This is a genomic window from Vagococcus salmoninarum (assembly GCF_003987495.1).
GTDB classification, from domain to species: domain Bacteria; phylum Bacillota; class Bacilli; order Lactobacillales; family Vagococcaceae; genus Vagococcus_D; species Vagococcus_D salmoninarum.
The window spans coordinates 55,926-113,596 of the sequence record NZ_NGJU01000010.1; the positions used below are offsets into that span (position 1 = coordinate 55,926).

At 37.7% G+C, this 57,671-nt stretch carries 58 protein-coding genes and 1 riboswitch (2 of these 59 cut by a window edge); of the genes, 48 read left to right on the plus strand and 10 right to left on the minus strand.

Features of this window, described 5'->3' with window-relative positions; all coding sequences use genetic code 11:
- The 3 genes from CBF35_RS07755 to CBF35_RS07765 form a co-directional block, all read left to right on the plus strand.
- Positions 1-21 carry the final stretch of an L-cystine transporter gene (locus CBF35_RS07755; protein ID WP_126779793.1) on the plus strand. Its footprint begins 1,371 nt before the window's first position, so only the last 21 of its 1,392 coding nucleotides appear in the window; its start codon lies beyond the left edge, outside the window; its stop codon occupies positions 19-21.
- Positions 22-202: 181 nt separating this feature from the next.
- Entirely contained in the window at positions 203-1,090 is an 888-nt protein-coding gene (locus tag CBF35_RS07760) for a hypothetical protein (protein WP_126779796.1), read from the plus strand.
- 238 nt (positions 1,091-1,328) lie between these two features.
- Positions 1,329-2,765 carry an NCS2 family permease gene (locus tag CBF35_RS07765; protein ID WP_126779798.1) on the plus strand — a complete coding sequence of 479 codons (1,437 nt, stop codon included), beginning with the start codon at positions 1,329-1,331 and terminating at the stop codon, positions 2,763-2,765.
- 29 nt (positions 2,766-2,794) lie between these two features.
- Here CBF35_RS07765 and CBF35_RS07770 read toward each other — a convergent pair whose 3' ends face one another.
- Positions 2,795-2,998, minus strand: coding sequence for a hypothetical protein (locus CBF35_RS07770; RefSeq protein ID WP_126779800.1), 204 nt, complete (start codon positions 2,996-2,998; stop codon positions 2,795-2,797).
- 183 nt (positions 2,999-3,181) lie between these two features.
- On the opposite strand from CBF35_RS07770, the gene CBF35_RS07775 reads away from it, so the two are divergent.
- The 14 genes from CBF35_RS07775 to CBF35_RS07840 all read left to right on the plus strand — a co-directional run bounded on the left by CBF35_RS07775 (position 3,182) and on the right by CBF35_RS07840 (position 14,076).
- The gene (locus CBF35_RS07775; RefSeq protein WP_126779802.1) at positions 3,182-3,901 is read left to right on the plus strand and encodes an AzlC family ABC transporter permease; all 720 of its coding nucleotides are present in this window, start codon (positions 3,182-3,184) and stop codon (positions 3,899-3,901) included.
- Entirely contained in the window at positions 3,891-4,217 is a 327-nt protein-coding gene (locus tag CBF35_RS07780; RefSeq protein WP_126779804.1) for an AzlD domain-containing protein, read from the plus strand. The genes CBF35_RS07775 and CBF35_RS07780 overlap by 11 nt, the downstream gene beginning before the upstream one ends.
- Positions 4,218-4,268: 51 nt before the next feature.
- Positions 4,269-5,132, plus strand: coding sequence for a CvfB family protein (locus CBF35_RS07785; protein WP_126779806.1), 864 nt, complete (start codon positions 4,269-4,271; stop codon positions 5,130-5,132).
- Positions 5,133-5,255: 123 nt separating this feature from the next.
- Positions 5,256-5,708, plus strand: coding sequence for a hypothetical protein (locus CBF35_RS07790; RefSeq protein ID WP_126779808.1), 453 nt, complete (start codon positions 5,256-5,258; stop codon positions 5,706-5,708).
- A gap of 72 nt (positions 5,709-5,780) precedes the next feature.
- A complete protein-coding gene (locus CBF35_RS07795; protein WP_126779810.1) occupies positions 5,781-6,974 on the plus strand; it encodes an MFS transporter in 1,194 nt (397 codons plus the stop codon).
- 227 nt (positions 6,975-7,201) lie between these two features.
- Complete coding sequence (gene fur / locus CBF35_RS07800; RefSeq protein WP_126779812.1) at positions 7,202-7,654, plus strand: ferric iron uptake transcriptional regulator; 453 nt, start codon at positions 7,202-7,204, stop codon at positions 7,652-7,654.
- Between the two features lie 147 nt (positions 7,655-7,801).
- Positions 7,802-8,476 (plus strand): SatD family protein, encoded by a 675-nt coding sequence (locus CBF35_RS07805; protein ID WP_126779814.1) that lies wholly within the window; start codon positions 7,802-7,804, stop codon positions 8,474-8,476.
- Entirely contained in the window at positions 8,473-9,246 is a 774-nt protein-coding gene (locus CBF35_RS07810) for a DUF3307 domain-containing protein (RefSeq protein ID WP_126779816.1), read from the plus strand. Before CBF35_RS07805 ends, CBF35_RS07810 begins: the two co-directional genes overlap by 4 nt.
- Before the next feature lie 38 nt (positions 9,247-9,284).
- A complete protein-coding gene (gene xerD / locus CBF35_RS07815) occupies positions 9,285-10,175 on the plus strand; it encodes a site-specific tyrosine recombinase XerD (protein WP_126779818.1) in 891 nt (296 codons plus the stop codon).
- 118 nt (positions 10,176-10,293) lie between these two features.
- Positions 10,294-11,058, plus strand: coding sequence for a segregation/condensation protein A (locus CBF35_RS07820; RefSeq protein ID WP_126779820.1), 765 nt, complete (start codon positions 10,294-10,296; stop codon positions 11,056-11,058).
- 8 nt (positions 11,059-11,066) lie between these two features.
- A complete protein-coding gene (scpB, locus tag CBF35_RS07825) occupies positions 11,067-11,690 on the plus strand; it encodes an SMC-Scp complex subunit ScpB (RefSeq protein WP_126779822.1) in 624 nt (207 codons plus the stop codon).
- Entirely contained in the window at positions 11,690-12,406 is a 717-nt protein-coding gene (locus tag CBF35_RS07830; protein WP_126779824.1) for a pseudouridine synthase, read from the plus strand. The genes scpB and CBF35_RS07830 overlap by 1 nt, the downstream gene beginning before the upstream one ends.
- A 24-nt stretch (positions 12,407-12,430) precedes the next feature.
- The gene (locus CBF35_RS07835; RefSeq protein ID WP_126779827.1) at positions 12,431-13,150 is read left to right on the plus strand and encodes a response regulator transcription factor; all 720 of its coding nucleotides are present in this window, start codon (positions 12,431-12,433) and stop codon (positions 13,148-13,150) included.
- Between the two features lie 65 nt (positions 13,151-13,215).
- Positions 13,216-13,346: riboswitch (FMN riboswitch) on the plus strand.
- Positions 13,347-13,479: 133 nt separating this feature from the next.
- A complete protein-coding gene (locus CBF35_RS07840) occupies positions 13,480-14,076 on the plus strand; it encodes an ECF transporter S component (RefSeq protein WP_126779829.1) in 597 nt (198 codons plus the stop codon).
- A 69-nt stretch (positions 14,077-14,145) separates the two neighbouring features.
- Here CBF35_RS07840 and CBF35_RS07845 read toward each other — a convergent pair whose 3' ends face one another.
- Positions 14,146-14,355 (minus strand): ferredoxin, encoded by a 210-nt coding sequence (locus CBF35_RS07845; RefSeq protein ID WP_126779831.1) that lies wholly within the window; start codon positions 14,353-14,355, stop codon positions 14,146-14,148.
- Between the two features lie 29 nt (positions 14,356-14,384).
- Between CBF35_RS07845 and CBF35_RS07850 the strand changes: the two genes are divergently transcribed.
- The 7 genes from CBF35_RS07850 (at position 14,385) to CBF35_RS07880 (ending at position 21,647) form a co-directional block, all read left to right on the plus strand.
- The gene (locus tag CBF35_RS07850; protein ID WP_126779833.1) at positions 14,385-15,440 is read left to right on the plus strand and encodes a YpbB family protein; all 1,056 of its coding nucleotides are present in this window, start codon (positions 14,385-14,387) and stop codon (positions 15,438-15,440) included.
- Complete coding sequence (locus tag CBF35_RS07855) at positions 15,441-16,868, plus strand: RecQ family ATP-dependent DNA helicase (RefSeq protein ID WP_126779835.1); 1,428 nt, start codon at positions 15,441-15,443, stop codon at positions 16,866-16,868.
- Positions 16,869-16,967: 99 nt separating this feature from the next.
- On the plus strand, positions 16,968-17,555 hold the full coding sequence (locus CBF35_RS07860) for an SAG1386/EF1546 family surface-associated protein (protein WP_170174745.1): 588 nt from the start codon (positions 16,968-16,970) through the stop codon (positions 17,553-17,555).
- A 71-nt stretch (positions 17,556-17,626) separates the two neighbouring features.
- Positions 17,627-18,304 carry a (d)CMP kinase gene (cmk, locus tag CBF35_RS07865; protein ID WP_126779839.1) on the plus strand — a complete coding sequence of 226 codons (678 nt, stop codon included), beginning with the start codon at positions 17,627-17,629 and terminating at the stop codon, positions 18,302-18,304.
- A gap of 90 nt (positions 18,305-18,394) precedes the next feature.
- Complete coding sequence (rpsA, locus tag CBF35_RS07870; RefSeq protein ID WP_126779841.1) at positions 18,395-19,612, plus strand: 30S ribosomal protein S1; 1,218 nt, start codon at positions 18,395-18,397, stop codon at positions 19,610-19,612.
- Between the two features lie 203 nt (positions 19,613-19,815).
- Positions 19,816-21,126, plus strand: a complete 1,311-nt coding sequence (der, locus tag CBF35_RS07875) for a ribosome biogenesis GTPase Der (protein WP_126779843.1) — start codon at positions 19,816-19,818, stop codon at positions 21,124-21,126.
- Positions 21,127-21,371: 245 nt separating this feature from the next.
- The gene (locus tag CBF35_RS07880; protein WP_126779845.1) at positions 21,372-21,647 is read left to right on the plus strand and encodes an HU family DNA-binding protein; all 276 of its coding nucleotides are present in this window, start codon (positions 21,372-21,374) and stop codon (positions 21,645-21,647) included.
- A 43-nt stretch (positions 21,648-21,690) separates the two neighbouring features.
- Here CBF35_RS07880 and CBF35_RS07885 read toward each other — a convergent pair whose 3' ends face one another.
- Entirely contained in the window at positions 21,691-22,011 is a 321-nt protein-coding gene (locus CBF35_RS07885) for a putative quinol monooxygenase (RefSeq protein ID WP_126779847.1), read from the minus strand.
- Between the two features lie 203 nt (positions 22,012-22,214).
- Here CBF35_RS07885 and CBF35_RS07890 point away from each other — a divergent pair, with 203 nt between their 5' ends.
- The 11 genes from CBF35_RS07890 to CBF35_RS07940 all read left to right on the plus strand — a co-directional run bounded on the left by CBF35_RS07890 (position 22,215) and on the right by CBF35_RS07940 (position 33,121).
- A complete protein-coding gene (locus CBF35_RS07890; RefSeq protein WP_457414024.1) occupies positions 22,215-23,492 on the plus strand; it encodes a tetratricopeptide repeat protein in 1,278 nt (425 codons plus the stop codon).
- A gap of 14 nt (positions 23,493-23,506) precedes the next feature.
- Positions 23,507-24,046, plus strand: a complete 540-nt coding sequence (locus tag CBF35_RS07895) for a YpiB family protein (protein WP_126779851.1) — start codon at positions 23,507-23,509, stop codon at positions 24,044-24,046.
- 140 nt (positions 24,047-24,186) lie between these two features.
- Complete coding sequence (gene dapB / locus CBF35_RS07900) at positions 24,187-24,978, plus strand: 4-hydroxy-tetrahydrodipicolinate reductase (protein WP_126779853.1); 792 nt, start codon at positions 24,187-24,189, stop codon at positions 24,976-24,978.
- Positions 24,975-26,192 (plus strand): CCA tRNA nucleotidyltransferase, encoded by a 1,218-nt coding sequence (locus CBF35_RS07905; protein ID WP_126779855.1) that lies wholly within the window; start codon positions 24,975-24,977, stop codon positions 26,190-26,192. The genes dapB and CBF35_RS07905 overlap by 4 nt, the downstream gene beginning before the upstream one ends.
- 41 nt (positions 26,193-26,233) lie before the next feature.
- Positions 26,234-26,575, plus strand: coding sequence for a thioesterase family protein (locus CBF35_RS07910; protein WP_425330184.1), 342 nt, complete (start codon positions 26,234-26,236; stop codon positions 26,573-26,575).
- A 96-nt stretch (positions 26,576-26,671) separates the two neighbouring features.
- Positions 26,672-27,133, plus strand: coding sequence for a hypothetical protein (locus tag CBF35_RS07915; protein ID WP_126779859.1), 462 nt, complete (start codon positions 26,672-26,674; stop codon positions 27,131-27,133).
- 150 nt (positions 27,134-27,283) lie between these two features.
- The gene (locus tag CBF35_RS07920) at positions 27,284-29,167 is read left to right on the plus strand and encodes an ABC-F family ATP-binding cassette domain-containing protein (RefSeq protein WP_126779861.1); all 1,884 of its coding nucleotides are present in this window, start codon (positions 27,284-27,286) and stop codon (positions 29,165-29,167) included.
- A gap of 36 nt (positions 29,168-29,203) precedes the next feature.
- Positions 29,204-30,151: a thymidylate synthase gene (locus CBF35_RS07925; RefSeq protein WP_126779864.1), complete on the plus strand. Its 948-nt coding sequence runs from the start codon at positions 29,204-29,206 to the stop codon at positions 30,149-30,151.
- 27 nt (positions 30,152-30,178) lie between these two features.
- Entirely contained in the window at positions 30,179-30,673 is a 495-nt protein-coding gene (locus CBF35_RS07930; RefSeq protein ID WP_126779866.1) for a dihydrofolate reductase, read from the plus strand.
- A gap of 186 nt (positions 30,674-30,859) precedes the next feature.
- Positions 30,860-32,377: a UDP-N-acetylmuramoyl-L-alanyl-D-glutamate--L-lysine ligase gene (locus CBF35_RS07935; RefSeq protein WP_126779868.1), complete on the plus strand. Its 1,518-nt coding sequence runs from the start codon at positions 30,860-30,862 to the stop codon at positions 32,375-32,377.
- A gap of 33 nt (positions 32,378-32,410) precedes the next feature.
- Positions 32,411-33,121, plus strand: a complete 711-nt coding sequence (locus tag CBF35_RS07940) for an amino acid racemase (protein WP_126779870.1) — start codon at positions 32,411-32,413, stop codon at positions 33,119-33,121.
- A 54-nt stretch (positions 33,122-33,175) separates the two neighbouring features.
- Here the strand turns inward: CBF35_RS07940 and trhA are convergent, their stop codons facing one another.
- Positions 33,176-33,820: a PAQR family membrane homeostasis protein TrhA gene (gene trhA / locus CBF35_RS07945; protein WP_126779872.1), complete on the minus strand. Its 645-nt coding sequence runs from the start codon at positions 33,818-33,820 to the stop codon at positions 33,176-33,178.
- Positions 33,821-33,951: 131 nt separating this feature from the next.
- On the opposite strand from trhA, the gene CBF35_RS07950 reads away from it, so the two are divergent.
- From CBF35_RS07950 to CBF35_RS07970, 5 genes are all read left to right on the plus strand, one after another.
- Positions 33,952-34,791, plus strand: a complete 840-nt coding sequence (locus CBF35_RS07950) for a DegV family protein (RefSeq protein ID WP_126779874.1) — start codon at positions 33,952-33,954, stop codon at positions 34,789-34,791.
- Positions 34,792-34,860: 69 nt separating this feature from the next.
- Positions 34,861-35,742: an SGNH/GDSL hydrolase family protein gene (locus CBF35_RS07955; RefSeq protein ID WP_126779876.1), complete on the plus strand. Its 882-nt coding sequence runs from the start codon at positions 34,861-34,863 to the stop codon at positions 35,740-35,742.
- A gap of 12 nt (positions 35,743-35,754) precedes the next feature.
- On the plus strand, positions 35,755-36,372 hold the full coding sequence (locus tag CBF35_RS07960) for a YpmS family protein (protein ID WP_126779878.1): 618 nt from the start codon (positions 35,755-35,757) through the stop codon (positions 36,370-36,372).
- A 21-nt stretch (positions 36,373-36,393) separates the two neighbouring features.
- Entirely contained in the window at positions 36,394-36,915 is a 522-nt protein-coding gene (gene msrA, locus CBF35_RS07965) for a peptide-methionine (S)-S-oxide reductase MsrA (RefSeq protein ID WP_126779880.1), read from the plus strand.
- Entirely contained in the window at positions 36,916-37,140 is a 225-nt protein-coding gene (locus tag CBF35_RS07970; RefSeq protein WP_126779882.1) for a YozE family protein, read from the plus strand.
- A gap of 59 nt (positions 37,141-37,199) precedes the next feature.
- On the opposite strand, the gene CBF35_RS07975 is transcribed toward CBF35_RS07970, so the two are convergent.
- From CBF35_RS07975 to CBF35_RS08000, 6 genes are read right to left on the minus strand one after another with little or no spacing between them, the layout of a single operon-like run.
- Complete coding sequence (locus CBF35_RS07975; RefSeq protein ID WP_126779884.1) at positions 37,200-38,579, minus strand: glycoside hydrolase family 1 protein; 1,380 nt, start codon at positions 38,577-38,579, stop codon at positions 37,200-37,202.
- Positions 38,580-38,619: 40 nt separating this feature from the next.
- A complete protein-coding gene (locus CBF35_RS07980) occupies positions 38,620-40,887 on the minus strand; it encodes an AraC family transcriptional regulator (protein ID WP_170174746.1) in 2,268 nt (755 codons plus the stop codon).
- Between the two features lie 20 nt (positions 40,888-40,907).
- Complete coding sequence (locus CBF35_RS07985; RefSeq protein ID WP_170174747.1) at positions 40,908-41,528, minus strand: YesL family protein; 621 nt, start codon at positions 41,526-41,528, stop codon at positions 40,908-40,910.
- A 23-nt stretch (positions 41,529-41,551) separates the two neighbouring features.
- The gene (locus CBF35_RS07990) at positions 41,552-42,040 is read right to left on the minus strand and encodes a hypothetical protein (protein WP_126779890.1); all 489 of its coding nucleotides are present in this window, start codon (positions 42,038-42,040) and stop codon (positions 41,552-41,554) included.
- A 21-nt stretch (positions 42,041-42,061) separates the two neighbouring features.
- A complete protein-coding gene (locus CBF35_RS07995) occupies positions 42,062-43,204 on the minus strand; it encodes a hypothetical protein (RefSeq protein WP_126779892.1) in 1,143 nt (380 codons plus the stop codon).
- Positions 43,205-43,208: 4 nt separating this feature from the next.
- A complete protein-coding gene (locus CBF35_RS08000) occupies positions 43,209-43,946 on the minus strand; it encodes a family 20 glycosylhydrolase (RefSeq protein ID WP_126779894.1) in 738 nt (245 codons plus the stop codon).
- A gap of 202 nt (positions 43,947-44,148) precedes the next feature.
- Here CBF35_RS08000 and CBF35_RS08005 point away from each other — a divergent pair, with 202 nt between their 5' ends.
- The 8 genes from CBF35_RS08005 to CBF35_RS08040 all read left to right on the plus strand — a co-directional run.
- On the plus strand, positions 44,149-45,516 hold the full coding sequence (locus tag CBF35_RS08005; protein ID WP_126779911.1) for an alpha-L-fucosidase: 1,368 nt from the start codon (positions 44,149-44,151) through the stop codon (positions 45,514-45,516).
- A gap of 62 nt (positions 45,517-45,578) precedes the next feature.
- Entirely contained in the window at positions 45,579-46,526 is a 948-nt protein-coding gene (locus CBF35_RS08010) for an ABC transporter permease (protein WP_126779913.1), read from the plus strand.
- The gene (locus tag CBF35_RS08015; RefSeq protein WP_170174748.1) at positions 46,520-47,452 is read left to right on the plus strand and encodes a carbohydrate ABC transporter permease; all 933 of its coding nucleotides are present in this window, start codon (positions 46,520-46,522) and stop codon (positions 47,450-47,452) included. Before CBF35_RS08010 ends, CBF35_RS08015 begins: the two co-directional genes overlap by 7 nt.
- Positions 47,453-47,502: 50 nt before the next feature.
- Positions 47,503-49,131, plus strand: coding sequence for an extracellular solute-binding protein (locus CBF35_RS08020; RefSeq protein ID WP_126779896.1), 1,629 nt, complete (start codon positions 47,503-47,505; stop codon positions 49,129-49,131).
- 128 nt (positions 49,132-49,259) lie between these two features.
- Positions 49,260-50,909 (plus strand): protein O-GlcNAcase, encoded by a 1,650-nt coding sequence (locus tag CBF35_RS08025; protein ID WP_170174749.1) that lies wholly within the window; start codon positions 49,260-49,262, stop codon positions 50,907-50,909.
- A gap of 254 nt (positions 50,910-51,163) precedes the next feature.
- Positions 51,164-52,927: an acyltransferase family protein gene (locus tag CBF35_RS08030; protein ID WP_170174750.1), complete on the plus strand. Its 1,764-nt coding sequence runs from the start codon at positions 51,164-51,166 to the stop codon at positions 52,925-52,927.
- A 144-nt stretch (positions 52,928-53,071) separates the two neighbouring features.
- Positions 53,072-54,106 carry an AI-2E family transporter gene (locus CBF35_RS08035; protein WP_126779903.1) on the plus strand — a complete coding sequence of 345 codons (1,035 nt, stop codon included), beginning with the start codon at positions 53,072-53,074 and terminating at the stop codon, positions 54,104-54,106.
- A gap of 310 nt (positions 54,107-54,416) precedes the next feature.
- Positions 54,417-57,671, plus strand: the 5' portion of a protein-coding gene (locus CBF35_RS08040; RefSeq protein WP_170174751.1) for a 5'-nucleotidase C-terminal domain-containing protein. It continues 1,488 nt past the right edge of the window; the window shows 3,255 of its 4,743 coding nt (coding positions 1-3,255); its start codon is at positions 54,417-54,419; its stop codon lies off the right edge, out of view.

The following is a 57,671-nucleotide window of genomic DNA, read 5'->3' on the forward strand; positions in this document are numbered from 1 at the left end:
GTTGTTAGTTCTGCGATTTAAACTTATGAATGAAGAGTAAAAAGCTACTTTCCCAAAGGAAAGTAGTTTTTTTGATTTTTGGTTCACTTATAGAGAGTTAAATAAGCTAAATGCTAAGACTTATAGAATTTAAATAACGTCAGTGATATAATTAAAGCTTTGGTAAAACGTTATTTAATTGGAGGAGAAAATGGTGGAGAAGATGAAGAAGTACGTTTTAAAAGGGAAAGGTTTTTTTAGAACAGATCGAGGGATGTTATTGTCATTGGTTTTTTTATACCCTTTAGGTTTGTATTTAGTTTTTAAAAAAAGTAAGTGGTCAAAAACGAATAAAATTATCAGCTCAGTCGTCGCGGGACTAATTCTAGTTGTTTTTATGTATAATAATCATTTAGTCGGAGTTGAAGCTCGTTTATTTAACAAATTGATGACAGTTGAAGAAAAATTACTCTTTGAAGAAGAGCAGGTCAGTCGTTTAGAACAAGTGATTGCAGGGAAAGAGACTGACTTAACGACGTTAGTGTCTGAAACGGATGCTTATAAAGCTAAAATGCAACCCTATGAAAAATTGTCTGAAGAAGACGCAAAGAAGAAATTAGCAGATTTAAAAAAAGCTGAAGAACAACGGTTAGCTGATGAAGCGGCTAAGAAAAAAGCCGTAGAAAAAGAGAAACGGGACAAAGAAGCGCAGAAAAAAGCAGCAGCTGACAAAAAAGCGAAGGAACAACAAGCAGCCGAAGCAGAGAAGAAAAGACTTGCTGAGGAAGAAGAAGCTCGGGGCTATGAGACGGGGATTACTTATAACGAATTAGCACGAACGCCAGATGATTTCTTATTTAGCAAAGTTAAATTTGCAGGGAAAGTCGTCCAAGTAATGGAAGGCGCCGATTCCATTCAAATTCGTTTAGCTGTTGATGGCAACTACGATACTATTCTGTATGGCGAATATGAAAATACCATTGTTTCTAGTAGGGTGCTAGAAGACGATTACATCACTATTTCAGGCTTGTCATCAGGTTTAACAACTTATAAATCAACAATGGGTGGAAGTATTACGATTCCCTCAGTCCTGATTAAAGTCATTGAGTAAATACGAACTACTTTCTTAACTGAAAGTAGTTTTTTTAGTTATAATTATCAAAAAAACGCTAAAACACGAACGATAAACAAAGAAACAAAGATAATATACATAAAAAGCTTGTGTTTTCTATTAAGCATGATTATAATATGGTTATGTTGTTGGAAAGCGAAGTATTTATAGGGTGTTAAAGTTTATTGTTCGTGTTTACAACATCAAAAACATCATAAAGGGAGACTTAATTAGTCAAATGGAAAAGTATTTTAAATTAAAAGAGAACAAGACAACAGTCGGTACGGAAGTAATGGCTGGTTTTACAACATTCTTTGCGATGAGTTACATTTTATTCGTTAACCCAGCTATTCTTTCTCAATCGGGCATGCCATTTCAAGCAGTCTTTTTAGCAACTATTATCTCAGCTGCTATTGGTACTTTAATTATGGGATTATTTGCTAACGTTCCTTACGCTCAAGCACCGGGGATGGGCTTAAATGCATTCTTTACTTTTACCGTTGTTTTTGGTTTAGGTTATACTTGGCAACAAGCGTTAGGAATGGTTTTCCTTTGTGGAATTATCAATATTATTATTACTGTTACTAAAATTAGAAAATTAATTATCCGAGCGATTCCTGAAAGTATGCAACATGCCATTGGTGGCGGAATTGGTATTTTCGTTGCTTATGTCGGTATAAAAAATGCGAATTTACTTGGCTTTACAGCTGATTCTGGTGCAATTACTAGTTCAATCGTTGATGGCGATGTTGCCACAAACGTTAATATGAATGGTGGCATCGTGCCTGCCTTAGCCAACTTTAACAATCCAGGGGTTATTTTAGCTTTAATTGGGATTGTTTTAATGATCGTCTTAGTTGTTTTAAATGTTAAAGGTGCGATGATTATCGGTATCGTTGGGACCACAGTTATTGGAATTTTAATGGGAGTGGTTGATCTTAGTACGATTGACTTCAAAGCGAATTCTTTAAGTAGCTCAATCAGTGAGCTAGGCGTGACGTTTGGTGCTGCTTTTAGTCCAGAAGGTCTGCCTTCACTATTTAGTGATAAAGCGAAAATACCGCAAGTGTTAATGACAATTTTAGCCTTTAGTTTATCAGATACCTTTGATACGATTGGTACATTTATCGGAACTGGTCGTCGCACAGGGATCTTCAGTAAAGAAGATGAAATTGCCTTAGAAGACAGTAAAGGCTTTAAATCAAAAATGGACAAAGCGTTATTTTCCGATGCAATTGCCACATCAATCGGCGCAATCTTCGGGACATCAAATACAACGACTTTCGTTGAAAGTGCTGCAGGGATTGGCGCTGGCGGACGAACTGGTTTAACTTCAGTTGTCGTTGCAGGTCTTTTCTTATTAAGTAGCTTCTTCTCACCACTCATTAGTGTGGTGCCAGCTCAAGCAACAGCACCAGCCTTGATTTTAGTTGGGGTGATGATGATGGCTTCCTTTAAAGATATTGACTGGACGAACTTAGAAGACGCCATTCCGGCCTTCTTCGCTTCAATCTTCATGGGCTTATCTTATAGTATTTCAAACGGGATTGCTGCTGGGTTTATCTTCTATGTGATTGTTAAAGTTGCAAAAGGTAAAGTCAAAGAAATCTCACCTATCTTATGGGTAGTGACTGGCTTGTTCGTTCTCAACTTCGTGATTTTAGCGATTCTTTAAAATAAAAGTAAAAGAAAAGACCAGACAAGTTATTTTGTCTGATCTTTTTTTGTGTCTTCAGTTGATTGTTTAAAACTTTGTAATAAAAAGACGAAAATCCCGAAGAAAACAGATTCTAACAAGACTTCTAATAAACTGGAGTGTTTTGCCACACCGGTTATTAGATTGCCGCCGTAAGCAACAATAGTATACATGATCATTCCAATTAAGGAATTGGATAAACGTTTGAGCATAAAAATTCCTCCAGACATCTTTCGTTTATCTCAGTTTACCATGAAAGAAAAAACGAAGATAGAAATAAGAGTGTGATTCATGCTTTACAAAAGCTTTCAGAAAGGCTAAGATAGATTTTAATATTAAAAAAAGGTAAGTTAACGGTGAGAGAACCTTAACTTTAAGCTGGAAGTAGGGGTTAAATGCAGGGAGAAACGTATTCAAAAGGCTTCGCTAGTTTTCAAGCAGGAGTTAGAGCCTGTGTGCCAACGATTTTAGGCTATGTTGGGATTGGGATTGCAGCTGGAGTTGTCGGTAAAGGAGCAGGGTTATCGTTGTTAGAAATCGCCTTACTGTCAATTGTCGTCTATGCCGGCAGTGCCCAATTTATTATTAGTGGCATGATATTACTTGGCAGCCCTTTAAGTGCTATTGTTTTGACAACTTTTTTAGTCAATTTAAGGCATTTTTTAATGAGTTTATCCGTAGCTAGTTTTTTTAGAAAAGAATCACTACTGGCGACAATCGGTGTAGGTACGTTGTTAACTGACGAGTCTTATGGGGTGTTAATGACAGCTATTCAAAATGGCAAAAAAGTTTCTGTCCCTTGGACTAATGGTTTAAATGTGACTGCCTATTTAACTTGGATTATTTCAACTATCATCGGTGGGTTACTCGGTAGTTGGATTCCTAATCCTGAAATTTTTGGCCTTGATTTTGCTTTAACAGCCATGTTTATTGGTTTAATTGTCTTACAAACTGAATTACCTTTAAAACAGAAGGGGAAACAAACAGTGATCACCTTATTAAGTGTCGGTTTTAGTTTATATTGGTTGATGGCGATCTTTTCTGCGGAAATGAGTGTTTTAATTGCAACGTTAATTGGTTGTACAGTGGGGATGGTGTCAGCTAATGAGGATTGATAGCCAGATTTTAGTTATTATTATGCTTTGCGGCTTAGTCACTTGGTTGCCGCGAATTTTACCTTTTATCTTATCAAAAAAAATCGAATTCCCTAAAAAAGTCAATCAGTTTTTAGCCTACTTACCGATGTGTATTTTAACAGCCTTATTTCTTCAAGGGTTGTTTATTCCCAGGGGGAACAGTCTGCCGTCTATCAATTGGGAGACCTTATTTGCTAGTGTTCCGACTTTATTAATTGGTGTTTTGACTAAGAATTTAATGTGGACCGTGATTGTTGGAATTATTTCCATGGCAGCCCTCCGTTTTTTTATGTAGTTTTAGAGGGATTGTGCTATAATGAATTATCGTTTTACAAAGGAGACTGACATGCAAAATTTATTAGGAAATGTTTTCACTGGTTTAATTACAGATGAAAATGACATCGCGTATTTCGTTCAAAAGGACGGCGTAACATTCAAGCTTGCTAAAAGTGAAGGGGAACACGAACTTGGGGCTGCAGTTGAAGGTTATGGCTACGTTGATCAAAAACAAGATAATCGCTTTACAACGGTTATTCCAGCTATCTCACAAGGTCATTATGGTTTTGGGGAAGTCGTTGCGACACGGAAAGATTTAGGAGCTTTTGTCGATATTGGTTTACCAGATAAAGAGATTGTTTTATCATTAGATGAGTTACCAACGATGCGGGAATTATGGCCGAAAAAAGGCGACCGGATTATGGTAGCTGTTAAAATCGATGAAAAAGATCGCATGTGGGCAACCTTAGCTGACGATACGATTTTTAAAGCGATTAGTCGCCAAGCGAAAGATGAAGCTGAATTCCAAAACAAAGATATTACCGTCACTGCTTACCGCTTAAAAGTTATCGGTACATATGTGATTACTGAAGATTTCTATTTAGGATTCTTGCACCCTTCTGAACGTTACATTGAGCCTCGTGTGGGTGAAGTTCTGAAAGCTCGTGTGATCGGAATTGGACCAAACGGCGTCTTGAACATTTCAGTTAAGCCTCGTGCCCATGAAGTAATCTCGGATGATGCTAAAATGATTTTGATGTTTTTAGAAAAATCGGCTGAAGGTAAAATTCCTTTTACTGATAAATCAACACCAGAAGAAATTCAAGCAACCTTTGCGATTTCTAAAGGTCAATTCAAACGTGCCATTGGCTCATTACTAAAAGCCCGAAAAATTAAACAAGAAGATGGCTACACGGTTTTATTAAATAAGTAATGGAAAGAACTTCTGAGGAAGTTCTTTTTTATTTGACAAAATCCAGACCTGTGCAATAATAAAGGTATGTAAAATGAATGTTACGGAAGTGCTTTTCCTTGTAACAGTGAAAGAGGTGATTAGATGATTTTTACGAAAAGACCAACAACCGCTAATGATTATTATGAGTTTAGTTTAGTTCCTTTAGTTGATCCAGTCACGATGAATGTCAGTCAACCTAAGCATGTCACTGTTTCTGAAGATGGAAGTGTCAAGTTAGTTTCTTTATCTAATCAAGTAATCTCATTTATTTATGAAATGCCCCGCTATTTTTCTTTGATGGTTAATGGTCGCTTTGTCTTTTTTTACGTGATTAACTACACCCAAGGTAGGGAAGACAGTTCTAAAACAATCTTTGTCAAAGGGATTAAAATCTCAAAGAAGCTCCAGAGTGAGACGTCATTAATTAGTAGTTACATTGAAGAAAGTCTCCTAACTTATTATGAAGACTATGTCATTGATGGGATTATGTTAGACGCCATTGATAAAATTACCTATTTTACCCGGATGAATGAAGGTAAATTATATTATGATTAAAAAAGAAGTAGACTGATTTTTTAGTCTCTTTTTTTGGTATGATAGAGAAGAGTCAGGGAAAGTAGGTTAATTATGCTAAGTAAAGATAAAAACGCATTAAAAGGTCAAGTTTATTTACTACAAATTTTTTATTGGATGTCTTTCTGCGCAATTTCTGGTTTTGCAACGGTCTTTTTATTATCAAAGAATGTCGCTAACAGCCAAATTGGTATTATCATTGCCACCGGAAGCTTGTTGTCAGTTTTTGCTCAGTTTATCACTGGTATTTTGATTGATAAATACCCAAGGTTTACGTTAAAAAAAACCATGATGTTATTTTTTGGTTTAGGAACGATTATCGCTATCGGGGTCTTGCTTTTAGCCAATTCAGCTTTTTGGATGGCCTTGCTATATTGTTTACTAATCGTCTTGTTGTTTAACGTTCAACCCTTAGTCACAGCTATTATTTATGATTATGCGAATCAAGGGGCCAATGTTTCTTTTTCTTTTTCCCGTGGCTTAGGGTCGATGATGTATGCGACTTTTTCTTTCTTTATGGGGATGTGGCTTGAGAAACATTCCACTATTTGGATTCCGATTTTATCCGCACTGTTAATGGCCATTTTGTTTTTAATTATGTTAACATTGCCAGAAATTCAAGAGGGGACAGATTCGGCAGCTATTTTAGATGAACCAGCTAGTCTAAAGACGTTACACCATAAGTACCCCTCATTTCTTTATTTCTTTATCGGTATCACTTTAATCTTTTCCTTTCATACAATTATAAATGTTTATTTACCTCAAATAGTTACTCATGTAGGTGGGGGGAATAAAGAAATCGGTTTTGCCATTGCCTTAGCGGCGTTTTGTGAAATACCAACAATGTTTGGCTTTAAAAAATTAGAAAGCAAGTTCAATGTTCTTGTTTTACTAAGAATTTCAGCCATCTTTTTCTTTGTTAAAGCTTTAATTTACTTAGTAGCACCAAGTTTCATCGTGATTCAAGGCGGACAGCTCTTACAAGCTGTTTCATTCGCTTTAATCACCCCAGCCTATGCTCATTACATAAATGAGTGGATGGCCCCTCAAGACCGGGTAAAAGGCCAAACTTTCATGATGGCGGGTATCACTTTAGGCAATGTTATTGGTAGTTTAGCTGGTGGTTGGTTCCTCGATCACGGCGGAGTTTCGCCTTTGTTGATTTTCGGCACAGGTTTAACTTTAATTGGCATGTTCATTCTATTAGGAAGTTTGAAAAATCAAGAAGAGGTTCTTTATCCGAGTTAGTATTTTTTATCAAAAGAGACATAAAAAATGATTTAAGACTGTTGACGAAATGTCCCAGTCTTTTTTTGTGAATGGTTGTACAGGAGATAAAAAAGGTTTAAAAAAAGAAAAGTGAGCTTCTAATTGAGAATCATTGCAAAAAAACTGAAGTTAATTTATAATTAGTTTAAACTGGCTAAGTATTTTACTGAGCTTAATGATAATGATTGTAAATGAGGGGTTATGTTATGAATACAGGTGCCATGTTAGGGAAAATTAGAAAACAGCTACATGAAGGTGGATTCAAACTGACACCGCAGCGTGAAGCGACTGTTTTAGTACTACTTGAGAATGATAAAGATCATTTATCAGCAGAAGAAATTTATATGTTAGTCAAGCAGAAAAGCCCTGAAATTGGATTGGCAACTGTTTATCGGACACTAGAGATGTTAACTGAATTAAAAATCATTGATAAAATTAGTTTTAATGATGGGGTCTCTCGTTACGACATGCGTAAAGAAGGCGCCAAACATTTTCATCATCATTTATTATGTTTGGAATGTGGTGGCATTGAAGAAGTTGAAGAAGATTTGCTTTTAGATGTTGAGAAAATCGTTGAGAATCGCTATCGCTTCTTAGTTAAAGATCACCGCTTAACGTTTCATGGTGTTTGTCATACATGTCAACTAACTAAAAAATAGTAAGATAACTAGGTTATACCCTTGATTAGAAAGAAATCAAGGGTATAACCGGTTTTTTATTATCAAGGTTTAAAAGGTGAAATGACTTAAATCGCAGTTATATCCTTGATTCTATTCTTAGCTATGCTATTATAAGAGTGAAGGAAGGTGAGTAATGTGTATATTGCTTTGATTGGAGATATCATCAAGTCGAAAAACTTAGAAAATAGAACAGACATTCAAAAACGATTAACTAAAACCTTAAAAGAGTTGAATGAAGAATATGCTGACGTATTCGCTTCGAATTTAACGGTTACCTTAGGAGACGAATTTCAAGGGGTATTTAAAAATGGCAAAGCGGTTTTAGAAATTGTCGATAAAATAAAATTCCTGATGAGTCCAGTGGAATTTCGTTTTGGCATTGGCATCGGCGAAATTATCACAGAAATGAAAAAGGAAATAAGTATCGGTGCAGATGGGCCCGCTTATTGGAATGCTCGCCAAGCAATTAAAGACATCCATTCAACAAATGATTATGAATTATCGAGAATATTAGTTAGTAATGGTTTGGAAGGTCAACCTTTAAAGATGATTAATGATAGTTTAGCCTTATGTGACTTTATTGAAAGTCGCTGGCGGGAAACCCAAAGAGATTTATTAACAAAAAGTATCGAAAATTATGGCCATAGTCAAAAAGTGCCACAAATTGAATTAGCCAAGTTACTAGGACTTTCCAGTCAAGCGACGAATCAGCGCATTCAAAGTTCGGGATATTACCAATATTTACGAATGAAAACGACCATTGCTCAGGAATTGGAAGTTTTAAGGGAGGGAATTAAATGACCTCTTTATCGTTAGTCTCTTTTTTTTGCGCCCATGTCTTAGGAGATTTTTATTTTCAAAGTGAAAAACTGGCGCAAAAAAAAGCGCAAAGTTTTAATTATACGATGTTACATATTGCCATTTATAGTGCAGTGATGATCGTTGTGGGCGTGGCTTTAATGATTTTAGGCTACCACTTGTCATGGCTTGTTTGGGTCTTGATTTTAGTCAGTCATGGTCTTATTGACAGTTTGAAATGGTTCCTGACTAATCGCCCTTACGTGAAACCTAAGTTTGATAAGTGGCTATATCTTGGGGATCAATTATTGCACCTCTTGTTGATTAGTATCGGTAATGCTTACGTCACCGGCAGCTTATCCTTAGACAAGGAGTTAGCTGTTGATGTTTTATTTTTAAGTAAGTGTTTACTATTAAGTCTCGTTATTTTTAAACCAGCCAATCTAACGTTTAAACTCGTTTTTGAAAAATACCAGTACGAAGTTAAAGAGCGCTCCTTAGAGACACAACCAGAAATTAAATTAGCCACGACAGTTGCCGGAGCCGGGGCAGCAATCGGCAATTTAGAGCGACTGATTATGGCGATATTCTTACTATTAAATCAATATGGCGCGATTGGCTTAATCTTAACGGCTAAATCAATTACCCGTTATAATAAAATCGCCACCAGTCCGGCTTTCTCCGAATATTATTTAATTGGAACACTTTATAGTTTGTTAGCAACGTTACTGCCTTATTTAGTCATTTTTCAACCAATTGTCACCAATGGTTAGAGGATTAAGTAAGGTTTGGATTTTTAGGAAGGAACATCATGAAAAATAATTTAAATGATTACATTCACTATTTACAAGTGGAACGGGGACTTTCTGATAATACAATTGTCAGTTACCGTCGGGATTTAGAGCAGTATTTAGATTTTCTGACTGAGAACCAAATAACGACTTGGGAAACGGTTGACCGTTTTTTTATCATGTCATTCTTAAAAAAATTAACAGTTGAGAAGAAATCATCAGCAACTATTACGAGAATGGTTTCAAGCTTACGGAAGTTTCATCAGTTTTTACGTCAAGAACGTTATACTGACAATGACCCTATGCAACATATTGAAACCCCTAAAAAAGCGCAAAAACTACCGAAGACTTTGTCAATTCCCGAAATTGAACGTTTAATCGAAGCCCCAAATACGTCAAATAAATATGGGATTCGCGATCGGGCCATTTTAGAAGTGATGTATGCGACTGGTTTACGGGTAACAGAACTCATTTCCTTAAAATTAGATGATCTTCATCTTTCTTTAGGTTTGATTCAAACCATTGGTAAAGGGGATAAGGAGCGGATTATTCCCCTTGGTGATTTAGCGATTAAGTGGATTCAAATTTACTTAGATGACAGTCGCCCAAAATTGGCACGGAAAGGCCAAGATGTAACAGCCTTATTTCTGAATCATCACGGTCGTGGCTTTAGCCGTCAAGGAATCTGGAAAAATTTAAAAGCTTACGTAGTAGATGCGAAAATTGAAAAAGAAGTCACTCCTCATACTTTACGCCACAGTTTCGCCACGCATTTGCTAGAAAATGGGGCAGATTTACGGATTGTCCAAGAACTCTTAGGCCATGCGGATATTTCAACAACCCAAATCTACACCCATATTACGAAACAACGGATGGCAGATGTCTATAAAGATTATTTCCCACGAGCCTAATAGTTGGCTTCAACAGATATAAAAGTCCTTAACTATCAGCAGAAATATGTGTTATAATATGCTTTCGAATAAATGCAATTAGCTTGACCGGAGTTAATGGAAATGAGGGGAAAGGTTCATGGATAATTTAAGTGTCAAATTAGATGTATTTGAAGGCCCCTTAGATTTGTTATTACATTTAATTAAAACGTTGGAAATCGACATTTACGATATTCCGATTGCTGATGTGACTTATCAATATATGAACTACATCAAAACAATGCAAACCTTACAGCTTGATGTGGCTGGTGACTACATCGTCATGGCTGCGACCTTAATGTCAATTAAAAGTAAATTACTATTACCGAAAGAAGAGTTAACTTTAGAAGACGAGGAAGGCGAAGGGGAAGGTGCCGATCCTCGGGCGGCTTTAGTTGCCCAATTATTGGAGTACCGGAAATTTAAGTATGCTGCTACCGTCTTAAAAGAAAAAGAAGAAGACCGCGGCAATTACTTTACGAAAGAACCATCTAACTTAGATGAGTTTAAAGAAGACATTCCTTTATTAGAGCCAAATGAAGTTAATACGTTCGATCTGTTTTTAGCGTTTCATGACATTTTAGAACGACGTAAAAAATCCGGACCGAAAGAAACAACGATACGGACCGATCACAATTCTGTTGAAGATAAAATTGCCTTTATCGGCAGTTTAATGAAAAACTTACCTTTAACTCAAGGCGTTCCTTTCGCTTCTTTATTTGTGACTTTTTCCCGGAGTGAGATTGTGACGACTTTTATGGCATTATTAGAACTAATTAAATCACGAAAAATCATCGCGATTCAAGAAGAAAATTACCAACCGATTTTTTTGTATAATCAAATTCTTGAAGCAGAGCTAGAGTAGGAGTTATTATGGAAATTACAGGACAAATTGAAGCGTTACTCTTTGTCGCAGGAGATGAAGGCATCTCTTTAGACGAGTTAGCGTATATCGTTGAAGAACCGACGGCGGATATTTTTGAAGGCATTGAAAAACTAAAAGGTCGTTACATCGACGACAAGTCATCAGCGATTCATATTTTAGAAGTTGGCAATCATTTTATTTTAACGACGAAAAAAGAGTACGCCAGCTTAGTTAAAAATTACGCTCAATCCCCTTTGTCGAATACGTTGTCTCAAGCGGCCTTAGAGACATTGTCGATTATCGCTTATAAACAACCGATTACCCGCATGGAAGTTGATGAGATTCGCGGTGTCCAATCAGCCGGTTCTGTCCAAAAATTAGCAGCTCGGCAGTTGATTGCCGAAAAATCCCGAGTAGATGGCCCAGGACGGGCGATTTTATATGGCACAACGGATTATTTTATGAACTATTTCGGCTTAGAAACCCTTCATGATCTGCCTTCAATCGAAGAGATGGAAGCAGAAATTGATCAAGAGATTCCTAGCGATTTATTTTTCGCTAACTTTAAAGAAGATTTAGACGGTTTAGAAAAGAAGCAAATAAGCAGTGAACCAACAGAGGAGAATGTATAATGGAAAGACTACAAAAAGTCTTAGCACAAAGTGGCGTGGCATCAAGAAGAAAATCAGAAGAATTGATTCGTGATGGTCATGTGAAAGTGAATGGTAAAAAAGTAACAGAAATGGGTATTAAAGTAGATTCAACTGATAAAATTGAAGTTCAAGGTGTACCAATTACTCAAGAAGATTATGTTTATTACCTTTTTTACAAACCACGGGGAGTCATCTCAGCCGTTGCTGACGATAAAGGCCGTCAAGTGGTGACTGATTTCTTAGTAAGTGTTAGAGAACGGATTTACCCAGTTGGTCGTTTAGATTATGATACGTCTGGTTTATTATTACTAACTAATAATGGTGACTTTGCTAATAAGTTAACTCACCCTCGTCATGAAGTTGACAAAACTTATGTAGCTAAAGTCATGGGCGTGCCATTTCCGAAAGATTTACAACCTTTAGCTAAAGGGATTAAAATTGACGGTCGCACTACGGCACCGGCTAAATTCAAAATTTTGTCGACAGACAATATTAAACAAACTGCCATCGTGGAATTAACGATTCACGAAGGTCGTAACCACCAAGTTAAGAAAATGCTTGAAGCTGTGGGTTACCCAGTCACAAAACTAAAACGTGAACTGTATGGTAATTTAACTTTGGCTGGTTTAAAACCAGGTCAATACCGTTCTTTAAGTAAACGTGAAGTTAATGCCTTATTAGAATTAGCTAAATAAAAATAAGCGAAGGGCGGGGCTGAAATGGAGCTAACACTAAGTATTTTAGTCGTTGATCGTGATCAGCGAACCCGAACTTTATTAAAAGAAACCCTAGAAGCACACCAATTAACCGTCTTCGAAGCAAGTAGCTTCGAGGAGGGTTTATTACTCTTTAAAAAAGAACCTCTCGAGCTAGTCGTGACAGAAGCTGTCATCAATCAAGAAGCCCCATTGGCATTTTTAAGGGAGTTACGTTCTATAAGTAATTTGCCAGTAGTGATTGTAGCTGAAGATCAAGGGGAATCCCAAAGGTTGAAAAGTTTTGAGTTAGGGGCAGATGATTTTGTTCAAAAGCCTTTTAGTCCAGAAGAAGTCTATCTGCGAATTAAACGCTTGTTAAGGTATTACTACCAAGGGTCGCCATTTATGGTCAGTGGTCAGCATTACGTCTTTCCAGATATGACAATTGATTTAGGGCGAAAAAAGGTAACGGTGGCTGGCAAACATGCTAACTTAACAGCCATCGAATTTAACTTACTTAGCTATTTTGTTAACCATTCTGACCAAGTCTTGAGCCGCCGGCAACTATTAGAGGATGTTTGGGGGTATCAGATCCTAGGAGAAGAGCGGACTGTTGATGTTCATATTCGCCGTTTACGGCAAAAGCTAGGGGCTTATTCAGAAGCTACAGCTAGTCGAATTGTCACTGTCTATCAACGAGGCTACCGCTTTCAAAGCAATCTGGCTAAAGTCATTAAGTAAGCTTAAAGAGTTGCTATATTCCGGAAGTTTGCTATAATAATAATGTATTAAAAAATTAAATTAAGGTTCGTCTTCAGGGCAGGGTGTGATTCCCGACCGGTGGTTATAGTCCACGACCTGTTTCTTAGTAATAAGGAATGGCTGAATTGGTGAAAATCCAATACCGACAGTATAGTCTGGATAAGAGAAGATAGAGCTTATTTGACTCAACTTCAAATAAGACTATTTGCTATTTTCTGCCCTTATGTAGAAAATAGTTTTTTTGTTAGTTGAAATTGATGGTTAAGTCGTGAGCTTGCCTGAGATGGGTCCTTTTAGGAGGATTTCTGATGAGAAGAAGTAAGACACAAAAAATGGTGGGAATTGCCATGTTGGCAGCCATTGGGTATATTTTAATGTACCTTGCATTCCCAGTTATACCTGGTTTTCAATTTATGAAAGTCGATTTAAGTGAGATTCCAATTTTGATCGCAACGTATTTATTTGGACCAGTTGCCGGAATTACCACAGCTTTCATTCGGTCCCTATTGTATTTTTTAACTAGAGGCGGCGGCTTAGAGTCCTTAATTGGTAATCTAAGTAGTTTTGTTGCGGCAATTACCTTTGTCTTACCGGCCTATTTCTTAACGAAAAGCCATCGTTCAAAACATAGTTTGTATTTTGGCTTAGGGGTCGGAACGCTAGTAATGACAATCGGGATGTCTTTAATGAACTATTATTTCGCCTTACCTTTGTATTTTAAAGTCCTTAACTTTGATGTGGGCTTGCCATTTATACAATACGTCTTAGTGGCAGTCATTCCTTTTAACTTAATTAAAGGGGTTATCGTCAGTGGTGTTTTTGTCTTAGTTCACGGCAAATTGTTGCCTTGGTTAATTAAAAAACAAGGACTTCCTCAAACAAATCAATTAAAATCAACTAAATAAAAATAAAACTTCTTATCATAAGGGATAAGAAGTTTTTTTGTGGAATAGGTGTTAAACTAGTCCTAAGAGTTATTTAACAATTTCAATTGCCCGAGTCGGACATTGTTTATAAGCAGCCATTCCTTCGGCAGCTAAATCATCAGTCAAAAACTGCTCTCGTAACGTTGGTGCATCTTTAAAAATCACAAGGCCGTCATCAGTGTAATCAAAAACTTGCGGGGCAAGCACTTGACAAAGACCGCAGGCAATGCATTTTTCAGGTACAATTTTATAAAGCATTCAATCACTCCTAAAAGAGGTATTATATTATGGAAAAACAAGACATCTTTATTCTATCCCTATTTCAACATGGAAACAAGGTTCGAGGGACAACTTTAAGTCATTTGTTACGTGGTAAGCGGACAACTTCGATTTTAATTTACGGGTACTTTAATCAATTGCTCCCTTATTTTGGGTTATTTCCCCAGCTTGTTGAGTCAGAAGTCCAAAAAACAATTAATAAATTAAGACAGCAAGGTTTTTTAAATCAAAACCCTAGTGGTGACTTACTGTGGTTATCAGAAAAAGGCCAGAGTCAATTAACAGTATCGCCTGCCTTAAAATTGCCAGACTTACAAGGCGTTACTTATTCTAACACGGATGATGAGTACGTTGAAGGCTTATTGTTTGCTAGCCAAATCATTTCTGAGTATGTCCATGGAAATAACAAGTACGTGCCAATCGAATCCAATCCGGCTAAGCAACTAATTCTCAAGCGGTGGTTTCAAACTTTAGCAAAAGAGCCAGCTTTGTTAGGTCAGCAAATCTATCATGAATGGCATAGGTTGATTCTAGCATTTCCAGAAAGGCTCCAAAGTAGCTTAGTAAACTTATTATCCGGTCACACTCAAATTGGACAAACGGCTAGTCAATTAATTGATGACTATCACTTATCAGCCTTTGAAGGTTATTTATTAAGGAAAAACTACAGTCATCGTTTAATAAGGCTGATTAGTGAACAACCAACAGACTATCCTTTGTTAAGTAGTGTTTATCCCTTTTATTCTCGGAGTTTTATTAATGACAGTGCCGCTAAGAGTTATCAATTACTGAAAGCTGGTCGTTCACTTCAAGAAATTTGTCGCCTAAGAAAATTAAAAGAAAGTACTGTTGTGGATCATTTAATCGAAGCTGCGATTCTCAATGAAGACTTCGACTTTACCTTAGTGCTAGATGAAGCCACTTGCAGTGCTTTAAAAAGTTATGAAAAAATCGTTAATGACCTACGTCAGTGGCACTACCGAGAAGTGTTAGCTGATCAGCCAACAGTTGATTTCTTAAAGCTACGCTGTTATCAAATTATGCGCATCAGGGAGGGAAGCTAAGTGAACTTAAAAGCGAGTTTAAAAGAAATCTTTAATTACGACGACTTTCGGGAAGGCCAAGCCGAAACGATTGAAAGTATTTTGACTAACAAGGAAACGTTATCGATCTTGCCCACAGGGACTGGGAAGAGCTTATGTTATCAATTACCAAGCTATTTACTCCCGGGAACAACGGTGATTGTGTCACCTTTGATTTCCTTAATGGATGATCAAGTCCAACAGCTAAAGCTACTAGGCGAAAAAAAAGCAATTGCTATTAATAGTCAACTTGATTTCGTAACTAAAAAAACTGTTTTAGCGCAACTAGCCCAGTACAAGTTTGTCTTCGTTAGTCCTGAAACGTTAATGCAACCAGCTGTTCAGCAAGCCTTACAAAGCGTTAATTTAAACTTGTTTGTTGTCGATGAGGCCCACTGTATTTCTCAATGGGGAATTGATTTTCGCCCGGAATACGAACAACTTGGGAGAATTATTGAACTATTAAAAGTACCGAAAGTTGTCGCCTTAACAGCCACGGCCACAGATAAGGTGATCAAAGACATTAAAAATCAATTGTTTACTCGTTCACCTAAGATTGTTCGCCATTCTGTGAACCGTCCAAATATCGCATATGAAGTAGTTGAAACCCTTGATAAAACAGCTTTTTTATTAGAATTTTTAAATGAACAAAAAGGCCCTGGTATTATTTACTTTTCAAGTAAACGTCAAGCTGAAGAGACTAGTCGTTTATTAAATCAAGCTGCTGTCGGCAAATCAGCTTTTTATCACGGAGATTTAACGAATCAAGAACGAACAATCATTCAGCAACAATTTTTAAGTGATCAGCTAACGATTTTATGTGCAACTAGCGCCTTTGGCATGGGGATTAACAAAGGCAATATTCGCTTTATTATTCATTACCATTTGCCGAATAGCATCGAAAGTTTTTTACAAGAGAGTGGCCGCAGTGGCCGTGATGGTCAGCAGTCCTTATCAGTCGTGCTGTATACCCCAGGGGATGAAAATCTCCATTACTTTTTGCAAGGCGAGCTAGCCGCTGAAATTCAACAGTTCGCTACTTTGAAAGATCAGACTTTCTCAGAGTTAAAGGCTGTTCAAGAACAACTAAGTGAGTTACAACAAAAGTGGTTGTGGGAAATTACTAGTGAACAGAGGAGTTTTGCTAACTTGTTAGAGCTGTTAGAAGAGCGAAGTCAAGAAAAGCAACGACAATTGTCAGCTGTTCGTGACTATTTGAAGGTGGACACTTGCCGCCGGAATTTTTTACTTGCTTATTTTAAAGAACCAACCGCTTCAGCAGAGCCGCCTTGTTGTGATAACTGTGGTAATTATGGTAAACTACTCTTAAATTATGAAAAAATACTTTCAGATAAATTAAGATTCTCTAAAAATTGGCAAGAACAACTTGAAAAAATGTTCGTAAAATGAGATTCTACAAGCATTATTACTTAAAAAGAGCGATAATGTCACAACTTTTACTGATATATGGTAAAATGAAATGAAGAAGAACTAATAGGAGGATTTTCTGTGAGCAAAGATAACGAACGTAAAGAACCCTGGGAACAACCCATCTATGATACTGAATATGAAAGTGCCTCTTCTAGAAGCCAAAGTCGGACAAAAAAGAAAGGTAACTCAGCCTTTATTACAATCTTAGTGATTTTACTACTGTTGATTACGTTAATTTTAGTGTATTTATTCAGTTTGTCATCTAAAAAGTCATTACAACCTAAAGAAGATGCCATTGAGATTCAAAAAGATTCTTCTGGTGCTAAACAGCCAGCTAGTTCAGCCGAAGCGTCAACTGAACCAAGTCGTACGGTAGCAAGCTCTAAGGAAGAAGAACCAGAACCGACAAAACAACCTGAAGCACCAACTCAACCGACAACTGAGCCAACTCAAGCGCCAGTTGAACAGGTGGAGCCGACCCAACCAACTCAAGAACCCCAACAGCCTCAACAACCCGTTGGTGGATCTAGTCATGTTGTTCAAGCAGGGGATACTGTTTATAATTTAAGTAATAGATACGGTATTAGTCAAGAACAGCTTAGGGAATGGAATGGACTAAGTGGCGACGATATTGGCTTAGGTCAAACTTTAATAGTAGGTCAATAAAGCTGTCTAACAGACAGCTTTTTATTATGAAATAATAACTAAAAATGGATAGTGACTAAAAGGAGTACGAGATGAATAAAGAAATAAGTATTGCAATTGACGGCCCAGCTTCAGCTGGTAAAAGCACAGTAGCTAAAATTTTGGCTAGTGAATTAAACTATATTTATGTTGACACTGGTGCGATGTATCGGTGTTTAACTTTAGCAGTTATCAAGGAGCAAGCCGATCCTGCTAAGGAAGAAGAATTAGTTGCTTTGTTAGAGACAACGAGAATTAGTTTTGAACAAAGGAGTGCTGGCCAGTTAGTCTTTTTAAATGATCTTGATGTGACTGAAACCATTCGTCAACCAGATGTCACAAACTTAGTGTCACAAGTGTCTGCCCATAAAGAAGTTCGTGCCGAGTTAGTTCGTCGCCAACAAGCTTTAGGTCACCAAGGTGGTGTTGTGATGGACGGACGAGACATTGGTACAGCTGTTTTACCAGATGCCGAAGTGAAAGTCTTTTTAATCGCTAGTGTTGAGGAACGGGCAGAGCGACGTTATAAAGAAAACGTAAGTAAAGGCATCGAAACGGATTTCGAAACTTTGAAAAAAGAAATCGAAGAACGTGATTACAAAGATTCTACTCGCAAAAATTCCCCGCTAGTTCAAGCAGATGATGCAGTAAAACTAGATACAACTGGTTTAAATATCGAAGCAGTTGTTACAGAGATCAAGAAAATTATTCAAAATAAAACGACCAAATAAAAAAAAACTTAATTACCCTAGAAATCCCACCTTATATAAGATACAATAGGGTTATGATAACTTTTTTTGTTGGTGAGGAGGCCATTAGTCATGACAGATATGGAAAAAAATCAAATGGAAAATGACACTGCAACAATGATGGATGCTTTAGATAGCGTTCAAGAGGTCAAAGTCGGCGATATCGTTCAAGGTGAAGTCTTAGTTTTAGAGGCAACACAAGCAATGGTAAGTATTCTTGGTACAGGAGTTGAAGGCGTTGTTCCCCTTAAGGAATTATCAACTTTCCCAGTAGAAGATATTTCAGAAGTAGTAACGGTTGGGGAAGTCCTTGACTTAGTTGTGATTACTTCAATTGGTAAAGACAAAGAAAACGGCAGTTACTTATTATCAAAACGACGTTTAGATGCGAAAAAAGTTTGGCAAGAAATTGAAGCTGACTTTGAAGCTGGCAATATTATCGAAGCTTTAATTACAGATGTAGTTAAAGGTGGTTTAGTAGCGGACGTAGGTGTTAGAGGCTTTGTCCCTGCTTCAATGGTTGAAGATCATTTTGTTTCAGATTTTGCTAGTTATAAAGGGGAAACAATGACCTTTAAAATTATTGAAATTGAGCCATCAGAAAATCGTTTAATTCTATCTCATAAAGCTGTTGTTGAAGCTGAAAAAGCAAAAGTCAAAGATCAAGTCTTAGCTAACTTAGGCGAAGGCGCTGAAGTGACTGGTAAAATTGCTCGTTTAACTGATTTTGGAGCCTTTGTTGATTTAGGTGGCGTTGACGGTTTAGTTCACGTTTCAGAAATCTCTCATAGCCATGTCGCTAAACCTTCTGATGTTTTAGAAGTTGGCCAAGAAGTAACAGTTAAAATTCTGTCAATTAATGCTGAAAAAGAACGTGTCTCACTATCTATTAAAGACACATTGCCTGGACCGTGGTCAGACATCGAAGAAAAAGCCCAAGTTGGGACAGTTTTAACTGGTGCAGTTAAACGTCTAACAAGTTTTGGTGCTTTTGTGGAAGTTTTCCCAGGGGTCGAAGGTCTTGTCCATATTTCGCAAATTTCACATAAACACATTGCCACACCTCACGAAGTTTTAGAGGAAGGCCAAGAAGTTCAAGTGAAAGTATTAGAAGTTCTACCGATTGACCACCGCATCGCTTTAAGTATCAAAGCGCTAGAAGAAAAAGCTGAAGAAGAGGTTGAGCCAGCTGAAGATACTTATGAAATGCCGGAAGAAAGTACAGGCTTCACTTTAGGTGATATTCTAGGTGAAAGTTTGAATGCTTCGGAAGTTTCTGAAGAAGAATAATAAAGATTAATTAACAACTAGAAAACATTTTTCTGTTTTCTAGTTGTTTTTATGTGGAATAATACTTGTGTCAGGGCTTTTGATAGGTTAAACTACTAAAGAGCTTAGGAATTAAGAAAGTGATTCTTGTTTCTGTGATAGTATCTTGTTACTTAGAGGACAAGTTAATCGGACTTAAATATTTGAAGGAGGGATTATGTCACATGGCAAATCCAACAATAGCGATTGTCGGCCGCCCGAACGTCGGGAAGTCAACAATCTTTAATAGAATCGCTGGGGAACGTATTTCGATTGTCGAAGATACCCCAGGAGTTACAAGAGACCGAATTTACGCAACTGGCGAATGGTTAGGTCGCGAATTTAGTATTATTGATACTGGTGGGATTGATTTAGGGGAAGAACCTTTTATGGATCAGATTAAGTATCAAGCTGAAATCGCCATCGCTGAAGCTGATGTTATTATTTTATTAGGAAGTGGCCGCGAAGGCGTCACTGATGCTGATGAATTAGTTGCTAGAATGCTTTACGCTTCAGGTAAACCAGTTATTTTAGCCGTTAATAAAATTGATAACCCAGAAATGCGTGCCGATATCTTTGAGTTTTACTCATTAGGTTTAGGCGATCCATACCCGGTTTCAGGTAGTCACGGTATTGGTTTAGGAGATGTTTTAGACGAATGTGTTAAACATTTCTCAACGGAACTTGAAGAAGAAGAAGAAGGCATCATTAAATTTAGTTTAATTGGCCGACCAAACGTTGGTAAATCTTCAATTATTAATGCCATGCTTGGTGAAAACCGTGTCATCGTTTCTGACATTGCCGGCACAACTCGTGACGCCATTGATACTGAGTTTATTTCTGAAAGTGGTCAACCATTCGTAATGATTGATACTGCGGGAATGCGTAAACGTGGGAAAGTTTATGAAACGACGGAGAAATACAGTGTGATGCGGGCAATGCGTGCCATTGATCGTTCAGACGTTGTCTTAATGGTCATCAATGCCGAAGAAGGTATTCGTGAATACGATAAACGAATTGCTGGTTTTGCTCATGAAGCAGGTCGTGGAATCGTCATCGTTGTCAATAAATGGGATACTATTGAAAAAGAAACAAACACGATGAAAGAATTTGAAGATGAGATTCGCAAAGAGTTTAAATACTTAGACTACGCCCCAATCATTTTTGTTTCAGCTGAAACGAAGCAACGTTTAAACAAGTTGCCAGATATGATTGAAATGGTTAGTATGAATCAAAACTTACGAATTCCATCATCATTATTAAATGATGTCATTATGGATGCCGTTGCAATTAACCCAACACCAACAGATAAAGGGCGTCGTTTGAAGATTTTCTATGCGACCCAAGTTGCGGTTAAACCACCAACTTTTGTCGTTTTTGTCAATGAAGAAGAGCTAATGCATTTCTCTTATGCGCGCTTTATTGAAAATCAAATTCGCAAAGCATTTACTTTCGAAGGAACCCCAATTCATATTATTGCACGTCGCCGTAAATAGTCTGAAAAAAGGCATTTTAACACACTTGACTTTTTTCTGCAATTTTTATTGTGTTTTAAATCTTTTTTACTAAAAATGATTAAAAATATCGCAAATCCCTTGATATATCGGCGTTCCTATGATATCTTTGATAATGAAATGTTGAGTAAGTCAATCTTTCAAACTGTCATTTTTGGACCACTCAAGAATGATTAATAAGATGTCCAATATAACATCTAATCTCTTATCAGGAGGTGAAAAACAACATGGCAAACAAAGCAGAATTAATCGAAAAAGTTGCAGAAAAAACAGGCTTGACTAAAAAAGACGCAACTGCATCAGTAGACGCAGTTTTCTCTACAATTCAAGACTTCCTTTCAGAAGGTGAAAAAGTTCAATTAATCGGTTTTGGTAACTTCGAAGTTCGCGATCGCGCAGCTCGTAAAGGACGTAACCCACAAACTGGTAAAGAAATTGATATCCCTGCAAGCAAAGTACCTGCATTCAAACCAGGTAAAGCACTTAAAGACGCTGTTAAGTAATTAGCAGACCTTTTAAAACCCGTATCTCTTGTTAATTCAAGGGTTACGGGTTTTTTGTGTAATAAAGGTCTTGACACTCTTGAAAAGGGCTCATTCTTAAAAAAGTCCCTGGTTTAGTTGCGTAAGCGTCGATTTGTGGTACTAGCCGTTGAAAATGCTCAGAGTTCACATGTTGGTCTAAAGCAGCTTCATCAGGCCATTCTTCAATAAAAATAAAATGACCAGGAACTTTTTGGTCAACAAACAAGTCACAGGCTAGACAGAGGGGTTCTCCTTTAGTTTTTGCGACTAGTTCTTGATAAAGGGGCATTACAGTAGGGACTTTATCAGGGTGAATAAAATCTTCAGCAATTAATTTTAACATTCAAGCTCACATCCTTTTAAAAATAGCTTACCATACTTAGCTAGTCTGCTAGAGGAAAAGGCTTCAAAGTCGGGGAAGTCAGAAAAATCGTCAAGCCTAGTCCTTTTTAATGCTAAAAGCTGGTAAATACGTTATAATCAAGTGATAGTACGAGTTAAAAGATGATTAGTTCCTAATGTTCACAAGCTAGTTTTGTGACAATCATGGCAATTAACTTAGAGGAGAATAAAACAATGAATTCATATAGTCAAAAAATGTTAGATGCAATTAAAGAAAATGATTTAGTCGAGGCTCAATTAGCCTTTGAAAATGCCTTACGCGAAGATCAGCCAGAGTTTTTAGTGGAACTAGGGGAACAGCTTTTTGCCCTTGGTTTCTTAGAAGAAGCCCAAGAAGTCTTTGAGCAACTGGTGACACTCTTTCCAGAGGAAGCAAGCTTGTTGATTACTTTAGCGGAAATCGCGATTGAAAATGACGAATTAGAGACAGCCTTTAATTACTTAGAAAAAATCGCGAAAGATGACCCAAGTTATGTGGAAAGTCTATTAGTCACCGCTGACATTTATCAAATCATGGGTGTTCCTGAAGTCAGTGAAAAGAAAATTAAAGAAGCTCAAAAGTTGATGCCTGGTGAACCAGTCTTAGACTTAGCCTTAGCGGAGCTGTTATTTGTCAATGACAAGTTCCTAGAAGCGATTCGCCTTTACGAGCAGTTACTTAACCAAGACTTAGAACAAATGGCTCATATCGACTTATATGACCGTTTAGGAACCTCTTTAAGTATGATTGGCGAATTTGAAGAAGCGATTCCTTATTTAGAGAAATCCCTAGAAGAAGAACAAACCGATCATGTGCTCTTTCGTTTAGGGGTGACTTACATTCAATTAGGTGAGCGGGAAAAGGCGATTACTTACTTAGAGCAATTACGTCTCTTAAACCCCACATATGAAACACTATACTTACCGCTAGCTAGTGCCTTATTAGACGAAAATCAACATCTTGAAGCTGAAAAAGTCATGGCAGAAGGGTTAGCCCAAAATCCTTACTCAGTTGACTTGTATCACTTAGCGTCGGATAATGCTTTCCGTTTAGGCAAACAAGCCGATGCTGAAGAATACATGCGAAAAGCGATTAGTTTAGAAGAAGATAAAGAATTTTCAATGATTAAATTAGCTAATTTGTTATTAGTCGAAGAACGTTTTGAAGAAGTCGTTGACACTTTATCAGAGTTCGCTAGTCAAGACCAACCCCAAGCTCACTGGAGTTTAGCTAAAGCCTATAATGGCTTAGAAGACTTTAAGCAAGCTGGTTTGCATTATGAAAAAGCTTTTGAAGGCTTAAAAGAAGAACCTGAATTCTTAAAAGACTACGGCATCTACTTACGTGAAGAAGGTCAAAATGACCAAGCCCAATTAGTTTTAGAAGCTTACTTATTACATGTCCCAGGCGACACAGAAGTCTATGACTTACTAGAAAGATAAAAGGAGGTCATTGGATGTTAGTTAATGTTGAAAAGAAAAAAGCCTTTGTTGAATGGTTAAACGAAAATGTTACTTATAACCGTCGGGAAGTTTACTGGATTTTAAATTATTTAATGACTCATCCGGCGATTTTGAATAAAGTTGTTTTTGTTGAACACGCTCCAAAAACTCCCCGAGGACTAAGAATTTCCCAAGGGACAAACAAACAAGAACCTTTAGAATTGTTTATCGAGCAACGCCGTTTTACTGATCCAGAGCAAGTCTTTCATGAATTGCGGATGAATTGGAAAAAAGAGCTTTACGTTGAAATTGTCTTAGGGGAAACTTGGGATAATGAGTTTTACTTAGCAGTTCTCGAAGATAATCCTTACTACTCTTGGAATGAAAAGTTGGACAAGGAGTTAATTCGTCAGCTAGATGTGGCTTTAGCAGCGGAAGAGTTAAGTTACAAACAAACAGCGTTAAACCAGTTGATTGATGAAGCCATTGAAAATGGCGATAAAGAGCAATTCCAGCAATTAACGAATCAATTAAACTTAATGACAAACACTTGAGTCTGACTCAAGTGTTTTTTGTTAGCTATAATAAGCTAACCTTTATCTATCTGTGATTTTTTGGTAAGATAGATAAGAAAGTCAGTCGAAAATTAGTCTAGGCTTTAAGATCAAGGATGTCTAGAAAGAGGGAGTTATTGATGATTAAAATAGTTGTTGCAGGTTTTAAAGGCAAGATGGGCGCAACTGCCACGAAAATGGTTTTGAACCAGCCTAAGATGACCTTAGTCGGGGTTTTAGACCCTCACGCTCAAGAAAAAAATATCAACGAATTAGCTGAATATAGTCAAAATAGTGTACCGGTTTTTAATACTAAAGAAGGCTTAGTCAAAGAAGTCCAACCAGATGTCTGGATTGATTTCACAATCCCAGCAGTGGCCTTTGAAAATACGCATTTTGCCTTAAGCCAAGGAATTTCCCCAGTGGTGGGAACAACGGGTTTCAGTGATGAAGAATTAGTAACGTTACAAACTTTAGCGAAAGCTCAACAAACAGGGGGCTTAATTGCTCCTAACTTTGCTGTTGGCGCTGTCTTAATGATGGAATTTGCCCAAAAAGCGGCGAAGTACTTTCCCGATGCTGAAATTATCGAATTACACCATGACAATAAGTTAGACGCTCCTAGTGGCACAGCCTTAAAAACGGCTGAGATGATGAGCCTTAACCGTCAAAAAAAAGTTCAAGGCCATCCTGAAGAAAAAGAATTGCTAAAAGGGGCTAGAGGAGCAGACTACGAAGGCATGAAAATTCATAGTGTCCGTTTACCAGGCTTAATTGCCCATCAAGAAGTTTTATTCGGCAATGTTGGCGAAGGTTTAACGATTCGTCACGACTCTTATGACCGGGAGTCCTTTATGACTGGGGTCAAATTAAGTTGTGAAGCAGTGGTTCATAGCCAAGAATTAATTTATGGATTGGAAAATATTTTATGATAAAAAAAGACTTACCATTGGAATTTATGAAAGCTCAACCAGTCATTGATGCCCTAGAACAAGGAGGTTTTGAAGCTTACTTTGTCGGTGGCAGTGTTCGGGACATCTTATTAAACCAAGTCATTCATGACGTGGACATCGCAACAAGTGCCTATCCTGAAGAAGTTAAAGGGCTTTTTCAGCGGACGATTGATGTCGGCATTGATCACGGCACAGTCTTAGTTTTGTATGAAGAGGATCAGTACGAAATCACTACCTTCCGAACAGAATCGACCTATCAAGATTACCGTCGTCCAGACAGTGTGACCTTTGTTCGCAGTTTAGCCGAAGATTTAAAACGCCGGGACTTTACGATTAACGCTTTAGCGATGAATCAACAAGGGGAAGTTATTGATTTGTTTGACGGGATGACAGACTTGGCTAACCGTTTGATTCGGGCCGTGGGCTTAGCTGACGAACGCTTTAACGAAGATGCCTTACGAATGATGCGAGGCTTACGCTTTGCTAGTCAGTTAGATTTCGAGATTGAAAAAAGTACCTTAGCTGCGATTACTAAACATCATGCCTTACTAGGGAAAATTTCCGTTGAGCGGATCCAAGTGGAATTTGTAAAAATGATGTTAGGCAAAAAACGTAACCGGGGCTTACAAGCCTTTATCGACACTCAGTGTTTCCGTTACTGTCCAGAGTTACAAGATAAACAAGAAGGTCTGGCAAAATTAGTCGCTTTACCAGCAGAACAACTAAGTGAAGAAGTCTTAGTTTGGCTATTAACCGTTCATTGTTTAGAGCTACAACAGCAGGAGATTAAACCCTTTTTAACTAGTTGGAAAAACTCCAATCACATGATCAAACAAGTCAGCTTACTCCACAGCGGATTAGCTTTTCGTTTAACCCAAGATTGGTCGAATCAGTGGCTTTATGATTTAGGGGCAGAAAATATTCAGTTACTTGAAACAGCTTTGCCGTATTTCAATAAAAAATCCAAGCTGGCTGAGGCTTTAAATCGTTACGAAAAGTTACCGATTCATAAAATTCAAGACATCCAACTGACAGGGAAAGATTTACTGGCCTTAATCGGTCAACGACCAGGACCTTGGGTTGGTCAAGTCTTAGCAGTCATTCAACAACAACTATTAGCTGGGGAAGTCAGTAACCAACCAGAAGAATTAAGTCAATTAGCCTTAAAAGTTTATCAGAAATTAAAGGCTTAAGAAGGGAGTCGTTAACAATCGAAACAAGTCGGGAATTTATCATCGAAGCTGAGCATACGGCTCAAGCAATTGGTTCAGGTGATTTAGCTGTTTTAGGAACTCCAGCCTTACTAGGCTTTGTTGAAACAACGTGTAACGAAATGACAAGACCTTTCATCGCAGCAGGGGAAACCACTGTTGGCATTAGTGTCCAGCTTGATCATCAACAAGCCTCAAAAGTTGGTGGCAACGTAGTCGTTCATGTTAGTTTACTAGAAAGAGTCAAACAAATAGTGACTTACGACTTTACAGTGTGCCAAGGCGAGAAGCAAATCGCCCGAGGTAGCCATCAGCGAGCAGTCGTTGACACTGGGCGCTTTTTAAGTAAATTAGAGGATAAGTGAAAATTTGTGAAATAGTTTCAAAAAAAGATGCACATTTCTAAAGTTTGTGATATAATGAACTTACGAACAAATAACAAACCAAAAGGAGAATGTATGATGACTAAACAAATGACAGGTTTTAGATTTTATTTTAGAAACAATGAAACATGGACAATCCAACGGGAAAATATTGGCGATCTTTGGATCAAACAAATCACAACAAGCTTTGGTAGAATCCACGGTGGCGATTTCCAAAAAATTAATCCATGTGAAGGCTTTAAAATTGAAATCTTTGAAGAAGCTGACCATGTTAAGACAGATGACATTAACCTTGGTGGTTTAGAACTAGGCATGTTTGAAAGAGCCTTAAAATATCAAGACATTGAAAAAATGGTAATTATTTTCGACGATGGTAAAGAAGATTTAATCTACTTCCCTTACGAAGATAAAGGAACACCAGGTCAAGAAGGTCTTGACAATAAATTCCAAACAACGAAAGTTTCAGCAGCTAAAAAATTATATATTGTCATTGACCCAGTCAATACAGTGGATGATATTTATGCTGAACAACTAGTTTAATCTAATAATTATTCAAAGTAAGAGACGAGTTTGTCTCTTACTTTTTTTGTTTTTCAAAAAAATGGCAAAAGTGAACTTAAATGATTTCTTGTAAGGCAAATTGTTATCTGTTAAAATAGACAAGATAATGAAAAGGATAGGTGCTGGAAAATGAAAGAATTACGTGTCGATCACATAAAGAAAACTTATGGTGACAAAACACTGTTTGATGACATCTCTTTTTTAATTCATACAAAAGACAAGGTCGGTTTAATCGGTGTCAATGGAACTGGTAAAACAAGCCTCCTAAATATACTAGCCGGGAAAGACAACGGCGATAGCGGAGAAATGAAAACACCGCAAGACTATCACATTAGCTATTTATCCCAAGATAGCACGTTACCGGAAGAACTCACTGTGGCAGAAGCGGTTTTCCAAGGGGACTCACCAATTTTACAAGCTGTTCGTGAGTACGAAGAAGCCTTAGTTAATTTAGCCAGTGATGGTAGCAATCAGCAGTATCAACATGCTTATACTAAAGCAGAAGAGAAGATGAATAAAGAAGACGCTTGGTTAGCAGATACGAATGCTAAAACAGTCTTACATCAACTAGGAATCAGTGATATTAGTCGTCAGATTAAAGAATTATCTGGTGGGCAAAAGAAACGGGTTGGCTTAGCCCAAGTCTTAATTCAAGAACCGGATTTACTATTGCTAGACGAGCCAACTAACCACCTTGATTATCAAGCCATCGAGTGGCTTGAATCATATTTATCACAATACACTGGGGCTTTAGTAATGGTCACCCATGACCGTTACTTCTTAGACAAAGTCACCAATCGTATTTTTGAATTAGCTTTTGGCAAGCTCCACGAGTATAAAGGCAATTATCAAACATATTTATTAGCCAAAGCCGAACGGGAAGAGACTGAGAAAGCCCAAGAACATAAGCGTAAGCAATTATACAAACAAGAACTAGCTTGGATGCGAGCGGGGGTTAAAGCCCGGGGCACGAAGCAACAAGCCCGTATCAATCGCTTTAATGACTTACAAGGGGATTTAAACCAAATTGGTGAAAACGACGACATCGATATTACGATTGGCAGTCAACGTCTAGGGAAAAAAGTCATGACTGTTGAACATGGCAACTTTGAAATTGAAAGTAAGACAATTTTAAAAGATTTTAATTTATTAGTCCAAGGTCGGGATCGGATTGGCATTACTGGTGAAAATGGTGCTGGTAAATCAACCTTATTAAACATCTTAGCAGGTCGCTTACAATTAGCCTCAGGTCTTTATGAGATTGGCGAAACAGTCAAATTAGCTTATTATACGCAAGAAAACGAAGACATGGACCCAAACATGCGGATGATTCAATACTTACAAGAAGCGGCAGAGTTAGTCAAGCAAGCCGACGGTTCGACAATCAGCATTGCTGAGATGTTAGAACGCTTCTTATTTCCACGATCCAGCCACGGAACGATCATCGGTAAGTTATCTGGTGGCGAGAAACGCCGATTGTTCTTATTGAAATTATTAATTGCTCAACCTAATGTCTTATTACTAGATGAACCAACGAATGATTTAGACATCGACACATTAACTGTCCTTGAAGATTACTTAGAACATTTTAACGGTGCCGTTATTTCTGTCAGTCATGACCGTTATTTCTTAGATAAAACAGTTGAAAAGTTGTTTGTTTTCCAAGGGAATGGTAAAATCATTGAGTATTTTGGAACGATGTCAGACTATTTAGCTGACAGTAAAGCAGAAGAGAAAAAGCAAATCACGGCGACTAAAAGTGCCGTTAAAAAGTCAGAACCTAAAATTGAAAAAGCTAAGCAAAAATTGACCTATGCGGAAAAGCAAGAATGGGATAAAATTGAAAGCGAGATTGAAGGGTTAGAAACTAAAATAACAACCTTGACAGAAGAAATGAATCATCAAGGAAGTGATTTCACAAAGTTGCAAGATTTACAAAAAGCCATTAGTGAAAGTGAAGCCCAGTTAGAATATAAGATGGAACGTTGGGAGTATTTAAGCGAATTTATCTAATCAGAATAGAATGAAAGTATTTGGAGGGAGATTACGATGGAGCAAGCGTATTTAGATCTTGGTCAAAAGATTCTCAATGAGGGAAATGAAAAATCAGATCGGACAGGCACAGGCACTAAAAGTCTTTTTGGTCACCAAATGCGTTTTGATTTGAGTCAAGGCTTTCCGTTATTAACTACGAAAAGAGTCCCTTTTGGTTTAATCAAAAGTGAATTGTTGTGGTTTTTAAAAGGAGATACGAATATTCGTTACTTATTACAGCACAACAATCATATTTGGGACGAATGGGCCTTTGAGCGTTACATTAAAAGCGCTGATTATCACGGACCTGACATGACCGACTTTGGTCGCCGTTCAGTAGTAGATGAAGACTTTAATCAGCTCTATCAAGTGGAATTAACGACGTTTTGTCAACGGATTTTAGAAGATGAAGAGTTTGCTGCTACATATGGCGAGTTAGGCAATATTTATGGGTCTCAGTGGCGTCATTGGCAAACGAAATCAGGAGAAACGATTGACCAAATGAAAGATGTCATCGAAATGATCAAAACCACTCCTGATTCCAGACGCTTAATTGTTTCAGCTTGGAATCCAGAAGACGTGCCAGGGATGGCTTTGCCCCCTTGTCACACGATGTTCCAGTTTTACGTGTCAGATGGTAAGTTAAGTTGTCAATTGTACCAACGAAGCGCAGATGTCTTTTTAGGAGTACCCTTTAATATTGCTAGTTATGCGTTATTGACTCACTTAATCGCCCATGAAACTGGGCTAAAAGTCGGGGAGTTTGTCCATACATTAGGGGATGCCCACTTGTATAGTAACCATTATGAGCAAATGAAAACACAACTTAGTCGGGAAATTGGGGAATTTCCGACCTTAGTTCTAAATCAAGAAATTAAGTCAGTTTTTGAATTTGAAGTCGACGATATTAAGGTGGAAGGTTACCAACCTCAGCCATCAATAAAAGCACCAATTGCCGTATAGTTGGGGATACTTTAGGAGGATTTAATTATGTTAGCTGCAATATGGGCGCAAGATGAAAATGGGTTAATTGGAAAAGAGAGTAAATTGCCTTGGCATTTACCAAACGATTTAGCCTTTTTCAAAAGCACAACAGAAAATAATACGATTGTTATGGGGCGGACGACGTTTGAAGGGATGAATAAACGGCCGTTGCCAAATCGTCACACGATTGTCTTAACTTCTGATAAAAACTATCAAGCTGAAGGCGTGACGGTGTTACATTCAATTGCTGAAGTACGAGCTTATGATGAAGATTTTGAAGGGATTACTTTCGTAACAGGTGGAGCGAAAGTCTATGAACAGTTTTTACCTTATTGTTCTGTTTTATACCGGACAGTCATTCATGAAAGTTTTACTGGCGATACTTGGTTTCCAGAAGTTGATTGGGAAGAATGGACGATGATTAATATTAGTGAAGGCTTAGTTGATGAGGCTAACCCTCATAAACATTCGTTTGAAACATACCAAAGAAAAGCCAACTAGCAAAAGTAACTCAACTAGAAGCTGTTTTAATACAAGGATTTAGGAATAAACCCGAACAATCGCTTCGTTGATTGGACGGGTTTATTAAAATTACTAATCGTTAACATGAAGTGAGTAATGATAGTTTCAATACTTAAAAAGACTATGCTATAATCAATAATAACGAGAAAGGGTAGTGATTATCTAATGATTTCTTTAACTAAATTAACAGAACTTTTAATAGAGCATCATTTATTGAAAGAAGTTATTGTTGATAATGTTTGGCACTATCAATTGCCAGAACAATTAGCAAATCGCACAATTAACCATATTACTTATGATTCTCGCCAAATTAAGGCAGATTCATTATTTTTTTGTAAAGGTTTAGCATTTAAACAAAGTTACTTAGAACAAGGGATTCAAGCTGGGGCAGCTTATTACGTTTCAGAAGTTAATTATGAACTAGCTGAGACGGTAGCTCTAGGTATTATTGTGACAGATGTCAAAAAAGCCATGGCCTTAATTAGTATGGCCTTTTATGATTACCCTCAAAATGACCTTAAATTAATTGCTTATACCGGTACTAAGGGCAAAACAACAGCAGCTTATTTTTGTAAGTATATTTTAGATGAAGCTACTAATTACAAAACGGCTTTACTTTCAACGATGGAGACGGTTCTTGATGGGGTGACACCTGTGAAGTCTTTATTAACTACACCAGAATCGGTTGATCTTTATCGGATGATGCGGGAAGCGGTGACTAACGGTATGAGCCACTTAGTCATGGAAGTCTCTTCTCAAGCCTATAAAACGGAACGAGTCTATAACTTAACTTTTGATGTGGGGGTCTTTTTAAATATATCCCCAGACCATATTGGAGCAATTGAGCACCCTGATTTCGACGATTATTTTTATTGTAAACGACAGTTACTTAAAAGTTCCCGTCAAATGATCATTAATCAAAATTCTGATCATGTTGAAATTATTCAAGAAGTGGCTGCTAGTCATGCTGACAAAGTCATTACTTATGGCGATGAGACTGTCCAAGCAGACTACCGCTTTATTTCAAAAGCCAATAATCAGTTTGACGTTCTCAGCACAGAAGATCCCTTAGGGGTGGCTGGTTCTTACCAAATTAATTTACCTGGTGATTTTAACCAAGGAAATGCGTTAAGTAGTGTGATTGCAACAGCTTTAGTTGGAGCGAAACAAGAGGATATTCGGGAAGGTTTAGCTAAAGCTAAAGTCGCTGGTCGGATGGAAAAACTAACCTCTGCTAAAGGGGTTCATGTCTATATCGACTATGCGCATAATTTTTTAAGCTTACAAACCTTATTAAGCTTTGTCAAAAATCATCATGCTGAAAGTAAAATGATCGTTGTCATTGGGAGTACTGGGGGCAAAGGGGTTTCCCGTCGAAAAGATTTCGGGAAAGTCTTGTCTGAATTAGCTGATGTGGCGATTTTAACAACAGACGATCCGGGAAATGAAGATCCGGAAAAAATCATTTCTGAAATTAGTCAAAGTATTACTGACAATGTGAGACAAGAAATTATTTTAGACCGACAACTAGCGATTACTGCCGCTTTGAAAACGGCAAAACCAGGTGACGTGGTTGTCTTAGCTGGTAAAGGGCCAGATTTGTATCAATTGATTGAAGATGTTCGCCAGCCTTATCTTGGTGATGTGGCAGTGACGGAAGAGCTCATTAAAGCTGGTTTTTAATTAACAAATAACTTAGAGAATTTAGGGATATGAATGAAAAACTTTTTTACTATTTTAGGTGGCATGGGAACCCTGGCTACTGAGAGTTTTGTCCGAGTCTTAAATCAGCGGACACCGGCTCAAGTCGATCAAGATTATTTAGATTACTTATTAGTTAATCACGCGACAGTCCCAGATCGAACAGCTTATATTTTAGACAAGAGCTTAGCTAGTCCAGTTACCGCGATTTTAGAAGATATTCAACAGCAGGAACTATTGCAGCCGAACTTTTTAGTCTTAACTTGTAATACTGCCCACACTTTTTTTGAAGAGTTACAAGCAGCTACGACGATTAAGATCTTACATATGCCTCGCTTAGCTGCTAAAAAAGCATTGACAACTAAGCCCCGTGGGGAACAGTTGAAAGTGGCCATATTAGCGACTTCAGGCACTGTTAACTCAGGAGTTTATGGCCAAGAGTTTAATGATAGTGACTGCCAAGTCGTTTATCCTGAAGCAACTGTCCAAGAAAAAGTCATGAATTTAATTTACCGGGACGTCAAAGAAAGTCAGTATTTAAATCAGGAGCTTTTTCAAGAAATCTTAACTGATATGTTAGTGACAGCTAATTGTGATGTGGCGGTTTTAGGTTGTACGGAACTTTCTTTAATGAATGAAGTCACGGATCATAACTTTACAGTCGTAGACGCTCAATCAGAATTAGTTGACGAAACGATTCGTTTAGCTTTAGCCGCTAGAAAATAAGGATGCTAAAAACAGCTTAGGCAGATTCATAAGGAATCTGCCTAAGCTGTTTTTTTATGTATAAAGTAAGATTGAGAAAAACATGAAACCAGCACCTAACATAACGAATAAGTGCCAAACAACATGCATGTATTTAATGTGTTTCATTGAGTAGAAAATCGCTCCAATAGTGTAAGATAGACCACCTAAGACTAATAAAGTAATGCCAGTTGTTCCTAAACCAAGATAAAGTGGTTTGACTGCTAATAAACACAACCAGCCCATGATGATGTAGATGATCACGGCGGAATTGCCTTTTTTAGCTAACCAGATTGATTTATAGATAACTCCTAATAAAGCCATTAACCAAATGACTACGAAAAGGGTCCAGCCTAACCAGCCTTTAATTGTTAACAAACATAAGGGTGTGTAGCTCCCAGCAATCAACAAGTAAATGGAACTATGATCAAAGACTTGGAAGACTTTTTTAGCTTTAGTGAAAATTAAGCTGTGGAAGAGGGTTGAGGCTAGAAACAGTAAAATTAAAGTTGCCCCATAGATCGCGTATGAAACGATATGGGTCGGCGAATGAAGACGAGCCCCTTTGACTAATAAGATTACTAGGCCGGCAATGCTTAAACCGGCACCAATGCCATGAGTAATTGCATTGAGAACTTCGTTAACGATTAAATATTTTCGCGAAAAAACCATATTCTCCATATATTCCCACCTTTTTTATGAACGTTTTGAGTGAAAAACCTTAATGTATCTGTTATACTTAACGAATAAGGTATCTCACTGATACCTATTTTACACGAATAATTTCTTTTTTCAAAGGATGGAGTTTAATTATGTCAAAAGTAAAAATTGTAACGGATTCATCTTGTAATTTAGAACCAGGTTTAGCTGAAAAACTAAACATTGAATTAGTGTCTTTGGCAGTAATGATAGATGGGGTAATTTATAAAGACTCTGAACTTTCTGGCAGTCAATTTATGACGATGATGTATGATGCCGCAGCCCTACCTAAAACAAGTCAACCGCCAATTGGTGAATTTGTTGAGCTGTATGATCAGTTAGGAGCAGATGGTAGTCAAATTATCTCTATTCACATGAATGAAATTTTAAGTGGGACAGTCCACGCCGCCCATCAAGCAGCCCAAATTAGTAAAAGTGATGTCACAGTAATTGACAGTAAATTTACTGACCAAGGCTTAGGTTTTCAAGTTCTAGCCGCAGCGGAACTAGCCCAAGCAGGGGGCACAAAAGAAGAAGTCATCGCTAAAGTAAATCAAGTTAAAGACAATAGTTTATTGTACATCGGTGTGGCTTCCTTAGACAACTTAGTTAAAGGTGGTCGTATCAGTCGGGCCACAGGGGTTTTATCAAACATTTTTAACATTCGTGTTGTGATGCAACTGTTAGATGGTGAGTTAGTGACTTTGACTAAAGGTCGGGGCATGAAAGCTTTTACTAAATGGTTTGAAGAAACTAAAAATGAAATTGCTAAAATGGGTAATGTCAAAAAAATCGCAATAACCCATGCAGATGGGATTGAAACGGCAATAAAATTCAAAGAAGGCTTACAAGAATTATTTCCAACGATGCACATTCCAATTTTAGATGCATCGTCAACCATAGCAACACATACCGGCAAAGGGGCCTTTGCAGTCATGTTGTATACAGAGTAAGCTAGTTTTTGACAGATCATTTAAGTGGTCTGTTTTTTTTCAACTAGAATAGTATATAAGGAGCACGTTATGAAACAATTACGAAAAATATGGCCAAGTGTCATCATCTGGGTAATACCAGTTTTGTTAGTTTATGTTGTGTTACAGTTAGCGATTCCGAAAGCGCCACCGATTTTCGGTGAACAAGGTCAGAATCAGACCCATCAAGAAAAAGAGTTACTAAATTTTGTCGCTTTAGGTGATTCATTAACTGAAGGTGTTGGGGATACGACAGCTAGCGGTGGGTATGTTCCTTTACTGAAACAAGGTATTAGTGAAGACACAAGTGTTGACGTCATTCACAGTGATAATTACGGTAAAGCCGGTGATCGTAGCGATCAAATTTTGAAACGGCTTAAAAAGTCGAAAGAACTTCAGAAAGCGCTAAAAAAAGCTGACTTTATTACTTTAACAGTTGGTGGAAATGACTTGATGAAAGTCATAAAAAGTGAATTCATGAACGATATCTCTTACGAAACCTTTGATAAGCCACGGGATAAATTCCAAGCTAATTTAAAAGAGTTGCTTCTGGAGATTCGAAAATACAATAAAACCGCACCGATTTACCAAATGGGGATTTACAATCCCTTTTATTTAAACTTTCAAGAAATGACAGAAATGCAAGACATTGTTGATTTTTGGAATCAAGGGGCAAAAGAAATCACTAGTGAAGTTAAAAAAGTTTACTTTATCCCTATAAATGATTTATTATATAAAGGATTAGATGGTCAAATCGGGATTGGTTCCGATACAAATGAAACAACAGGCTCCTCAAACATGGCAACTGGTCCAATTAATAACTTAATTTCTGAGGTGGATAATTTTCACCCGAATAATTTAGGCTATCAAATTATGGCTAAGGCTTTTAAAGAGCAAATGTTGGCGACTAAAGCCGCTTGGCTAGAAAAATAAGAGGGGATTGTCATGAAAGATAAATTACAAAAAATCCGTAAAGAAGTACAGAAAAATCCTTGGAAACCAGCTTTTCTACTCTTAGCAAGTCTCTTGCTTGGTTGTTTCCTCTTCGTTTTTACACGAATGGCAACTAACCGGGAACCTGATTATCAACCGAAAGAGGAAGTTGTCGCTCAAGAAGAAACACCGACATTACAAGTTCAAATGAAAAAGCAACAAATTAATCATGTTATCAGTTACTACTTAAATGATTATCTAAAAGAGTCTGGAGTTAAGTATGACTTTTACTTAGAAGACCACGCCTTACTAAATGGGACGTTTAAAGTTCTCGGTTACGATATGCAGTTTTACTTATATTTTGACCCTTACGTTATGGAAAATGGGAACGTTCAGTTAAAAGCAACGAGTATTTCAATTGGCAGTCTGCCATTACCGATTACAGAAATTATGAAGTATGTGGCGAAAGACTATCAACTACCTAAGTGGGTGGAAGTCATTCCGAAAGAACAAACCATCATTCTCCACTTAGATGAATTTGAGTTGCAAAATGGCATGTTTATCCGCGCGGAGAAAATCAACTTAATCGATGATGATATCCGGATGAATGTTTATTTACCTTTAAAATAAGGGAAGGAAAGGTGGACAATAATGGCACAAGAAACAAGTATATTTGCAGGAGGTTGTTTTTGGTGCATGGTAGCCCCTTTTGACACACAACCAGGAATCATTTCTGTGACTTCAGGCTACACTGGTGGTCAGACTGTTAATCCGACTTATGAGGAAGTTTGTAGCAATCAGACTGGCCATACGGAAGCAGTTGAAATTGTTTTCGATCCAGAAATAATTTCATATGAAAAATTATTAGATATTTATTGGGTCCAAACTGATCCTACAGATGCTTTTGGCCAATTCCAAGATCGTGGTGACAGTTACCGACCAGTTATTTTTTACACGACAGAAGCCCAAAAACTAGCGGCTGAATTAAGTCGTGATAATTTAGCGAAAAGTGGTCGCTTTAATGAGCCGATTGTCACTAAAATCCAAGGGGCGACACCTTTTTATCCAGCGGAAACGTACCATCAAGATTTTTATAAAACTAATCCAAGCCGTTACGGGATGCAACATCGCTCCCGTCAACAGTTTATTGATTCCAATTGGGAGGACAAGTAAGTGAAGCGCAGTTTTTACCATTACATGTTAACTTTACGCGGCTCTAAAATCCATCAAGCCGAAAGTCAGCTGGCCTATGAAATGGCGCAAGACATTCAGTTTCCGAAACAAGCCGACACTTACCATGAAGTCAGTAATTACTTAGAGTTAAGTACCGATTATTTGGAAAATATGACCCTTTTTGACCACTGCTGGGACATGTACTTAGAGCATAATCAATTATAAACAAACAAAAACAATGAGCAAAATCAGCTCATTGTTTTTTTGTCGTTTTATTTCGAGTTTTAGTCTAAAGCATTCCTTTGAATGACTTTAGCAAACCACTCAGCACTTTTTTTAGGTGTTCGCTTAAAATTATTCGTTAAGTCAACCCGGTATAAGCCGTAGCGGTTTTTATAAGCATTTAACCAAGACCAGCAATCAACAAAGGTCCATAAATGGTAACCAAAACAGTTACTACCAGCAGCAATCCCTCGCTGAAGTTGAACTAAATGTTCATGAATAAAGTCAATCCGGTAGTCATCAAGGACAACTCCTGAGTCATCTTGAAACTGTTCTTCATTAGCCACACCCATGCCATTTTCAGATGCAAACCAAGGAAGATTACCGTAGTCCTCTTTAATCTTCATCGCAATATCAAACAAGCCTTCAGGGTAAATCTCCCAGCCTCTATGAGGGTTAATGCGTTTTTCTGGCCAATGATAACCTTTAGCTAGATCGCCTGGCGATTCAATTGGAAAGCGAGGTGACCTTTGAGCTTGAACTCTTAAAGGTTGGTAGTAGTTTACTCCTAGGAAATCAAGACTGTTGGCCTTAATTAACGCTAAATCACCCGGAAGTGTCGCTGGTAAAAGGTGACTTTCTTTAAAAATCGCAACTAATTCAGTAGGAAACTCCCCTAAAATTAAAGGATCAAGAAGGCTCCGAATGTAAATCAGCTCGGCCTTATTTTTAGCCTCTAAATCAGCTGGGGCAGCGCTTTTAGCGTAGACGGGTGAAAGATTTAAAATACAGCCAATTTGACCATCAGGAATAGCCAGGGCTTTAAAAGCGGCTACCGCTTTAGTATGAGCCATAATTGTGTGATAGCCGACTTGAATTGCTTTTTTAAAGTCAAAGATCCCAGGATAGTGGGCCTCACCAAGATAGCCACATTCAATATGAACCATGGGCTCGTTGAAAGTAGTCCAATGAGTGACTAAGTCGCCGAAAGCTAAAAAGGCACTCTTAGCGTAGTGTTCAAAGGCCGTGACGGATTCTCGGATTTCCCAACCACCTAATTCCATTAACCACCAAGGCATATCAAAGTGGAACAAGTTGACAATCGGTTGTACCCCGTTTTGCCGTAGGGTAGCGAAATACTCTCGGTAAAAATCTACAGCAATAGGATTAATCGTTTTGCCATCAGGTAACAGGCGGGCCCAAGAGATTGATGTGCGGTAGGAGTTAAAACCCATTTCTTTCATTAACTGGGCATCTTGGCGGTACTGGAAGTAAACATTTGAAGTTTCTTGGGGACCAACGTGGTTATAAAACCGTGAGGGGTCTGTTTGATACCAATAGTCCCAAGTAGTCGCACTTTTGCCACCTTGATTAGCTGCTCCTTCGGTTTGTGGGGCAGAAGCGGCTGCTCCCCATAAAAAATCTTTTGGAAATGTTGTCATAATCTTTTCTCCATTCTGAATGTCGGTCTTAGTTTTTGTCTTATGAGGCAGTGTTTTTACGATAATGGACACGGTATTGTCCTGGTGTTAATCCGACAATTGCTTTGAATTTTCGGGTGAAGTTAGAGACATCGTAATAACCCACTTCTAAAATAATTGCTTTAATTGGTAAATCCGTTTCAATAAGTCGCATTTTAACAAAGTTAAAGCGTAAATCTTGAATGTATTTTGAAAATGTCTGGCCAGTTAGCTCTTTAACTAGCCGACTTAAGTAAGAAATCGAGAACTTAAAATCTAAAGCCATCTTTTCAAGAGAGAGGTTATGAGACTTGTAATGGCGATTTAAATAGTCAATGATCTCAGTATCTAGCAACTGGCTTTTAACTTGTTGCTGTTGCGTAACTAGTAGACAAGCGTCACTTACTAAGTCTTGTAACTCTTGCTGCAACGTTGGCAAGGAATGGTAATTGACCGTACTTTTAAAACGAGCTAATAACTCTTGAAAATCTAGTTGGTGAATAGTCGCTAGTAAGCTATTTAAAATATCAAAATAAAAACAGCTTGCTTCAAAGTGGCTTAGAGTAATCAAAGTTGGTTGATTAAATAATGACGTTAAGATTTCGGCAGCTAATAATCGATCCCCGTGTTGGACACTCGTATTAAGTTTCAACAAGTCATTAGTAGGTGGTCTTAAAAAGAGCTGATTCGGCAGCTGTTCCGTATTAAAATAAAAAGTCTTGGCAGTGAGATCAAATTGACGCTGGTCCATAGCTGAAAGAGCTTCAATATAAGAATGGTTAAGTTGTCTGAAATCTTGATACGTTCCACCACAACTTAGATATAAATCATCTTCTAGCAACTTATCTAAATAAGCTTTAATTTTTATGACTAAATCAGTTTCTAGTAAGTTGTCAGTTTTCGGCTGATCAAATTGTTGCAAGATAATCGCAAAAAGCTCTTTTGAAGGGAATTCCACAGCGTAAAGTTTAGACTGAAAGAAGGTTAACGGGAAATGACTAGTCAGGATGGTTTTTTTCATCATTCGTTGACTTTTTTCACCAGAGAAGTTTGTATCGATTAAGAGGACGGAAAATCGTCCACTGGCTAAATCAACTTTCAAAGTAGCTAATTCTTGCGCCATTAGTTGTTCATCTTGAGAGTTGCCTTCCAGTAGTTTCGAAAAGCAGTGGGTAATTAATGACCCTTGGTGGCTTCGGAGTTTCCGGTTAAGCCGTTGCTGTTCAGTAATAAAATTAGTGACGCGATTATGAATCAAGACCCATTCATGTTCTTCTTCTTTTTCAAGTTGAGAACTAATCGCTCTAAAGGATTCCGTTAATTTTTTGACCGGTCGATAATGTTTCAAACTCAGCCAAAAACTTAAGGCTAAACCAACTAGTAAGGTGACTAAAGTTAAAATAAAAATCAAGTTACGAACATTATTAATCGGTGCAAAAAAGTGATTCGCGTCAATAAGGGTAATCAAATTTAACTTTGATAAAACTGACTCTTTTTTCGAAATTACGTACTTTAACGGGCCAATTTGAAAGTTATCACTTCCTTGAAAGATCGATAGTGATAAATCTTCTGAAGTAATCAAATTAGTTTCATCGGTACTTGCACTGGCAATAATATTTCCTTGAAGGTCGGTTAAAAAAGCCGATCCATTATAATTAGCCAAGACACTTTCAGTGTACTTTTGTAAGTCGCTAGTTCTCAGAAAATAAATAACTGTTGCGTAAGGAGTAACGCCGTCATTTTTTAACGGGACGTAATATGCCATTGATCCACCAAGGCTTTTCTCAGTTTGTGATTTGGGTGTCATCCCAATCTTAGTAGTCATTGTATGAATGTTTTCTAGAAAAGTATCTTGCTTAAATTTTTCGGAAAAATCTTCCCTTTTCACTAAGGCTGGTAGAGTATAAGAGCCTTGGGCAGAATAAAAATAGTCATCTTGATGAAAATAAATATAAGTTTCCTTGATGAGGGAACTATTTAGTTGAATCTTTTTGATTTCCGATTGACCTTCAATACTATAGTAAGGGTGATTCAACATAAAACGGGTTAAACGTGGATTGACTTGGATGTGTTTAGCTAAGTTTTCTAGTTCTAAAAACCGTTCATCTAAAAGACTTTGAACTTGTTCTAAATTGATTTGATTCGTTGTTTCTAATTGGCGGCGAAGACTCGAAATAGAGGTGTAATAAAGAATCGTTGTCAATAAAATAAAGGGAACTAAAAAAATTAATAAGTAAGAAAAAAAATAATGGTAAATCAACTTTTTGTTTAATTTTCGAAAAAGATTCATAAGACTCTCCTCTGGCATAGTTAAGACTCTTTAGCTGATTCAGTTTTTTTAATCGCCACTAGTGCGAACCAAGAAATCGGTAAAATTATTAAAGGCACGCCAGCAAAGACTAGTAAAATGGGGATGAACGTCATCACGCCAATGACTAGAAAAAAACCAATCAACATCGCAAGAGTTGGGAGTAGATTCAGCAGCAAAAGCAAAATTGCTTGGCGAACGTAGTAAAAGCAGGGCAGTTCGTAGCGAACATAAACTGGAAAGAGATAAAGCAAGGTGCCTAAAGTTAAAAGTAACAAAAGGACTAAGAGATAGTGTAATAAAGGGCTTTGAATAAAGTGCTTAGATATTTGGAGATTAGACCATAAGACAATCAAAGCAAAAGTCATGAGATAGCCTAAGACATTACTGCCTTTAAACGTTCTTTTAAATTGCTCTTGGAAAACATCAGAAATTCTAAAATCACGTCCTTGAGTATTTTCGAACCACAAATGAAAAAGATAAAAAACTGTGGCTGTCGCAGGGAAAAGCCCCCCAATAATCAGTCCTTTTAACGTGTAGCCTAGCCAATAATACTGAATTTGCACTAATTTTAAGAGCCATTGGCCGAAACGATAATTGATTTCCATTAAGTCATTTTTCATCATAAACATCCTTTAATTAGTTTTTAGTTAAAAAAATAAGTAGCTGACATGATTGTTTCAGCAATTTTCCATTGGCCATCTTCTATAATTAGTGTATGATTTGCCTCTGTTTGATGATCTGGATAATTTTTTTCACTATTAGACTTTTCAAGGTTGAGGGTTTCTTGTTGGGCGGTAATAGTGACTTTCGTTTGAGAAATACTTTTAACTTGGACTGAGATTAAACGATGTTCTAAAGTTTGCTCAGAGAAAAATGCCTGTATTTCAGGTTCAGTTTCTTGGCGGGCGGAAGTGACCAGTGTTACTAAATAGTTTGGTAGGTCTTTTTCGCTAGCGGCTTTTAAATTTTTTTGAAGTAAGTCAACAGCCGCGTAAACAGTCTTTTTATCTTGGATTTTACCTGAGATAATGACGTCTTGGTAAGTCATAGTCGGTTGCAAGACTTTCTTTAAGCCAAAAGCTAGGAAAACTACCGGCAGCAAGAGTAAGCAAAGCCAAGAGGATTTTTTCATGAATCAAGCCTCCTTCTAAAATTAAACACCGGATAATTTACTAGGACTGACGATTTGCTGGTAAAGATTTCGTCCTAAATGCCCAGACTGACCAGAACCAAAGCCGTCATGTTCCAGTTTAATTTCTTCTAACTCTGAAATAATCCGGTCACCAGCTAACCAATTTTCCAGTTTAAAACGAGTCGTATCTAAACGGGTCAGAAGACCGCCGTAGCGAATATCTAAAACTTCCCAGCCAAAAGCTTTATAATCACTAAACCACAGTTGTCGATGTCTAAGGCGTAGTTCAGCGACAGTCCTTTGTAGACTCTTTACAGTTTCAAGTTGAGTCGCCATTAAAGCTTGGTCATTGTTAGTGTAAGCGTTCATGATATTCAAGCCAAGTTCAGCTTTTTGACTAAGAACAAGAGCCAGTTGGTAATAAAATTCAAATAAACTTTTTTCAGATTGGGGCAGAGCCTCACTGACTTTAGCTAATTTATTTGTTAGTTGCTGATAATGTTGATTTAAAGCTAAACCGGCAATCGTCTGATCGTAAAGGCCTAATAAGGGATCTTGCCATAATAAAAATTTACTAGGGGCAGAGGCATGGGGGTTGTTTAATGCGACCCCAGGCGTTTCGTCAAACTGATTTAAGAGTAAAAAATCAGCCAAAGCTGTCCTAGTATGACTAGCGAAATGGTGACTAACGGTCTCTAAACTAGGGTGTTGCTGATAACTTTCTTCAGCTACTAATTGCATACCTGGTAAGGCCGTTAAGAGTGGCGTTTCAGCACCATCATCAAGCCAGATAGTAGTAAAGACTTCTTGAACTCCGGCTTTTTTACAAGCTTGGAAGGCGGCTTTAGTTGTAGTCAGGGTTTTTCCGTAGTTGGGAGCAATGCCATTAAACGTCCAAATCCCCCCAGCGAATAAAAAGTTTTGTTTTAATTGTTGATGACGTTCAATGAGTAAGCGATAATCAGCTTCGCCTTGATGGTAGTAGTCCCAATAAACTAAATCGATTTTGGGAATTTCCGCTACAAACTCTGGGGTAATCGCCTCTGTAATTTCATAATAATCCCCCTTTTGTGAAAGTGTACGGAAAAACATATCACTCCAAATCATTGGTTGTAAATCTAAAGACTTAGTTATTTTTAATACATTATTTAAGTGACTAGTCATAATTTTAAAGGGCTCTTGATAACCTTGGGGTTTTTAAAAATTGACCAAGACCTAACTGATGGGCTTCGTCCATACCAATGTGGATGCGACGACTTCGAAAAGTTTGACTGACTTGAGTTAAAATATTTTTTAGAAATTCATAAGTCTCAGGACTATTAACGAGTAAAAGGTCATCAGTGTCTTTAAACTTTCGGGCGTAATTCCATTGCAAGGCATTAGTTAAATGTCCGAGAGTTTGAATACAAGGAACCACTTCAATCCCGAAACTTGCGGCGTAATTATCAATAAAACTTAATTCCTGTTGGGAGTATCGGCCTCTGAGGTAGCCAAAATAAGGATATTCGGGGACTTCATAAGTATCTTCAGTGTAGAGCATCAATAAATTCAAGCCCATACTAGCCATTTTATTAATAATTGTAGTTAATGTCTTTACTTTTGGCACGGCATTGCGGGAGGCATCAATCATGACGCCATTGGTTTTAAACTGGGGCACTTCAACTTCGTTAAAAGTCTCATTTTTTGGAGCCAAAGCTAGCCAAAGACTTAATCCACGAAAAAAGTGAATTTTCTCTTTGTAATGAATGGTACCAAAGCTCTTAGTTTTGCTGTAGCGTAAGTCATGATCTGTTCTTTTCAAGTGAATCGGAAAGCCTTCTGAACTCAAAGATAACTGACCGGCTTTAATTAAATGGGTTAAACCAGCTTGTAGCTGTCGGGTGTCGCCAATTAAACATACTTCCATCTAGCAAAAATCCTTTCTGAAATAAACCGTTTTCTTTTTGAGTATACAAGATTGAGAAGTTGAGTACAACAATAAATTTACAGAGAAAGAATTACATAGTCTGCAAAAATTACACATTGTTCAAAAGAGGGTTTCTAGTTATAGTGTGGGAGTAACAGTGAGTTTACCAAGAGTTATTTTTTATGGAAGAGGTGAGTATGTGATAAAAAAAGTGACTCGTGGCGATATCGAGGAAAGGAAAGAAGTCTTTCAATCCACGGAAATTAAAGCGTATCCAGAAACAGCGATGTTAGCAGAAAGACTAGAGTGGTTTCAAGATTTAAAGTTAGGAATTATTGTCCATTGGGGACTTTACGCTGAAGCTGGGATTGTCGAATCGTGGCAATTATCAGAAGCAGATACTTGGGCCCGAGAACCAATTTCTTGGCGTGAGGATGTTCGAGAGTTGCAACGAGATTATTGGCAATTGAATCGAGTCTTTAACCCGACAGCTTTTAACCCCCAACAATGGGCTAAAACTTTTCAGAAAGCTGGGGTAAAATATTTAATCTTTACTACTAAGCATCACGATGGCTTTAATCTCTATGATACACAAGTAACAGATTATAAAATTGGCGGTAGGGAAAGTCCTTATCAAGGCGATCTCTTTGGGGAAATGATGGAAGCTGCTAAAGCAGAAGGCTTAGCTACTGGGGCATATTATTCGAAAGCTGACTGGCATTCTGAAGATTATTGGCTACCAGATGAGACAGTCAAAGGTCGTCGAGCCAGTTATTCCACTCAAGAACAGCCAGAAATTTGGGAGCGCTACGTGACATTTGTTCATCAACAAATTCGCGAGCTTACTCATAATTATGGTCCATTAGATTTATTGTGGTTAGATGCTGGTTGGTGTGGCAAAGGAGCAGAAGACCTAGAAATGGATCGACTCGTGGACATTGCTCGGGAAGAACAAGAAAAACTGATTGTTGTCGATCGAATGATGGGGGGGCGCCATGAAAATTATGTCACACCAGAACGATCCATCCCGACAGTCAGTGACATCCCAAACCAAGTCTGGGAAAGTAATATTCCCCTAGGCAATGATTGGGGCTACGTTCCAACGGATACTTTTAAATCAAGTCAAGAAGTCATTGAAATGTTTGTTGACGTTGTGGCAAAAGGTGGTAATTTACTTTTAGGAGTCGGTCCAACGCCTCAAGGGGAGATTACGAAAGAAGAAGAACTGATTTTGAGTGAGTTAGGCTCTTGGCTTGAGATTTATAGTGAAGGGATTTATGAAACACGTAAAATGAGGCATATCGACGAAGAAGTTCCTTGGAAGATGACCCGAAAAGACAACGCGATCTTCGCTTTTTACCCAGTGACAAAACCATTACCTCGCCTTATCACAACAGCCGAGCTAGGTCTTGCAGGAATTAACGTCCTGGGAGCAGTTGATTTAAAAACCGGCGTCGAACTAGTCGTTGAAGAACAGTCGATTATTGTATTACCAGCTCATTCTCCGCAAGAGCTTGGCATGTATGGGATAAAAATAATGACTGAAAAAGGGAGTTTGTTAGCGGAATAAATTAATTGAAAATGAAATCGATTTCATTAAAAGGAGGAACATTGATGTCCCAAAGTCAAAATATGTCAATCAAGAAAAGAGGAGTTTCCAAAGGTAAACAAAAAAAGCCTTTAAGCTTAAAAAAAATATTACAAAGTTGGCAATTGTACGTCTTTGTTTTACCAGCATTCTTATTTTTCTTAATCTTTAGTTACGTCCCAATGTATGGAGTTATCATCGCTTTTAAAGATTATATGCCTTCACTAGGAATTTTCGGTAGTCCTTGGGTTGGTTTTAAACATTTTCAACGTTTTTTTGATTCTTACTATTTTTGGGATTTAATCAAAAATACATTAGGAATCAGCGTTTACTCTTTGATTGTTGGGTTTCCCTTACCGATTATTTTAGCTTTAGCTTTAAATGAAGCTAAGGACGGGATTTTTAAAAAGTTTACCCAAACAGTCACTTATGCCCCTAATTTTATTTCAGTCGTCGTCATGGTCGGGATGATGATTTCATTTCTATCGCCATCGACGGGGATCATCAATCACTTGTTAGAATTTTTAGGCTTCAACCGAATTGCCTTTACAACAGATCCTCGCTGGTTTAAAACAATCTATGTCTTATCTGGAGTATGGCAAGGCACAGGGTGGGGATCAGTTATTTATTTAGCCGCCTTGTCTGGCGTAGATACTCAGCTTCATGAAGCGGCCACCGTTGATGGCGCAAGTCGCCTGCAAAGAATTTTTTATATTAATTTGCCAACGATTATTCCAACGATGGTCATTTTATTAATTATGAATGTGGGAAGTTTAATGGCCATGGGGTATGAAAAAATCTTATTATTACAAAATCCTTTAAATATGGAGTCTTCAAATGTCATTGCGACCTTTGTCTACCGCCAAGGTCTACTAGATGCTCAATACAGTTATGCCGCCGCTGTTGGCTTATTTAATTCAGTGATTAATGCGATTCTTTTAATTGTCGTTAATAAGATTTCGAGAAAAGTCAGTGAGGTGAGCTTATGGTAAGAAAAAAACAGCAAGGAAAGAAAAAGATGATAAAAGAGTCGAAAACTGATAAACTTTTCATGGTTTTTGTTTATCTCTTTTTAAGCGCTGCTTTAATCGCAGTGTTATACCCGTTGATTTATATTATTAGTGCCTCAATCAGTGACCCTCAGTTAGTCAACTCTGGCAAGATGTATCTGTTACCTAAAGGGATTACTTTCGAAGGCTACCAGACGATTTTGGAAAATACTGGCATTTGGCGAGGGTATTTAAACACAATCTACTATACGGTTTTAGGAACAAGTATCAATCTCTTAGTTACTCTGCCTTGTGCCTATGCCTTATCGCGAGTTGATTTTTATGGTCGTAAGTTGTTTATGAATTTCATGTTAGTCACAATGTTTTTAAGTGGTGGCTTAATTCCTAGTTACTTATTAATTAAGAATCTCGGTATGTTCAATACGGTGTGGGCCATGGTTATTCCTAATGCGGCATCTGTTTACAACATTGTTGTAACGAGAACTTTTTTCCAATCGGCGATTCCTAGAGAAATGGAAGAGGCGGCAATCATTGATGGTTGCTCAAATTTTAAGTTGTTTATGCGAATCATTCTGCCTTTATCAATGCCGATTGTTGCAGTTATGGCGCTGTTTTACGGTGTTGGTCACTGGAATAGCTATTTTAACGCCTTGATTTATTTATCTGATAAGGCTAGCTACCCTTTACAAATGGTGTTAAGAGAAATCTTAGTTTTACAAGATTTGTCATCAACAGCTAGTGGAACGGTTTCAAGTAGTGTTGCTGAACTAATTTATAGTAAACAGCAGTTAGTTCAAGTTATTAAATATGGCGTTATGCTAGTATCAACCTTACCAGTCATTATTGCCTACCCATTTTTACAAAAGTACTTTGTTAAAGGGGTCATGGTTGGTTCATTAAAAGGTTAGCTAGTCGGCAAGTGTCTGTCTCTTAGTAATGATTCAAAGGAGTGAATAATGTGAAAAATAAGCAACTTAAATGGTTGTTGCCAGTTCTTTTATTTTCAGGTGTCGTTTTAATTGGGTGTTCCAACACTAATCAAGGGGATCAAGATCAGCAAGCATCTGATGTCGTCGTTGAAACAACCGGCTTTCCGATTGTTAAAGAAACGTTAGAAATGACTTTGATGGCACCAGGTACTGGCTTAGTTGAATGGGATGAAATGGCGACAATGACGGATTACGCTGAGCAGACAAATATCAACTTCAAATACACAACACCACCTTTAAGTGATTTTGGTACAAAATTAAACTTAGCCTTTGCTAGTGGCGACTTAGCTGATATTATTTTCGCAGCTGGCTCAAACTTAACGGCTGCTATGGAAGTCGATTACGGGGAGCAAGGGATCTTAGTTCCTTTAGAAGAGCTGATTCCTACATATGCCCCGAATTTACATCAACTAATGGAAGCCGAGCCAGATATTCGTAAATCGATTACGGCTACAGACGGTCATATTTATTCCTTGCCGGGGATTAGCCGAGGCGATACAGCGATTTGGCCTCGAGGACCGGTTTGGTATAACGGTACTTGGTTAGAAAAATTAAACGTGACGGAATTACCGAAGACGACAGATGAGTTTTATGAGTTACTCTTACGTTTTAAAAATGAAGACCCTAATGACACAGGGGCGGAAGATTCAATTCCGATGTCAGATTCAAAACTGGATAGCTTACGACCATGGTTATTATCGGCTTTTGGTATTAAATCTCTAGGAATAGAAGAAGTTGGCGGCCAAGTGCGCTATGCACCGATGACGGAAAACTACCAAGGTTACTTAACTTACATGCACAAATTGTATCAAGAAGGCTTGATTGATGCGGAAGTTTATTCCCAATCTGATGAGCAGAAAAAAGCCAAAGGACAAAACAATCAATTAGGTGTTTTCCCAGACTGGTTCTCTTACTTCACAACTGGCCAAACAGAAGATGAGGCCATCAATAATCCGATGTTCCACCCTTTGACTAGCCCATTTTCTGAAACCGCCATTGTGCCAGGAAGCCCACGTTTAGTCCGTGGCGTCTTTGCCATTACGAAAGATAATCCTAGTCCGGCAGCTTCACTACGCTGGGTCGATCATTTTTATTCTGAAGCCGGCTATGAATATATGGAACAAGGGCCGGAAGGCGTTCTTTGGGAGTATCAAGAAAACAGTCAAGGGGAAGCTGTTAAAGTTTATGCCCCAGGGATTGACCCTGATAAAGGGGAAGAAGAGCGTGGGAAAGTCTCACCTGCTTACGGCTTAGCAGTGCCTGGTTTAAGTGCCTCAACGCCACAAATTAGACGGGCCGTCACAGACAGTGATGAAAACGTCTTTAATCAGTTTATTAAAACCGAAACCCAAGAGAAAATCGAAAAATTTGCTGAAGTTCCTTATCCGTTAGTCTATCTAACAAAAGAGGAGCAAGACAAAGTCAGCGCCTCAGCAACTGATTTAGCAACTTACATTGAGCAAATGGAAGCCAAGTTTATAACAGGTGTTGAACCTTTATCGAATTGGGACAAGTTTATCGATACCATTGAATCTATGGGAATTGCAGAGTATGTCAGTGTTTATCAAGAGGCTTATGATAAGTGGGAAGGCTCATAATCAGTCTGTAACAACAGACAGAAAGACTTAATTTAAAAACTGAGACATGACATTTTTCAAGCCAGTTTTGAAAAGACATGTCTCAGTTTTTTGTTAATAATAACGGACAAGTGAGAGGTGTCGATAAAATGGACCAAGGAATACCTTTAGATTATCAAGAAGTATATACTCGTCACGAGTATTTGTCATTTCAAAAGCAACAACTAACTATTTGTTTTAAAGGGAATTTTTTTCGCTTTCAAGGGGTCGAGACAGTCAAAAGATTTATGAACCCCCGAACTATTAGCTGGCTGAAGAGCCATGACCATGTTGAGGCAGATTTAACTTTGACTCATAACTACGACCGGCAACTATCAGGAGACAGCTTTCGCTTAACTAGTAATGAGCAAGGACAGATTACAATCACCACCCATAATTTTCGCGGCTTACGCTATGCCTTAGAAGCCTTGGAAAGCTTGCTAATCATCACGGATACGGCGATTCATGTCCCCCTTATCACGATTAATCATGAAGTTGAACTCGACATTCGTGGGGTGATTGAAGGTTTTTACGGCGAACCGTGGTCACAGTTTCAGCGGCTAGATCTCTTAAAGTTTTTAGGAGCCAATCGCTTAAATACTTATATGTACGGACCAAAAGATGATTTAAAACAACGAAAATTATGGCGAGAGCTTTACGACGATCAAGCTTTAGCTGACTTAAAGGAACTGAATCAACTGGCAGAAATTGAACTAATTGATTTTTACTACATGATTAGCCCCGGCAACGATCTTAACTTTAACGCTTCTCAAGACCTTTTGGCATTAGAAGCTAAGTTAAGCCAGTTAATCGCCATCGGCGTCAGACATTTTGGCTTGCTTTTAGATGATATTGACTACACCTTAAGGAAGGAAGGGCAAAAAAGGTTCCAGACAGCCGCTCAAGCCCAAGCCTTTTTAACTGTCCATCTTAACAATTTTTTAAAAGCGAACTTAGTTGATTACACCTTAGTCGTCTGTCCTACAGAATACGATAACCAGTTAGACTCACCTTACTTAGCGGAACTAAGCAGTTGTCTACCACTAGAAATCCCTTTCTTTTGGACTGGTCCAGAAACTTTGGCAACTCAGATTACGACGGCAGATTTGGAAAATATTGCAAACATTTATCAGCGCCCGCTGATTATTTGGGACAATGTGCCTGTTAATGATTATCAAAATGATTCTCAAAAAGTCTTTCTAAGTCCTTATAGTAATCGCAGCCCAAAGCTTGGTCAAGGAACGTATTTAGTCAAAGGGGTCGTAGCTAATCCGATGCCTCAATGGGAACTATCGAAAGTGACACTTTTAAGTATGGCCCAATTTTTATGGTTTCCACAACATAAAAAAGGGAGTGAGGACTGGCGTATGTTATTAGAAAAACTCGTACCAAAGGAGTTCGTATCTGCTTTAGCAGTGTTTATTAAACATAACCCTAACAAATATCTGAAAGAACCTTTAACGTTACCTTTAAAAATGGCCATTCAGGCTAAAAATTTCAAAGAGTTAACGAAAGAAATTGAAGAATTACAAGAAGCTGCTCTTAAATTAAAAACATTACCTAACCAGGGACTTTTAAAAGAGTTGGCACCGTGGTTACAACGAATTCTGTTAGACTGGGAATTTTGGCAAGGAATTATAAAGGAAGATCTGGCCCTACAAGAAAAATTACTAGGGGAGTTACTTCAACAGCCAGTCATTATCGGGACGAATATCCCCCTTAATTATTATAATTATTGGCAAGATAAGACTTTTAGATAGAGTGTCTATCTGAAAAAAGCACGAATGATCTTTTTTTGTTAAAAAACCTCCGAATAATTCGCTGTTTTCTTTACAATACATGTTTTTATATGTCTTTAAGATGACAAAAAAACGAAAAAACAATTATTAATAAATTCTTACGAATTAATTGAAACGTTGTTGTTACATGTTTGTAAAAAACATGCTAGAATGTAATATGTCGCAACAAACCAAAAGGGGTGTGTGACGATTTCAGATGCAGGAGGCAATGTTTTGTGACAACTTCAGAAAAAACGAAAAGTTATTTACCTAGTATTGATGGGTTAAGAGCTTTAGCAATTATTTTTGTATTAGGTTATCATTTTAGGTTACCATTTTGGCGCGGTGGATTTATTGGAGTTGACATTTTTTTCCTCTTGTCAGGTTATTTAATTACAACAGGTTTATTACGAGAATGGCAAAAGTCAGGTGAATTTAATTTTAAAGAATTTTGGTTAAAAAGGCTTCGCCGCTTATTGCCAGCTCTAGTTGTCATGGTTGTAGTGATTTTATTAATCAGTTTCCTTTTTTATCCAAAGGTTTTTAGTAAAAGTTGGGGCGATGGCCTAGCAGGGATTTTACAAGTTAATAACTGGTGGGCAATTTTTCAAGAAATTCCATACTTTGATACTTTTGGTAGTCCTAGTCCATTTAAACATCTTTGGTCTTTAGGGATCGAAGGTCAGTTCTATTTCTTTTGGCCGCTTGTTCTGTTTGGTTTATTAAAACTATTAAAAAAACGGCAACATGTTTTAAAAATAATTATTGGTGTAGGTATTCTCTCAGCACTGCTAATGGCTGTGCTGTACGGAAATTCTGGAATTGATCGGGTTTATTACGGTACAGATACTCGTTTATTCACGATCTTAGCTGGTTGTTCTTTAGGCTTCATTTGGCCTTATACAATTTTACCGCCAACTATTAGTCGCCAAACTCGAGAACTATTTGATGGGTTAGGTTTACTTTCCTTAGTCGGTTTAATTATGTTAGCGATGCTTCTGAATGAATATCAAAGCTTTTTGTATCGTGGCGGTTTTGTCTTAGTTGCAGTCTTAACAATCATCTTAGTGACAACTTTAGTTTTACCAACTACGCGGATGGGTGCTTATTTTAGTCATCCATGGTTAATCTGGATTGGCCAACGGTCTTACAGTATCTATTTATGGCATTTTCCAATTATCGCCTTAACGACACCAGTAAAGTTAATTGGCACCTTTCAACCTCTCTTGATTAGCTTACAATTACTCTTAACTTTATTAATATCAGAATTCTCTTTCCGCTGGTTAGAAGAACCGATTCGTAAAGAGGGCTTAAAGAATTATCTTAAAAAGCTTAAAACTTTTAAGCTTAAAAGTCACCCTTTGGTCGCAGTCTTGGCTTCCAGTGTTTTATTAATTGGGGTTGTTCTAGGTGGCACTAGTTATTTTTTAGTGGCTCCTAAAAAAAATGTCCAACCGCCAGCACCTGTTATCGAAGAATCGACAACTAGTAGTTCAGAAGTCAGTAAACCAGTTATCACAGATATTTTAGTTATCGGTGATTCGATTATTAGTGGTGCTGAAGAAGCATTAACTAAAGCGGTGCCGGGAATTGTTATCGATGGCAAAATTGGTCGTCAGTTAGTAGATGCTAGTGAGTTATTAGAAAAGAAATACATGAAAATCAATCACGATAAGGCGTTACTTATTTTAGAATTAGGTTCTAATAGCCCCTTTGAACCTAAAGAATTAGAAAGCTTTTTGAAAAAAATTGAGAAGGCCCATGTGATGATCATTAATACTCGAGTGCCTCGCGATTGGGAAAAAGATGTTAATCGTTTATTAGCAGAAGCAACCCTTAACGAAGACAAGCGTTTGTTATTAGATTGGTATAGTTTAGCGATTAATAATCCGGCTTTATTAGCAGAAGATGGCATCCATCTTGAGCCTGGTGAAGGAGTTAATGCTTATACGAAGTTAGTCACTGACGGGTTAGAGAATTATGATATCCAATTAAAATAAGGAGTAACTAGACAGTTTATAATGGCTGTCTAGTTATTTTTACCTTAAAATGGCTAATTTTAGTGAAAAAAATCATGAATTTTCCTTGTTATATTCAATTAGTATGAGATAATGTGAGAGAAAATGATCAATGGAGGCTGTAATTTGAATCTTTGGGAAAAATTTAAAGAAAACGACAGTTTAAGACGAACTGCCGTATTATTAGTAATTTGTAGTATTTTATTTCTAGTTAAAGAAATTATTAGTTTGATTTTATTAACATTTATATTGACGTATTTGATAACCCGCTTAGTAGGCGTGCTTCATAAATGGAGTAAACTGCCTAAAAAACTGCTGGCTATAATGATTTATGGCTTAATTGTGGTTTTCTTATATTTCGCGTTAACAATCTATGTACCGAAGTTAATTACTCAAACTATGACAACAATCGAATCTCTTTTTAATTTTTATCAGCAACCAATGTCTGGTAATTCCGTTTTAGAATGGATTGGTCAAAACATTAGTTTTAAAGAAATTAAAGACCAAATTTCTTCAGGGGTGAAAGTCCTTTTTGATTACATTACGAGTATTGGTTCAATGGGGATGACTTTTATTATGTCCTTTGTGTTAAGTTTCTTTTTCAGTATTGAAGAAGAATGGGTCAAGAGTTTCAGTAAAATGTTTTTATCGAGTAAAATTAGTTTGTTTAGCCAAGACGTGGCTTACTTAGGTAAGAAGTTTACGAATACTTTCGGCGTTGTTTTGGAAGCTCAGTTTATGATTGCCTTAGTCAACACTTTCTTAACGACAATTGGTTTATATTTAATGGGTTTCCCTCAATTACTAAGTCTGGCCTTAATGATTTTTGTCTTTAGTTTAATTCCAGTTGCCGGGGTCATTATTTCTTGTATTCCCTTAGCTTTGCTAGGGTACTCAGTTGGCGGAATTCAAGATGTTATTTATGTTCTATTAATGATCGCTGTGATTCATATGTTAGAATCTTATTTATTAAATCCTAAACTAATGAGTAGTAAAACCGATTTACCCGTCTTTTACATTTTTATTATCTTGATGTTTTCAGAAAAGTTCTTCGGAGTTTGGGGCTTAGTTATCGGGATTCCTGTTTTTGTCTTCTTACTTGATTTATTAGAAGTCAAGTCGATTGAAAAACATAAATTACCTAAAATACTTAAAAAATAAACAGAGCAATCGCAACCTAAAGAGGCTGCGGTTGCTCTTTTATTAAAAAACGATGAAAATGTTAGCGTTTTCTCATAATAAAGGAAAAGGAACTTTATCAAAAATTAATTGCGAGATTTTAAATTATCGCCTTAAATATTTCAGTTTGATAAACTAGCCACAAGTTAACGTTCGTCTTTAGCGTTTGTAAAGGGCTTTAAATTTTATAGGAATGATGATTAAGCGTTTTACTACTATATGATATTGCAAGGTTCTGTCTTGAATGTTAGAATTAATTTGGTTGAATATTAACATAAGGAGAGTGTGTGTATTGAAAAAATGGCAAAATATGTCAAGTCGCTTTTTAGTCTTAGTTCTACTAAGTGCTAACTTCGTTGGACTAGCACCAATTGTTCAAGGAGCAACAGAAGAATCGGCGGCACTGGCTGAAGAGGTCGTCACGAAAGACTCTGACGCCCCTCAGGAACCCAAAGATTCTGAAACAAGTGGGAGTCTGTCAACTACGGAACAAACATCAGTTAGTTCATCTGAAGCAGTCTCAAGCCAAAGCTTGCCTTCAAGTGAGTCAGCTAGTGCTAGTTTAGGAGCTACTAGCAAAACAACAAAGGCCAGTACTGAAACTGCAACAAGTGACAGTGAAGAAGAAACAGATAAAAAGACGATTCCAGTGCAATTATTAGGATTAAATGATTATCATGGTGCCATCGATCTCACCGGAACGGCCTACTTAGGAAGCGACAAATTTACAAATGTTGGGCGAGCTTCTAATTTAGCAGTTCATTTAGATCAAGCTGAGGCGACATTTAAAGAAAAACACAGTAATGGCAGCAGTGAACGGATTCAAGGTGGGGATTTAGTTGGGGCTAGTCCTGCTAACTCAGCCTTACTTCAAGACGAGCCAACAATTAAAATTTTCAATAAAATGAAATTTACGATTGGGACAATTGGTAATCACGAATTCGACCAAGGTTTAGGGGAATTTAGACGAATTTTAGATGGCGTTCCTCCTAAAGAAGGTCAGTTTAATTCAATTGTTGACAACTACCCACGTGAAGCTTCTAATATGGAAGTCGTCTTAGCCAACGTGGTGAATAAAGCCGATGGGGAACACGGCGATCAAGGTCAAATTCCTTATGAATTCTCCCCTTATACAATCAAAGAATACGGCTCAGGTGAAGAAGCGGTTAAAATTGGCTATATTGGGATTGTAACAACGGAGTTTCCTAACTTAGTGCTGAAACAACACCACGAAAAGTATGATGTGTTAGATGAAGCGGCAACTATTGTTAAATATTCAAAAGAGTTACGAAACCAAGGGGTTAATGCGATTGTCATCGTTTCCCACTTAGCAGCTACAAGTAGTCAAGAAGTAGTTCAAGGGGAAGTTGCTGATGTCATGGGTCGTGTCAATGACTTAGATCCAGATAACAGTGTCGACGTAGTCTTCGCTGGTCATAATCACCAATTTACAAATGGCGTGATTAAAGGTCCGAAAAACGACGTCAGAGTCGTTCAAAGTACTTCACAAGGGAAAGCGTACATCGACCTTCAAGGAGAGCTGGACGTTGAAACAAAAGACTTTGCTGAAGTGCCTAAGGCGGAAGTTAAACCGACAACAGAATTAGAAAATAAAAATCAAGAAATAGTTAACATTGTTGCGGAAGCCAATGAATTAGTTAAAACAGTCACCGAAGATAAAGTTGGTACTGCTGATCAAGCTGCAACTGAAGCAGGTCTGATTGCCAAAGCAAGTACTGAACATAGTGAGTCACCAGTTGGTAACTTAGTTACTGAGGCTCAGTTATATATGGCCCAAAATGGCGGATATCTTGATGAAGCAGGTAACCCGATTAAGGTTGATTTCGCTTTAACTAATAACGGCGGGATTCGGGCTGATTTAAACGTTAAAGAAAATGGCGACATTACTTGGGGAGCAGCCCAACTAGTTCAACCGTTTGGTAATATTTTACAATTAGTTGAAATTTCAGGGAAAGACTTAATCGGTGCCTTGAATGAGCAACACCCAGTTGGCAAGGAACATTATTTCTTACAAATCGCCGGCATGAAAATGACTTATACGAAAGATGAAACTGGCTTTAAAGTTAAAACAGTCACTGATGCTAAAGGAAATGAAATTAATGAAGAGAAAAAATACGTCATCGTTATTAATGATTTCTTATTAGGTGGTGGCGATGGCTTTGCTAGCTTTACAAAAGGCAAACTCTTACAAGCCATGGATACTGATACAAATATTTTTATTAAATATTTTGAATTGAAAGAAAAAGCTGGGGAGAAAATCGCCGCACCAGCTACTGATCGGAAACAATTAGTAACGCCGAGTAATGAGAATGTAGTGCCAATTCAAATGTTAGGTCTAAATGATTACCACGGCGCTATCGATGTCACCGGACCGGCCTACTTAGATGGTAAAAAATATGAAGAGGTCGGCCGAGCTTCTAATTTAGCAGTTCATTTAGATCAAGCAACGACAGAATTCTTAACTGAGAATCAAAATGGCGTGTCGGAACGAGTTCAAGCTGGTGACTTAGTTGGTGCCAGTCCTGCTAACTCAGCCTTATTACAAGATGAGCCAACGATTCGTATTTTCAATGAAATGAAATTTGGCATAGGGACGATCGGGAACCATGAATTCGATCAAGGGTTAGCTGAATTTAAACGGATTTTAAATGGGACAAAACCAGTGGAAGGTCAGTTCAATTCAATTGTTGATAACTACCCACGGGAAAAATCAACTATGGATGTGGTCCTTGCCAATGTGGTGAATAAAGCTAAGGGTGACCATGGCGAAAAAGGCGAAGTCCCTTATGGCTTCGAACCATATGTCGTCAAAGAATACGGTGAGGGCACTAAAAAAGTTAAAGTTGGTTACATTGGAATTGTGACAACGGAGTTTCCGAACTTAGTGCTAAAACAACACCACGAACAATTTGATGTCTTAGATGAAGCTGACACAATCGTTAAGTATTCTCAAGAGTTGAGAAATCAAGGTGTCAATGCGATTGTCATCGTTTCCCACTTAGCGGCTACAAGTAGTCAAGAAGTAGTTAAAGGGGAAGTTGCTGATGTCATGGCTCGTGTCAATGACTTAGATCCAGATAACAGTGTTGATATCGTTTTTGCTGGTCACAATCACCAATTTACGAATGGTGTAATTAAAGGGCCTAAAAATGACGTTAGAGTTGTTCAAAGTACCTCACAAGGAAAAGCTTACATCGACTTAAAAGGTGAACTTGATCTTGAAACTCAAGATTTCGTTAAAACACCAACAGCAGAAGTTAAACCTACAACGGAAGTTGAAACTAAGAATGAAAAAATAGTGGCGATTGTTGCTGAAGCTAATGAATTAGTTAAAACAGTCACAGAAGAAAAAGTTGGTACAGCTGATGCTACAACTGCTGAAGCAGGTCTAATTGCTAAAGCAAGTACTGAGCATAGTGAGTCACCAGTTGGTAACTTAGTCACGGATGCTCAATTATATATGGCTCAAAATGGCGGATATGTTGATGAAGCAGGTAAACCTATTAAGGTTGATTTTGCCTTAACT

Bases quoted from the DNA above. Each gene is read 5' to 3' on its own strand.
- CBF35_RS07760 (WP_126779796.1), top strand. From the start codon at position 203: ATGAAGAAGTACGTTTTAAAAGGGAAAGGTTTTTTTAGAACAGATCGA.
- CBF35_RS07765 (WP_126779798.1), top strand. From the start codon at position 1,329: ATGGAAAAGTATTTTAAATTAAAAGAGAACAAGACAACAGTCGGTACG.
- CBF35_RS07770 (WP_126779800.1), bottom strand. From the start codon at position 2,998: ATGCTCAAACGTTTATCCAATTCCTTAATTGGAATGATCATGTATACT.
- CBF35_RS07775 (WP_126779802.1), top strand. From the start codon at position 3,182: ATGCAGGGAGAAACGTATTCAAAAGGCTTCGCTAGTTTTCAAGCAGGA.
- CBF35_RS07780 (WP_126779804.1), top strand. From the start codon at position 3,891: ATGAGGATTGATAGCCAGATTTTAGTTATTATTATGCTTTGCGGCTTA.
- CBF35_RS07785 (WP_126779806.1), top strand. From the start codon at position 4,269: ATGCAAAATTTATTAGGAAATGTTTTCACTGGTTTAATTACAGATGAA.
- CBF35_RS07790 (WP_126779808.1), top strand. From the start codon at position 5,256: ATGATTTTTACGAAAAGACCAACAACCGCTAATGATTATTATGAGTTT.
- CBF35_RS07795 (WP_126779810.1), top strand. From the start codon at position 5,781: ATGCTAAGTAAAGATAAAAACGCATTAAAAGGTCAAGTTTATTTACTA.
- fur (WP_126779812.1), top strand. From the start codon at position 7,202: ATGAATACAGGTGCCATGTTAGGGAAAATTAGAAAACAGCTACATGAA.
- CBF35_RS07810 (WP_126779816.1), top strand. From the start codon at position 8,473: ATGACCTCTTTATCGTTAGTCTCTTTTTTTTGCGCCCATGTCTTAGGA.
- xerD (WP_126779818.1), top strand. From the start codon at position 9,285: ATGAAAAATAATTTAAATGATTACATTCACTATTTACAAGTGGAACGG.
- CBF35_RS07820 (WP_126779820.1), top strand. From the start codon at position 10,294: ATGGATAATTTAAGTGTCAAATTAGATGTATTTGAAGGCCCCTTAGAT.
- scpB (WP_126779822.1), top strand. From the start codon at position 11,067: ATGGAAATTACAGGACAAATTGAAGCGTTACTCTTTGTCGCAGGAGAT.
- CBF35_RS07830 (WP_126779824.1), top strand. From the start codon at position 11,690: ATGGAAAGACTACAAAAAGTCTTAGCACAAAGTGGCGTGGCATCAAGA.
- CBF35_RS07835 (WP_126779827.1), top strand. From the start codon at position 12,431: ATGGAGCTAACACTAAGTATTTTAGTCGTTGATCGTGATCAGCGAACC.
- CBF35_RS07840 (WP_126779829.1), top strand. From the start codon at position 13,480: ATGAGAAGAAGTAAGACACAAAAAATGGTGGGAATTGCCATGTTGGCA.
- CBF35_RS07845 (WP_126779831.1), bottom strand. From the start codon at position 14,355: ATGCTTTATAAAATTGTACCTGAAAAATGCATTGCCTGCGGTCTTTGT.
- CBF35_RS07850 (WP_126779833.1), top strand. From the start codon at position 14,385: ATGGAAAAACAAGACATCTTTATTCTATCCCTATTTCAACATGGAAAC.
- cmk (WP_126779839.1), top strand. From the start codon at position 17,627: ATGAATAAAGAAATAAGTATTGCAATTGACGGCCCAGCTTCAGCTGGT.
- rpsA (WP_126779841.1), top strand. From the start codon at position 18,395: ATGACAGATATGGAAAAAAATCAAATGGAAAATGACACTGCAACAATG.
- der (WP_126779843.1), top strand. From the start codon at position 19,816: ATGGCAAATCCAACAATAGCGATTGTCGGCCGCCCGAACGTCGGGAAG.
- CBF35_RS07880 (WP_126779845.1), top strand. From the start codon at position 21,372: ATGGCAAACAAAGCAGAATTAATCGAAAAAGTTGCAGAAAAAACAGGC.
- CBF35_RS07885 (WP_126779847.1), bottom strand. From the start codon at position 22,011: ATGTTAAAATTAATTGCTGAAGATTTTATTCACCCTGATAAAGTCCCT.
- CBF35_RS07890 (WP_457414024.1), top strand. From the start codon at position 22,215: ATGGCAATTAACTTAGAGGAGAATAAAACAATGAATTCATATAGTCAA.
- CBF35_RS07895 (WP_126779851.1), top strand. From the start codon at position 23,507: ATGTTAGTTAATGTTGAAAAGAAAAAAGCCTTTGTTGAATGGTTAAAC.
- dapB (WP_126779853.1), top strand. From the start codon at position 24,187: ATGATTAAAATAGTTGTTGCAGGTTTTAAAGGCAAGATGGGCGCAACT.
- CBF35_RS07905 (WP_126779855.1), top strand. From the start codon at position 24,975: ATGATAAAAAAAGACTTACCATTGGAATTTATGAAAGCTCAACCAGTC.
- CBF35_RS07915 (WP_126779859.1), top strand. From the start codon at position 26,672: ATGACTAAACAAATGACAGGTTTTAGATTTTATTTTAGAAACAATGAA.
- CBF35_RS07920 (WP_126779861.1), top strand. From the start codon at position 27,284: ATGAAAGAATTACGTGTCGATCACATAAAGAAAACTTATGGTGACAAA.
- CBF35_RS07925 (WP_126779864.1), top strand. From the start codon at position 29,204: ATGGAGCAAGCGTATTTAGATCTTGGTCAAAAGATTCTCAATGAGGGA.
- CBF35_RS07930 (WP_126779866.1), top strand. From the start codon at position 30,179: ATGTTAGCTGCAATATGGGCGCAAGATGAAAATGGGTTAATTGGAAAA.
- CBF35_RS07935 (WP_126779868.1), top strand. From the start codon at position 30,860: ATGATTTCTTTAACTAAATTAACAGAACTTTTAATAGAGCATCATTTA.
- CBF35_RS07940 (WP_126779870.1), top strand. From the start codon at position 32,411: ATGAAAAACTTTTTTACTATTTTAGGTGGCATGGGAACCCTGGCTACT.
- trhA (WP_126779872.1), bottom strand. From the start codon at position 33,820: ATGGAGAATATGGTTTTTTCGCGAAAATATTTAATCGTTAACGAAGTT.
- CBF35_RS07950 (WP_126779874.1), top strand. From the start codon at position 33,952: ATGTCAAAAGTAAAAATTGTAACGGATTCATCTTGTAATTTAGAACCA.
- CBF35_RS07955 (WP_126779876.1), top strand. From the start codon at position 34,861: ATGAAACAATTACGAAAAATATGGCCAAGTGTCATCATCTGGGTAATA.
- CBF35_RS07960 (WP_126779878.1), top strand. From the start codon at position 35,755: ATGAAAGATAAATTACAAAAAATCCGTAAAGAAGTACAGAAAAATCCT.
- msrA (WP_126779880.1), top strand. From the start codon at position 36,394: ATGGCACAAGAAACAAGTATATTTGCAGGAGGTTGTTTTTGGTGCATG.
- CBF35_RS07975 (WP_126779884.1), bottom strand. From the start codon at position 38,579: ATGACAACATTTCCAAAAGATTTTTTATGGGGAGCAGCCGCTTCTGCC.
- CBF35_RS07980 (WP_170174746.1), bottom strand. From the start codon at position 40,887: ATGAATCTTTTTCGAAAATTAAACAAAAAGTTGATTTACCATTATTTT.
- CBF35_RS07985 (WP_170174747.1), bottom strand. From the start codon at position 41,528: ATGAAAAATGACTTAATGGAAATCAATTATCGTTTCGGCCAATGGCTC.
- CBF35_RS07990 (WP_126779890.1), bottom strand. From the start codon at position 42,040: ATGAAAAAATCCTCTTGGCTTTGCTTACTCTTGCTGCCGGTAGTTTTC.
- CBF35_RS07995 (WP_126779892.1), bottom strand. From the start codon at position 43,204: ATGACTAGTCACTTAAATAATGTATTAAAAATAACTAAGTCTTTAGAT.
- CBF35_RS08000 (WP_126779894.1), bottom strand. From the start codon at position 43,946: ATGGAAGTATGTTTAATTGGCGACACCCGACAGCTACAAGCTGGTTTA.
- CBF35_RS08010 (WP_126779913.1), top strand. From the start codon at position 45,579: ATGTCAATCAAGAAAAGAGGAGTTTCCAAAGGTAAACAAAAAAAGCCT.
- CBF35_RS08015 (WP_170174748.1), top strand. From the start codon at position 46,520: ATGGTAAGAAAAAAACAGCAAGGAAAGAAAAAGATGATAAAAGAGTCG.
- CBF35_RS08025 (WP_170174749.1), top strand. From the start codon at position 49,260: ATGGACCAAGGAATACCTTTAGATTATCAAGAAGTATATACTCGTCAC.